Origin of the sequence: Collinsella sp. LCP19S3_C9 (genome assembly GCF_052121575.1) — a bacterium.
In the GTDB taxonomy this organism is placed as follows: domain Bacteria; phylum Actinomycetota; class Coriobacteriia; order Coriobacteriales; family Coriobacteriaceae; genus Collinsella.
Genome location: NZ_JBQKDZ010000007.1, coordinates 1 through 56,565 on the forward strand (window position 1 = coordinate 1; position 56,565 = coordinate 56,565).

The following is a 56,565-nucleotide window of genomic DNA, read 5'->3' on the forward strand; positions in this document are numbered from 1 at the left end:
GAGTATGATGTCCAGCATCCCGTCCCCGTCTCTTCGATGTTGATGTTTGGCGACATTCATCTTAGGGCGGGGACGGGACATTATTACGTCAACGCTGGTCTAACGGAGAGAAGTATGACAAGAGAAAGAAAAGTCCGTAGATTATGCATCTTTAGACTCGTGAAAAAGCGCATCGTGCCCGTCAGCGGCGACGCACCGGCCTTCGGGACGCCTGAAGGCTACTGGGCACGGCGGCAATGTTCATAGCGAATGATGCGGACGCTGCAACTGGTATTATATGACGTACTATTGAAGGGAAAGCAGTATGGCTTACAGCAAAAGGATCAGTTAGAAAGTAACTGGACAGCTGTAATGGCTTCAATTTATGCAGAGGCAGACGATGCCGCATATAACGAAGCCATGGGTAAGATTCTGAAACATTATGAGGAGGATGATCCATCTGTATTTAATTTCTTGTCGGGAGTAGCTGAGGGGGCAGGAGTCTCAAAGGAAGATGCAGTAGTTGCAGTTATGGGCTCATCTGTTCTTAACTATGACCTCATGATGCATTTTGATCCAGAGAGCTCAAATGATCCAGAGCGTTCAAAAACATGTATGAATGTATCTGCTTGGGGAAATATGACTCAGGATGGTCATCATCTTGGAGCCGCTAATCTTGATGCAGTCAGCACAACACCCGCCGCAATGTTCTCGAGCATGGTTTCTTATCCGAAACATGGCAATGCAGTCATTGCATCAGGTGGATTGCAGGGAAATGCATTCATGAACTCTAAGGGCCTTATTATTACCTATGCCGGAGGGCCTACGGCATCGCCAAGCGATGATGCTAAGACAATCGATAGGGAAGGCACCTTCCTCGATACTTTGTTTGCTTATTGGTACACAGCCACAAAGTGCGATACGGCAGACGAAGCAGTCAAAATGCTTACGAAAACTGAGTGGATTCACACGGGTAACATCAACGTTTCCGACAACAAGGGAAATGCGTATCTCATCGAGCAAAAAGATAATGCATATGTAGTGCGCAAAGCCGGTGACTACGGTGAGACGGACTATCTAATTGCAGCGAATCATTTCAAGGATGAGCTCTGGATGAATGATTCATATGAGGCATATCCGGATAGCGTGCCAAGAGCCAATACTCTAGAAAAGGTTATGCAAGACGAGAGCGGCAGCGTTACCCCACTCACGCTCGCGAACGGACTCGGAAGCATTCGTTACTATGACGAGGGCAAATGGAGTGAGGAAAATTGGGACTTCGGTGGTTTCTATCAGTTCCACTCTCCAGAAGGCGATGACATAGAATTCAAGACAATTTTCAGGACAATTTTTGATGCAACTGATCAGGAAATGTATGTCTTGAGAGGTCATGACGAGAAATTCCGTTCAGACGTTCCCTATGGTACAGCTAATTACTACAGGCTTACTCTCGGAAAGAACATGCAGGCCACTAATAAGAGCGCAGAAGTCGACGCGCGTATTGCGGTAAGAAATGCAGGAGCTGAATTGTATAAGAATGGCTCAGTGGATGACGAGTCCATGGAGTATTACAATAAGGCTGCTGAGGCGGTGCACACGGGATGCAATTACACCACTATGGCTGATTGCGCCAATGCGAAAGGCGATAAGGAGCAGGCTGCGATTATGTATGGCCTTGCTACTTCGCAGTTTGCCAATGCTCAGCGATACGCACAGGCATCTTATACTACTGAAAATGTAATTATTCAATAATCTTGCGTAACGCTCAGCTCGTCATTTAAAGAAAGCGGAAGTGATCTCGAACCCTCCCTAAAGATAACGCTCGAGATCACTTCCAAGATGTACCATCATGCCGATCATCTCGGCATGATGGTATTTTTCGTTTATTCGCGCTGCCAGGCTTTCCTGCGCCTGACCCGGAGTTTTAATCGCGGAGGCCGGATTCGAACCAACGACCTCCAAGGCGCAGAGATTGACACGGGGGATCAAAATGCCCGCGCAGCAACTAGCTCGCCGTGCTATTTATCCAAAGAAAAACAGCTCAGAGAACAATGCCTCTGAGCTGCTAAAAGTCTTGGTCGCGGGGGCAGGATTTGAACCTACGACCTCCGGGTTATGAGCCCGTTGGAGGCTGTCGCTTATATTATACATGGGTGTTTACCTGCGGTTTTATTTGCAGATGTTTGGCGCCATTGCTCGTATTTTTCTACTCTATTTCTTCGTTAGGCACTTTTCTTCTTCGAATCTTCGCTCGATGCGCACGGCAGAGCCGCATGAAACGCCTCACCATCCAATTGAGCTATCGGGCCGAGGCTTCCGGCAGGATTAGGCGTTTTTGCAAATCACTCCTATGGCATCTTCAAGCCTCTTCTTTGTAAGGACCTCGTCGTGGCGCCATTCAAGCAACTTGACCCCCCTATCTGCGCATTTCGCTCTCTTTCTTTGGTCGAGTTCTTTTCTGCTGCGAAGTCCATCCTCGCCGCCAAAGAATTCAACTGGCTCATAGTGCTGAATTCCCTGATATTCAATTCCAAGGTTAAGCCGGGGAATGTAAACATCCAAGCTTTGGCGACCAAGCCAGTCCTCGTGATACTGAAACACAGCATCGCGATACAGGCTCTTCGCGATCCTGAACATCTGGTATTCGCCCTTCCACTTGATATTGAGCCGACCAGATTCCGCCATCTTTGTTTTCTGGGCATTGTATAGCGAACGCACTCGTTTTTGTTGCTCGCTGAGAAAGGACAGATCTGGTTTTCCGTTGGCGAGTTTAGGACAAACAAACTCACCCCTTGCGTTTAATTTACTGCCAGGAACGAGCCGGTCGAACAACTTGCCAAGGGCCATTCCCTGAACAAGCCTCGATCTATTCCGAAGACCTTCGAGCGCCCACTGAAGGTCGGCAATTGTGGAAAACTCCGATACAGCGAGAGCGTTTTCGAGCACCGCTTGATGGAACGCCATGGCAGAACTACCAAGAAAGAAGTACTCGGTCTCCTCTTTCCCCGGCGCATAGAGAAGGTATTCATCAATGGGAATATCGTAAATCGAATAGGGCCTTGCCATGCCTTTAAGATGCATGAATGAGATGAGATCAACGTCGTCAATATCAACATCGATTGAATAGTTTTCCGTCTCGTCGTCCTTAAAGGTGTTTTCCACCGGAACGGGATCGTAATGCTCCTTCAAATATTCGACCGCGACTCTCGACGGCATATCGTTTCCCTTGCTGAAATAGAGACGAATGCGCCCATCTTCAATTGCCTCGGCGGTCATTTTGTCTCTTAGATCAAATAGGGTTTCGTTTCTTCTCATTTCGCATTCCCAAAAAGCCCCATGGCTTACACCGACCAGATCTAGCGTCCCGTCTGTATTGCGGACATAATGTGACCATAGTTCTCCGTCAACGATCGAAAAACCGACCGCGCCGTCAGCGGCGTTCCTAATCGGGCCCTCGACGCCCTCGATGGTCTCAGTAAGCTCCGCCCCATCGAAGCAAAGCAATTTCGAGGCTCCATCCGATTGATATTGAGAGCATGGTCGGACTTGCACATAAAAGTGAAGCGACGGCATCTCGTCGATATCGGGGGCAACGTCGCAGTCTTGCGATCCGAGGAAGGCAAATTGGCGATTGAAGCCTTTTTTGCTCTTGTCCCAAGTTATAACAACGCGTTCCGTATTTGCGACCGAAATGACCCTGCCATCCGGAAACGGCAGCTCAAGGGTCCCCACCCCATTGAACGCCCCAACACCACGCCTGATTCCATAGGCGGTATATGCACCATCACGGCCTTTGACGAACAGTCGACCATCCGTACCACAGTATCCATTCAACGCAGCCTGGGATACCGATTGGTCACTCCACTGGCCGTACCGAAAAAACTCCACTGACATTCACCCCACGTCGACAACCGCTGCAACAGATAGTCGATGTTCATTATCAGACGTTGATGATCTTTATCGCCCAGTGATCGGCCAACGGCACCGCGGCGGCCCACAATCGACAAGTCGCATGAACGCCCGTCGCTGCAAAGATCAGCAAAGGGCCGCGATATCGATTCATGACCCATAGAACCGATACCTATAAACCCCGCCGTCATCTTAGGCCCCGCTCGCCGAGATCTTTAGTGCGGCGTCCGCGCCCAACATCGATGCCATTTAAGGCCCTATTTACTTTTTGAAAGGAGTCACATGGGACTCGAAGACATCATTTACGAGCTCGCCTGCCTTCATGAGTCGATGCTCTTTTGCTGCGAGGACCAATCAGGCAAGGAGGACCCGGTCTTCGCGCATTACTGCATGGCGCTGGGAAGGGTTGTCGGAGACCTCGAAGAGGCCGAACGGCGCCTTCCTGGCCTCGATGTCGTGCTTCATCCTCAAGTCGACACGCATAAAAAGCCTCCCATTTCTCGTGTCCAAGAAATGGGAGGCAGTTCAGCAATTACTGCCGGGGCGTTTTTAGAGCTCGATCTCCGCGATTACCTTTTTCATCTCGATGGCCCATCCGAGCTGTTCCTCGATGTACCCCGGCCATGCGTCCTGGTGGCCCTTGATGGGATGGCCCGCCTTGTAGAAGCGTAGTCCCGAGGCCTTTTTCGCATCGAAGGGTGCCGCCGTCAGCCCGAGGCGCTCCTCGAAGATCCCGCTGTTGGCGATGGCGCGGTGCCCGATCTCCTTGTCGTCGTCCACGTACAGCTCGATGCCCGTGCGGCCTTTGTGCGTATCGATGAGCAGGGCGAGATGGTATGCCGAGACCCCCAGGCGAAGCGTCGACCAATGGTCCTTGCTGGGCTTCTGCGGGCTGAACTCCTTGAGGAACTCCGGATGGGCGTCCGCCACCTCGCGGTAGGCCGTCCAGTACGCCAGCTTGACCTTCTCGGTCTCGCTGAACCCCTCGGAGAGCCTCACGGTCTTGGTCCACTCGTTCGGCTGCTCGACCACGTTGAAGCGCGGGGCGGGCAGGGAGTCCCCGATCCTCCAGAGCTCGACCTCGACCAGGAAGAACCCGAAGTCGCTGTCGGTGTGCTGGTTGAGCCACTCGATTGCCTGGCGGTGCTCGTCGCGGGCGCGCGCCACGACCCAGATGACGACCTCGGCGTCCTTGCCGGCGGCATATGTAATCACCTTGCCGAGGTGGTCGTGGTTGGTGTCCTCGAGCTGGTTCTCGATAATCACCTTGCGGCCCGTACCGGACTCCTGCGCGTAGATGTCCACGTTGAAGGATCCGACCGAGGACTCCGTCTCTATGAGCTCGAGCTCGATTCCGACCGCCATCCCGAGGGTTGCGAGGTTCTGTTCATCGGCCAGCCACTTGGTGAAGTCGTGGGCCTCATGCGGCCACACCTCGCGCAAGGGGACCTTCTGGATGGTGTCCAGGTTATAGGTCTTCATCCGCCACCCTCTCGACCGATAATCCAGTGCCGTTGTAGAGCCTCTCGCCGTCAAACGAACGCAGCAGGAGCCCACGACGTTCGTCGACGTCCTTCAGCTCGCACGGATACACGAATAGCAAAATGTTTTGCCGGTACTTGTAGTCAGCGTAGACATCCGGATCGCCCAATCGCGTAGGTATGGACGCGATATCGTCCGCCATACGCTCACTTGACCCCACGTATATTCCGAGATAGTCGCTGAAGTTCTTATCGTGGTCATGCTTGCGGTATGTCGCGATGAGATAGCAGCCGGGCATATCGTAGCCGTTGAACGCAGCCTCGGAGGCTTTGCCCTGCCGGCAGATGAACTCGTGCAGGGGCATCACCGTCGACGCGCCTTCAAATATTGATTGCCTCGCGGCATCGATCTTCTTGCGAGCCTCCGCTGCGGCTCTTGAGTCCTGAAACGCCTTCGTGGCATCCCCCAACGCGCCGGCTGCCGCGCCGACGCCTTCCGCCGCCGCGCCAAATCCCTTGCCGATGCCGTCGGCAACAACGCGTGCGCCGTTGGTTGCCCCGTCGGCAGCGCTTTTCACGGCTCCATCGACATCGAAACCGAGCTGCTTTGCCCCATCGACAACCCCGGCGGCAGCGGCCAAAACCCCTGCCGCAAGATTCACCGTGTCTTTTACGGTTTTCAAATTGACGGCCATATCGAGCCTTCCCCTCTATTCCGCCTTGCCAAATCGGTTCATAACCTCAAGCAACTCGCCCGTCGTGACGATTTTCGCCTGCGTGTTGCCGTTGAAAACCGCGTCGAGCTTGCTTCGTCCCGCGTTGTCGCCTATTGCGAGGTACTTCGTGCTCTGCGCGGGCTTGCCATCGGTCGCCTTCATCCCGCATTCCTTAAGTGCGGCAAGGATCTCATCGCGATTGTAGCCCGGAGTGACGCCGGATACCTTCACCTTGAGTCCGACCGGATCAGTGATTTCGCCCGGATCGCCCCTGTGGCCCGCATCCTCGGCTTTCGCCAAAACCTCTTCGATGGTTTCCTGCGACCCGTTCACCAGTCCCAAGCCCGTGAAAACACGCTTGCGGCCATGATGGGAGGAAGCATTCGGAGCCCAAACGGCAGGCTCGAGCGCACCGAACTCGCCGACCAGCCCATGGAAGATCCCAAGGCACGCCTCGGCATCGCTCGCCGCATCGTGGTGGTTATCAAGACGCACGCCGTAATGCTCGCAGAGGTCGATGAGCGCTCCCGGCAGACCCTTCTGCTTCGCCACCAGCATCGTATCGATCACTTCGACCTCGGGCATTTCGATGTCGTAGACAGCCAGACTCTTCTTGATGTGGTGGATGTCGGCGCCGTTGGCGTTATGCGCGACCAGGATGTAGTCTCGCAGTAAATCCGCCAGACCGGCATCCTCCCAGAAGCGGGCAAAGGTCGGCATGTCGTCCAGTGAGTCCCAATCGATTTCCAGATGGGACCTGCTCCACCAGCCAATCTCGCTCTCAGGATTGATCACCCGGCAAACCGGGTCGCCCACGCAGTTTCCCTCAAGATCCGTGAGGATGTAGGCGACCTGGCATATCCTCTGCTGGGGATTCGCCGTCTCGCTGTCCCAGAAGATATATCCCTTTTTCGCCATACGGCTTCCTTTCCCTTAAAACAAACTGTTATCCCATTCGAGTGCCCGGGCTATCGTCCCGACGCAGGAAAAGAACAGCGCGTTGAAGGAGTCGTTCTTGAGATAGTAAATGCAGGCCGCCTCGTACTTGTCGCCCTTCTCCTTGGTCGTTGCCGACCCATTGACGATAGAATCAAGGGCATCGTAGACGGTCTTCATATAGCGACTCCCTTGTTGTTATTCAGACGTCACTATTTTAGCTAAGGACCGCCGGAACTCCTCCCAATTGGAGTTTATCGGTCGATAAATCAAGCCGACCGGCCCGCGATTATCAATGGTTTATCTGTTTCACATAATAAATTGACTCAGGATTCACCCGCAATTCACCCGCAAGGTAACCCGATAAAGAAAAAGCTCGGAAGCAATTTTGCTTCCGAGCTGCAAGTTCTTGGTCGCGGGGGCAGGATTTGAACCTACGACCTCCGGGTTATGAGCCCGGCGAGCTACCAGACTGCTCCACCCCGCAATGTCTGGGCGCCTCATGTGCGCAAGAAAGAATATTACTCGGGAGTTCGGTGGACGGCAAGGAAACTCTCGTAGAGCATAATTCCTTCATATTTAAAACCCCTCAGCCCATATCACCGTAAACGAATCGCAGCCGAGCGCCGTCGACAGCACGTATACAATGGTGCGCGTCCTTTTATGCCGAAACCGGGAGTAGACATGCTGCTCGCTATCGATATGGGAAACACGCAGACGGCCATGGGCCTGTTTGACGGAGACGAGCTGGTGCAGTCGTGGCGCATGCCCACCGACCGCTCCTATACCGCAGATGAGATCCATGTGCGCCTGATGGGTTTTTTTAAGATGTACGGCCTTTCGCTCGACGCGGTCGACGCTATCGCCTTTGCGGGCGTGGTGCCGCAGCTCTCGCGCGAATGGCATGCCGTGGCCGACCGCATTGCCGCAGACGTCATCGTCATTGGGCCGCAGACGGCCGCCGTAACCAAGCTGCGCGCGGCGCGTCCCCGGGCCGTAGGTGCCGATCGCGTCGCCAACGCCGTTGCGGCTGAGACTTTCTACGGCGCGCCGGCAATCGTGGTGGACTTTGGCACCGCAACCAATATCGACGTCATCGATGAGGACGGCTATTACATTGGCGGAGCGATCGCGCCGGGCATCCGCATCTCCATGGATGCACTTGCCGCCCGCGCCGCCAAGCTCGCCAGCGTGCCGCTCGAGGCGCCCGAGCACGCCATCGGCCGCGATACCGAGGAGTGCATCAAGGTCGGCGCCGTGGTGGGCACCGCCGCTATGGCCGAAGGCCTGGTCGCGCGCATGAAGCGCGAGCTGGGCCGCGAGGATGCCACCGTTATCGCCACGGGAGGCCTCGCCGGCATCGTCGCCGATTCGACCGATGCCTTCGACGTGGTCGATGGACAGCTCACCATTAAGGGTATCTGCGAAATCTACCGCCGCATGCAGGAGCTGGGGTAAGACAGGGACCGGAGCCAAGCGTGAGCACTGTCTTAACCCCTCGGTTTCTCTGACGCACGGACTAGGTGACTCTAGTTCTCCAACCCCTCCGTGAGCCAGATCAAGCGACTGCGTTTCATTAAAACAGAATAGTCAGCTGGAAAGAGTACGTTGGCAACCCTTGGCATAGCAGCCCCCCTTCGCAAACCTCAACCTCACCTTTCTTGCACGTCCACCGACGGCAGCGCGACGCTTGCCACAAAGAGCGGTACGCCGGTGCGAGACACGAGCGCTGCATAGAAAGGCCTGTCAAGCGTTATCTTGCGCGGCTCTGGCGGGTTCTCCGGCGGAAGGCCCGCGACAGCGACCATCACCGTGTACGCGCCGGCCTCTACGCCGTTCTCATCGACAGCGAACTTCGCGCCATGGACAATCTGCGTTGAAGTCCCCCCTACCCCCACCATAGGTGTAAGCTCCATCGCAGTTGCCGTAGAGACGCCGGCGGCCTTTAGCAGCGAGCAGACGTCCGAGAGCGTCGACTCGCATTCAAAGCGAGGAATCCCCAGGTCGACGGGCTCCCATTCTCCCTCGCCTTGGGACAGACGCTCGAATAGCCCAAGCGCGTCATCAACATGATCATCCTCGCCGCTCGGAAGAACAAAACACACGCCGGCATCGGAGCTGAGCGGCAACAAGAAGGCAACCCTGCCGCTCTCGACGATCACCGCACAATCGCGCTTGCCACGCATAAACGCTGCTTGAACATCGCCGTTCTTTGCATGGAAGGTCTCAACTTTGGTCGATTCGCCGTCAAACGGATCCGCCCATGCATCCTTCATGTAAAGCGCGCTCACAAGACAGGCAAGAGCCACTGGTGATAACTCGATGCTTGGCGACAACAGGCCGTGAGTTTGTTCGGCTACCCAATCGGTCACCCGTTGGCTAACGCGCGGATCGGCCAAGTCATCGATTGAAACATGCACGCTGCATTTGTCGCACTCGTGCAGAAACGCCTCCGATGGGCTCGCGGACCTGGAAAGCCAAGCCGCCGTTGCCGTGCTCGCATCATAACCGTCATAGCCCCAGTTCCGCTCCAGCTCGATGCCGAAGGGATCACGCTCGCTAAACATGTCGCCATCGCCCAGGAGCATGTCGAGCTCCCGACATGTGGCGCCCAAGGCACCCTTTCGTACAATCGTCAACAAGCTCGCGACGCACGCAGGCGACCAAACCCCGTTCTTGCCTTGAGCGAGTATTTTCTCGGATAGGGATTTTGCAACCCTCCATGCCTGTGGACACGCCGAATTTGCTTTGTCAGCCATAGTCTGCTCCCATCGTTAGGACATAAACTATTATTTCGCACGGCGCGGACACAAATCTCGCACCGGAAAGGCAGCCCAATGGCTTTCTAAGAGGCTCAAAGCCTTTCTATTCCTCAAAAACGAATAATTTTCAGTTTTGAGGAATAGGCTCGAAGCACGCTAAGCCTCGCCGCACAGCCACCTCGCCAGGTCCACGATCTGCACTCCGTCGCGATCCGTGGCCTCGTGATGCGTGCGGGCGAGAATCATCTTGGGATACGCATCGCCAATGCTCAGCAGTGGCGAAATCTCGCGTTCAAATGTCTTATCCGAGCTGATGTCGTCGCTCACCTGAATGTAGAGCTTCTCGCTTCGCTTGATTGCTACAAAGTCTATTTCCTTTTTATAGAGCACGCCGACGTATACCTCGTATCCGCGGCGCAGCAGCTCGATTGCCACTATGTTCTCGTATACGCGCCCCCAATCCATATCACGTGTACCGAGCAGCGCGTATTTGAACGCGTGGTCTGCCAGGTAATACTTCTCGCCGCTCTTAAGGTATTTCTTGCCGCGAATGTCATATCGACGAACTTTATAGAAGGCAAACGCATCGCACAGGTACCCCATGTACGCACCGACCGTCTTGTTCGTAATCTTTAGCCCATCCGCATTTAATGCATCGGTAATGTTGCGTGCCGACGTAATGTTGGAAACGTTGTCCATCATGTAATCGGCAATGCGCAGCAGCGCCGATTCGTTTCTCACGTTATGCCGCTGCACGATATCTCTCACAATGAGCGTCTTAAAGACGTTGGAGAGATATTGATAGCGCTGCTCCTGCAGTGGATAAGGGTAAGAGCCAGACATACCGCCGGTTCTCGCGTACTCATCGAAGTCACGGTCGACCTCGCCCTCGTCGCCATAGAGACGATACTCCTCAAACGAGAATGGGAAAACCTCGATCTCGAACGTGCGCCCCGTAAAGAGCGTCGACAGATCGCTCGACAGCAAAAAGGCATTCGATCCGGTAATGAAGATGTCATACTGCTCGGATGCGTGAAGGCTGTTGATCGCACGCTCAAAACCTTCGCACATCTGAACCTCATCGATAAGCAGAAAGTTTTGTTTGCCGGGCACCCGATGATCTTTTACATAAGCGAGCAACGCGTGATACTCGAGCAGGTTCTCGAACTCATCGAGGTTGTAGTTGATATGGATGACATTCGAATTAGGCAGATTTGCCTCCACGTAATCGCGGAGGGCCTCGATCAATTTTGATTTACCGCTGCGGCGGATGCCCGTGATGACCTTGATATCCGGCACGCCAATAAGACTCGTCAACGTGTCCATATATGACGCTCTATTGATGAGTTTCATCGGGGCCTCCTCGCGGTCTTTTATCTCTATTCCTCAAAAACGAAAATTTTTCAGTTTTGAGGAATAGGCTCTATAGCGAATATACCTCGCGAAAGGCCGAGCTGCCTTAATCCTATTCCTCAAAAACGAAAATTTTTCAGTTTTGAGGAATAGGGCCGCGATGCCACCCTGTAGTCGCGCAAAGACCCTCCCCGGCAGAGGCCGAGGAGGGTCTTGTTGTCATCATTATCTTTGAGCGCGGACATCTCGCGTTACAGCCCGCGAATCCGTACGGCCTCGGGCGGAAACTCCTGCTCGCCGGCATCGGTCTTGATGGTCGCGCGACCCCAGATGTCCAGGCCCGCAAACACACCAACCGCAAGCGGCAAGCCGTTGGGCGACACCGCCGCAACCTGGCGGCCCAGCAGCGGCACCATGTCGAAGTACTCGCCCAGCACGGGAGCCAGCGGGCCGGCGGCGCCCTGCGGCGTGTTGGCGACAACCGCCCAGGCGTCCACGCGGGCCAGCACGGCGGTAGTCAGCGCTTCGACCAGCGCTTCATCGGTCACATCCAAGCCAAGTTCGCCCAGCGCCGCGCGCTCAATATCCACCGTCACGGCACCGAACATACCCGCGGCACCGGCGCCACCGTTGACGGCGACGCGTGCAAACGACGTCTCAAACGCGGGCGCGCCGCACACAATATCGCTCGGCCACTGAATGCCCACCTTGCCGACAAGGCCCAGCCCCGGCGTCGATTCCGTTCCCGCGAGCGCGTCCATCATGCCCATCGCCGCCACAAACGGCAGGCCATGGAAGGCGTGCATATTCACATCCGGGCGCACGACCAGCGAAAACGTCAACGACGCCTCGCCCACGCTCCAAGCACACCAGCCCGCGGACACGCCCTCGCGGCCCGCGTCACGTGCCGCGTCGAGCTCGGTACCGGCGGCAACAGCATTCATCTCGATCATCTACATACGCCCCAATTCGCCCACGATATGGCCCACGCGATCCTCGGGCTCCTTGACCTCGACGCCGTTGTAGCGGAAGAACCGCGCCGGGTCGTGCATCAGGTCCTCGAGCGGCACCAGCACAAAGTCGCGTTCGCCAATGAGCGGATGCGGCAGGCGCAGCTTTTTGCCGCCATGGGTCTCGCCATCCATCCACAGCAGGTCCAGATCGATGGTGCGTGGGCCGTTGACCTTGGCCTTCTTGGATCGGTCGCGCCCCAGCTCGGCCTCGATCTTCATAAGCTCGTCGAGCAGCACCAGCGGCGCCAGCTCGGTCTTGATCTCGATGACAGCGTTGGCAAACGCGTCCTGGCGCGTCTCGTAGGCCGGCTCGCTCTCGTAGATGCGCGAGCAGTTGGACACACAGGTGAGCGGAATCTCGGCGATCATGTCGCGCGCGGCGCGGATGTTGTCGCAACGATGCCCCAGGTTGGAGCCCACGGCCACAAACGCGCGACGCGGCTGCGGCTTGGCAACAGCCCAGTAGCCGTTCAGGAACTGCGCAAAGCCGGTGACATCGTGCACGCGCACGATGTTGGCACCGGCCTGGATAGCGCCCAGGCACACGCCAAATGTGGCGGCATCGCGCTCGGCGGCCTCGGTCACGCCCGAGACGGCGCCCACAAAGCGCTTGCGCGACACGGCGCACATGAGCGGATAGCCCAGCGACGCCATCTTGGCGGTCTCGCGCTGGATGACGATGTCTTCGTTGGCCGTCTTGCCAAAACCCGGACCCGGATCGATGCAGATACGGTCGCGTGACACGCCGGCGTGGATGAGCGCGCGTGCCTGATCGGACAGAAAGCCCATGACGCGGCGCATGATGGGCGCCGAATCGGGCAGGGTAAAGCGGCGGAGCTGCGAGGTGGGCACATAAGCCTCCTCGCGGCGGGCGCTGCGGCGCATCATGGCGGCCAAGTGATCGCTGGGCTCCGGCGCGGGCTCAGGGGTCGCGGCGGCCTCGGCGGCAGGGGTAGCCTGCTCGGCGGCCGGCGTCTCCTGCTTCTGCTCGCCCGTTGGCTCGGGCGCTGGCTCCGGATCGCCAAACGGCAGCGAGGGCTGCACCACGCCACCCGGCAGTTTGGCCTCCGTCTTGGGCTCGCCCAGCAGCTTGCCGCGACGACGGCGAGCGGGCTTCTCGGCCTCGCGCGCGGCCTCGGCAGCCGCCTCGCGCGCCTTCTCGGCAACAAACGCCGCGGCAGAGGTATCGAGCTGCACCGTTGCATGCGTGCGGGCAGGCGCGGCGACCTCGCCGGCGTGCATCACGATGACGCCGCAGGTGCTCGTCGCGACAAACTCGACCATCTTGGGGTCGGTGAATCCCGTCACGTCGTTGACAATCGAGGCGCCGCAGCGCACGGCCGCCTTGGCAACCGCCACGTGACGTGTGTCGATCGAGACGATGGCGCCCTCTTTGGCCAACGCACGCACAACGGGCAGCACGCGGCGAGCCTCCTCATCGGGGTTGACCGGGGTAAAACCCGGGCGCGTGGACTCGCCGCCCACGTCGATGATGTCGGCGCCGGCATCGAGCATCGCCAAGCCGTACTCGATGGCGGCATCCGGGTCGAAATGCTCCCCGCCGTCGCTAAACGAATCGGGCGTCACGTTGAGGACGCCCATGATGCGCGGACGGTCAAAGCTGAGCTCGTACTTTCCGCACCGCCATGTCTTGCTGTCGTTCGCCATGAACATCCTCCTAAAATGCCCGCGCCGCCACGCTCGGGCGCAGGCGGCGGGGTCGCTTTGCAATTAGTCTTTCTATTGTATCCGCGCGCGCGGGCTAGAACGCAAACGCGGCAGCGATGTCGCAAGAAATCAGCAGGTCGGCATTTGCATCCTGATCGGTGGGAGCAAGATTGCATATGGCCAGCGTATCGCCGGTAAAGTATCGCGTAAGGCCCGCCGCCGGATACACCACGAGCGAGGTCCCGCCCACAATGAGGGCATCGGCCGCGGCAATGGCGGCAACGGCGTCGGTCAGCACATGCTCGTCGAGCGGCTCCTCGTAGAGCACCACATCGGGCTTAATGCGCCCGCCGCACGCGGGGCACACGGGCACACCCGCGGCGTCCTCGTGCCCGCGGGCGCAAATCCACTCGGCGCTATAGACCGCGCCGCACGACTGGCAAATGTTGCGATGGACCGATCCGTGCAGCTCGAACACGCGCTGCGAGCCTGCCATCTGATGCAGACCGTCGATATTTTGCGTCACCACGGCATTTAGTTTGCCGGCACGCTCCAGCTCGGCCAGCTTGGTGTGGCAGCGGTTGGGCTTGGCGCCAAGCGAGATCATCTTGGTGCGGTAGAAGTCGAAGAACTCGGCCGGATGCGCCTCGTAAAAGCTATGCGAGAGCATGGTCTCGGGCGGGTAGGCAAACTGTTGGTGATATAGGCCGTCCACGCTGCGGAAATCGGGAATGCCACTCGCCGTGGAAACACCGGCGCCGCCAAAGAAGACCACACGCTTGTGAGTACCAAACAGCTCCGCCAGTGCGGCGGAGGCCCGCTTGGGATCCGATATCGCCTGCGTCATATGAGTCCTCCGTCCTTGTGGGTCGGGCAGCGTCGGGCGACATCCCAGCATGCAGCCTTTGAGTCAGCACGCGCGGAGCCCACCACCGCCCCTTTTGCGCTAATCTTAAGCCTGCAAACCCCGTCGAAAGGACACCATGCCTCAGACTTACACTTTCGCCTCGTGGAACGTCAACGGTCTGCGCGCCGTGCTCAAAAAGGACCCGAGCTTTATCCAGATCGCACAGGAGCTCAATGTCGATATCCTGGCGCTGCAAGAGACCAAGCTGCAGGAGGGCCAGGCCGATATCGACCTGCCCGGTTATCACCAAACCTGGAGCTACGCCGAGCGTAAAGGCTATTCGGGCACTGCGGTCTTTAGCCGCCAGGAACCGCTGCGCGTGCTGCGCGCCGATGCGCTACTGCCTTACGCCGGCGAGGGCGCGGCAGCCGAGCTCGTGGCGCAGGCCGCGACCGAGGGCCGCGTCTGCGCGCTCGAGTTCGACAAGTTTTGGTTTGTGGACGTCTATACGCCCAACGCCCAAAATGAGCTCGCGCGCATCGATGTGCGCATGGCCTGGGACGATGCCTATCGCGGCTTTTTGGCGGGACTCGAGCGCGAGACCGGCAAGCCCGTGGTGACCTGCGGCGACTTTAACGTCGCGCACGAGGAGATCGACCTTAAGAACCCCAAGTCCAACCGCGGCAACGCAGGCTTTTCGGACGAGGAGCGCGGCAAGTTTACCGAGCTGCTCGACGCCGGGTTTACCGATACCTGGCGCGCGGCAAATCCCGACGTCGAGGGCGTCTACAGCTGGTGGAGCTACCGCTTTAATGCCCGCAAGAACAACGCGGGCTGGCGCATCGATTACTTCCTGGTGAGCGACGCCATCGCCGGCAACGTGCGCGACACCGGCATCCGCGGCGACATCTTTGGCAGCGACCACTGCCCCGTCACCCTCACCCTAGAGCTCTAGCACCAGCCGACCCCTCGGGGACGAAGCAAAACGGATCATGTTCACCTCGCGAGGGAATCCACGCGGCACACCCGCCACGAAACTGCCCCATCTACTACGTTTAAGCCACTACCCTCAACCACGGCGAACAACGCAAAAAGAAAACCGCAGGTAGAAAGCCTGCGGTTTTTCATAAAGCGCGGTCATGGTCGGGGGTATCAAGCTAAACGTAGTAGATGGGCCAGTTTCGTGGCAAGCGCCGTCAACTGATTCCCTGGGGACGTCTGGGGGCGGAAGAAAACGGATCGATTTGGCTCTCTGAGGACCACGACGCCCATCATATCAGCCGGCCATTTTAAAACTATGCCGGTTTACGGGGCTGAATCGCAAATCCCCAACCAAACGCAATTCAAGCAAAATAAAACCGCAGGTAGACGGCTCGTCTATTTTCGAAAAAAGCCGGTATGGTCTGCCTGTGCCAATCTAGCCCCGTAAACCGGCATAGTTTTAAAATGGCACTTCGACAGTATTGATTCTCGCCCCGGCGCAACCGCCACTACAGCCCGTATTTCACGACGACACGGTTAATGCGACGACACCAAGGTTTGTAGAGAGCGGCCAAGAACACGCAGGTCGCAAGGCCGTGTGTGATATCGAACGGTACCGCCGTGGCAAGACGCGCCACGGCGCCCGCCCACGTGAGCGGTTGCACAAAACCGATGATGTCGTAGGCGTTAATCACGGCTCCATAGAGCAGGCCCGACGCAAAGCCGTACGCCATCAGCGCCGGCATGCGCACGGTTCCATCGGCACGGTCGAACGCACCCGCATGCGCCAGCGCGCCGCCAACATAGCCGACCAGACCCCAGGCATACATCTGCCACGGTGTCCACATGCCCTGCCCAAAAAAGAAATTACTGGTCAGCGTCGCCAGCGCACCAACCATAAAACCATTGCGGCGACCGAGCGTCGCCCCGGCGATAATGGCGATGGCGCTCACGGGTTTAAAGTCGGGAATGGGGCCAAACAAGATACGCCCCGCCGCGGCCAACGCCGCCAGAACCAGCGTGGGCATAATCTGGCGCAGGCCCGGTCGCGACGCCTCGTAGCCCGCAAAGAACAGCGCGAGCACCAGCGCCACCACGACAAGCATGGCAAGCGCCGCCTGCTCAACGCCTGCCAGCAACGCCGCGGCCATTACCGCTGGCACCGCCAGCAGCAGTGGGATCTCCAGTTTTGCGAGTATGCGCAAGACGCGATAATCCGCCATCCCATCACGCCCTATAAAACACATTGTCGGCAAAAAAGTCGGCGGGCGGCTCCATGCAGGCAATCTCACCGTCGAACATCATGGCAATGTCATCGGTAACCTGCTCGGCAAAATCCAGATCGTGCGTTGCCATGATGACGGTACCGCCGGCCTCCGCATGGTCGCGCAGGGCGCGGGCGATGATGCGACGGCTGGCCAGGTCCAGACCCTTGGTGGGCTCATCGAGCAATAGCAGCTCGGGGCCGATCAACAGCAGCTTTGCCAACGCAAGCAGCTGGCGCTGCCCGCCCGAAAGATCGTACGGATGGCGCCCATCCAAGCCGGACAATCCCAGACTCGTCGCGCGCTCTCGCGCCATAGCCTCGTCATATCCGCAGGTCGAAGCCCATTCCATCAGCTCCTCGCGCACCGTCTCGGCAACCAGCAGCGCCTTGGGATTCTGAGGCAGCAGTGCCGCCGAAGCCGCCCCGCGCTCCATATGCCCACGCTGCAACTTGACCGTCTTGGCCAGCACCGAAAGCATTGTCGACTTACCGCAGCCGTTACCGCCCACAACAGCATGCACCGCGCCTGCCGAAAACGACGCATCGAGCCCGCGCAGCACCCAGGCGGACGCTCGATCGTAGCGAAACCAGCCCCCTGCCAGGGTGGTAGCCGACCCAGCGTGCATTTTTGGGAGTATTCGGCATCCACCGGCGCACGACGGCGCCCCCGAGTCGTCTTGCGACAGGATTTGCGCCTCAAATTCAGCCGATTTGTCCGATTTCGGTCTTTTTTTTGCGCCCGGAGCGCCCACGCGCGGGTCCAAATAGCCCGGCCGGCCACTGGCGCTGCTGAAAACTCCGTTTTTTGCACGCCACGAGCCACCCCACCCTGGCACCTCGCCAGAAAACAGCTCTTCGCGATGCCCCAAGGAGGCGATATCGGCGACCTCGCATACGCGCCCGCCCTCAATCCGATACGCGCACGTCGCGTATTCAAGCATCGGGCGCGGCTGGTGCGTTGCCACAACAACCGTGCAGCCCAGCTCGCGATTCACGCGAAACAGCGCATGCAGAAAATTTTTCTCGGCAACGGGATCCAGTTGGGACGTGGGCTCGTCGAGCAGCAGCACGCGAGGGCGCAACGCCAGCACGGCTGCCAGCGACAGCAGCTGCTTGCGTCCGCCCGAAAGCGTATCGGTATCGCGGTGGAGCCAATCCTCCACACCAAAGAAATAACTGGTCTCGGCCACGCGACGGCGCATCTCGTCGCGCGACATGCCTAAGTTTTCCAGGCCAAACGCCATCTCGTGCCACACGGTTTCGCACACAATCTGGTTCTCGGGGTCCTGAAACACATAGCCCACGCGCTCCGCGGACGCGCGAACGTCCATGTCGGCAACGCTTTCGCCCAGCATGCGCAGCTCGCCGGAGCATTCGCCCGCCGGCGAAATCTCGGGCTTGAGCAACGAGAGTAATGTCGACTTGCCCGACCCGGTACCACCGACAAGCAACGCAAACGTCCCTTGGGGAACACGCCAATCGAGCCCCTCGAACACCGGCACTTCGGCCCCGGGGTAGGCAAAGCGCAGGCCCCGCACTTCAATCGCCGGCATATCCGAGCCGCACACCGCGTCCGCCATGATGCTCCCGTCCAACCGAGCCATCAGCCAAACCTCTTCTCGTCAATCGCATGCACCACGCAGGGCAGCGCCATCCAGGTCGCGTATACAACATAGCCAGGCCACGGCGCCGGCACCGAAAGCTGCGGGTAAAACGAATACTGCATCGTCGCGGTCCACGCCACTGCCGCCGTGGCCACGCCAAACAGCGCAAGCCCAACCAGCGCGGCAACGTCGCCGCGCGCCAGCCGATACCGCGCGTACGTCGTGCGACGCGCCGCGGCGCCCCACCCACGGGAGCGCATGGCGTCCGCACGCTCCAGCGAATCTTCCATGCCCCAGCCCATCAACACGCTCGATGCCCGTAGGCGCGAACGCACGGGGTCGGCCGGCGCGCGGCCCGGCACATCAATCGCATCCTGCACCGCCAGCACCGTGCGACCGCGACGCAAAAACTGCGGGATAAGCCGCATACACATCGAGATCATGAGCGCGATCACCGGCGCGGTGTTACCCAAAAGCGCAAGCACCCTGTCGTAGCTAAGCATGGACGCCGCGGCCTCAAACCACAGCACGCTCGCCACAAACAGCCCGCCCATGCACAGGCCGTATACCATGCTCTCCAGATACACCGCGCGCATGCCAATACGGAACAGTTCCGTCGAGCCCGAAGCGCTAAATAACGGGTTGAGCACCGCGATAATCAAAATCACCGGCAGCTGCCAGCGAAGCGCCCCCAACGTGCGTGCGACGCCGCGCGTCGCAAACCCATACGCCAGCCCGCCCGCAAGCGACAGCGCAAGCAGCACCGGTTGCATCGAGAACATGGTGAGCCCCAGCGTCAGCACCATGTAGAGCGCCGGCACCGCCGGATGCGACATCGAGAATGCCGCGACGGGTTCGTTGCCCGATTCCTCTCGCATAATATCCACGGACACCCCCATCCCCTCGCTCAAACGCCAACGCCGCAGTGCCGCCGCCATGCACAACCAGCGCAAAAGTCACGCCGGCGGCACCGACATCGGCCGCCATGCGCCAATCGTTACGCGCTCATCATATGCCTGCGGTATCATATTGCGCCGTGTATCGTTTCCAAACACACGTCTCTATAACGTAACAGGAGATCACATGGACGCAACCGCAATTATCCTCGCCGCCGGCGAGGGCACCCGCATGAAGTCGAACCACTGCAAGGTTTCGCACAAGATCCTGGGCAAGCCCATGGTCCAGTGGATCGTCGACGCCACCATCAAGGCCGGCTGCAGCCGCGTCGTGGTCGTCATCGGCAGCCACGCCGACGAGATGCGCGCCCTTATCGACGGCGCCTACGCCAACAGCGCCACCAAGGTCGAGTGCGTCGAACAGACCGAGCGCCTGGGCACCGGCCACGCCGTAAAGGTCGCGCTCGAGGCATGCGGCATCACGCAAGGCCCCGTCGTCGTGCTCAACGGCGACCTGCCGCTCATCACCGCCGACACCGTCGCCAAGTTCGCGCAGACCGTCGCCGGCGGCGAGCTCGCCTGCACCGTCATGACCATGACCCCGCCCGATCCCTTTGGCTACGGCCGCATCAAGCTGGGCGCCGACGGTCAGATCGAGCGCATCATCGAGCAGAAGGACTGCACGCCCGAGCAGGCCGCCACGTTGCTCGAGTGCAACGCCGGCTGCTACGCCTTCGACGGCGCGCAGCTCGCCGCCCACATCAGCGAGATCGGCAACGACAACGCGCAGTCCGAGTACTACCTGCCCGACATGCTCGAGATTCTCAAGGGCCACGGCCAGGCAGTCTCCATCTTCCACTGCGACGACTACCGCGACGGCCTGGGCGTCAACAGCCGGATCCAGCTCGCGCAACTCACCGCTATCGCGCGCGACCGCATCAACGAGCACTGGATGGCCGAGGGCGTTACCTTCATCGACCCCACGCAGGCCTGGATCGGCCCCGACGCCGTCATCGGCCGCGACACCGTCGTGTGGCCGCAGACGCACCTGATCGGCCACGTCACCGTGGGTGAGGAGTGCCAGCTCGGCCCCAACAGCCGCCTCACCGACACCACCGTTGGCAGCGGCTGCACCATCGATGAGACTATCGCCATCGAGGCTGTCATCGAGAACGGCGTCGACTGCGGCCCGCGCGCCTACCTGCGCCCGGGCACCCACATGCTCGATGGCTCCAAGGCCGGCACACACGTGGAGATCAAGAAGTCCACGATCGGCGAGGGCTCCAAGGTGCCGCACCTGTCCTACATCGGCGACACCACCATGGGTTCCGGCGTCAACGTGGGCGCGGGCTCCATCACCTGCAACTACGACGGCGTGCACAAGCACAAGACCGTCATCGGCAAGGATGCCTTCATCGGTTCCGATACCATGATGGTCGCGCCTGCCCAGATCGGCGACGGCGCACTCGTGGCCGCCGGCTCCGTCATCACCGAGCCGGTCCCGGCTGACGCACTCGGCCTGGGCCGCGCCCGTCAGGTAAATATTGAGGGCTGGGCCGCCGATTATCGCCGCCGTCTGCACGAGGACGACGAGGTATAACGTTTTACCAAGCATCTAAGGAGCTGTTCCCATGGGGATGGCTCCTTTTTCTATGCTGACCTGCGCGACCGGATGAGTGGTCGGTTCGTGTCCGTTGACGGTAAAGACGTTATCAAGACCCGATAAACCCCGCCACGCGGTTACAATGCAACAAGGCATCTATATGGCATTCGATATATAAAGGAGAAGGGTAATGCCGATTAATGATCCCGAGAAGTCGGAGAATATGCGCAAGTCCATCCGCGTGTATTCCGGTTCCTCCAACCGTCCCCTCGCTCAGAAGATCGCTGAGTACCTTGGGGTCGAGCTTTCGGGCCTTACGCTAAAGCAGTTCGCCAACGGTGAGATTTACGCCCGCTACGACGAGACCGTCCGCGGCGCCGACGTCTTCCTGATTCAGTCCGTGGCCGGCGGCAACGTCAACGACATGCTCATGGAGCTGCTCATCGCCACCGACGCTGCCAAGCGCGCATCCGCCCGCTCCATCACCGCCGTCATCACCCACTACGGCTATGCCCGCCAGGACCGCAAGGCCGGCCCGCGCGAGCCCATCACCGCCCGCCTCGTCGCCAACCTGCTCGAGCGCGCTGGCGTCAACCGCATCATCACCCTCGACCTGCATCAGGGCCAGATTCAGGGTTTCTTCGATATCCCGGTTAACCACCTGTCTGCACTGCCGCTGTTTGGCCAGTACTACAACGACATGCACTTCGACACCGACAACCTGGTTGTCGTCTCCCCCGACGTGGGTCGCGCCAAAGCTGCCAAGAAGCTCTCCGACATGCTCGGCTGCAGCCTCGCCATCGCCCACAAGGGCCGTCCGCGCCACAACGCCGCCGAGGTCATGGGCATCATCGGTGACATCAAGGGCAAGACCTGCATCATCAATGACGACATGATCGACACCGCTGGCACCCTGTGCGCCAACGTCAAGGAGCTCAAGGCCATGGGTGCCGGCGACATCTACGTGTGCGCCACCCACGGCATCTTCTCGGGCCCGGCCATCGAGCGCCTGAACGACGCCCCCATCGTCGAGTGCCTCGTCACCGATGCCATCCCCGTCGAGGTTGGCGGCAAGATCAAGACCATCTCGGTCGCCGAGGAGTTCGCCGAGGCCATCTCTGCCGTTTACCACGAGGAGCCCGTCTCCACGCTCGTCGGCGGCGACTTCGCGCTGTAATCCAGCGCGCATCGCATCATCTTTGGTGTTTTTGAAGGGTCGGAAGCTCACTTCCGACCCTTTTTTCTGCCCCTCGACAACCCGCCTTGGACAGTTAGTTCAGATTTGTATTAATTTGGCATTCGTTTGGGCCATTTAATGTGTCGAAAGCTCTCTTGCCGGCATAATTCCACTCGATTCCTCCACCTATGGATCTCTTCACCATGCCATTGGCCCCATTTTGCCCACCGAGTCCTTCAACAACGGCAATACACCCCGGTCACCTTGTACAAATCTGAACTATCTGTCCAGCACCCATCTCAGTAGATGCCTCCAAGGCCAACCCATCACTCCATTCTCCACTTTTCCAAGGCATTCCGTATGATGTCGTTACCGCCCGCGGCGCGCGACGCCCCTTTGAGCGAAAAGAACGGCACGGCCATATCATTTCGCCAACGGCTTAGTACCTTATAGCTATGACAACCGTAATTTCACACCTCTCCGCCCTCCGCGCAATTCGCCGCGCTCGACGGGCGTACTCCGCCCTTCCCTGGGACGACATCGATGACGAGCAACAGACACAAGCCCTCGTAGGTTGCGTTCCCAACAAGGACGCCATAGACTTTGCGGCCCTTGCAATACTTGACGCCTGGAGCGAAGACGACTCCGAGCGTCTAGACCTCTTTGTTGCGAGCGGCAGCAACAGACGGCCCGACGGACGGCTCCTCCAGCACACCATCACCGCCCCTCTCCCCCAGGGCGCGATCATGCACATCGAAGCCGACATCTACGCAACGTCTCCCGCCATGACGGCCATGCTTTGTTCCAAAAATGAATCGGTTGCCAAAACCTTGATGCTTCTCATGGAACTGCTCGGGACCTACTCACTTCCGCCCGAAGCAACTTACCCCATCGCCTACGACGACACGTGGCCCGAGGCCAACAGCTTCGAAACGATGGACGATCTCGATTGCCAGGGCGACCAACCGACACCCGAAAAGCAAGCCGAAACCCGCTACGAACAGGCGCACTACAAATGCGAGCCCGCCACAACCATCGAAGAGCTCGAGGCGGTCGCACGGTTTGCCAAAAGTAGTTCCTACGCCTCGTTTCGCACAGCTATCAAACTCGCCCGGGCCGGATCCGCATCCCCAGCGGAATCATTGATGTTCGCCGTCCTGGGCGCACCCATGCGCTTTGGCGGATTCGGGTGTTGCAGCCTGCCCATGGGAGGCCTGCTGCTCAACTATCGAGTCGATTTCGACACCCTTGCGGTCAACATGTCCTCGGGCATCCCCTACGCCATCTGCGACTTATATTGCCCAGCCGCCGGAGTCGACAACGAATACAACGGAATTGGACATGAGCTTCAAAACGCTCGCATCCACGATGGCAATCGCAACAATGGCCTTAAGGCCATGGGTATCCACGTCCTGGTTATCAATCGTGACCAAATGAAGGACCTTGTTGCACTCGAAGCCTTCGCCCAGACGATGCATCGACTTGCGGGAGTTCGATTCCGCTACCGCATCAAGGGTTATCGCAAGCGTCAGGCCGCCTGGCTCAACGCCCTGCGGGCCGGAATCGGCCTCGCGCCGGTCTAAAAGACTTTTACCCAGTGTTACCGAGCATGGCTGGACAGTTAGTTCAGATTTGTATAAACAGACGGCTCATTTCGAGGTAGTTTGCCGCCATCCCGGCGCCAATCACCTCATTTGAAGACTCAAAAGATCTGAAATAGCACAAATTGTGCTCCCCAAAGCGCCGTGACAGTTCCGTGGCCCCGATTTTGGCAGTCAAAGATCTCTTGGTTTATACAAATCTGAACTAACTGTCCATCCCGGCTTCTGACGACTGTCCAAACGCCCTCATGCGGCCTCAATCACCCTCCATTTGACAGCAGCAACGGGGTCGCTCACCATAGCAGGCGACAAATCGATGAAAGGAAGCACATGGCAGCTGCACAGCCGCTTAAGATTCGCATGGTTGCCGGACTTGGCAACCCTGGCGATGAGTATGCCGAGACCCGCCACAACGCAGGCTTTAAGGCGATCGACGAGCTGGCGCGTCAGGCCGGCGTCACGTACTGGAAAAACCAGGCCGGCGCCGAGGTCGCGCTCATCAACATCAACGATCCAGAGGAAGAGGACGGCAAGCGCCAGATTGTGCTGGTCAAGCCGCAGTCGTACATGAACACCTCGGGCGGCCCCATCTCCAAGCTTTGCCGCGAGTACAAAATCAAGGCCGAGGAGCTGCTCGTAATCCACGATGAGCTCGACATTCCCGCCGGCGACGTGCGCGTCAAGGTGGGCGGCGGCCACGCCGGCCACAACGGCCTGCGTTCCATCATCGACAAGATGGGCAGCCGCGACTTTAGCCGCATCCGCACTGGCATCGGCAACCCTCCCGGCAAGATGGCTGTCGCCGACTACGTGCTCAAGCAGCTGCGCGCCCGCGAGGCCGAGGACTTCCAGGACACCTGCGCCCGCGCCGCCGACGCCGCCGGCCTGGCGATTGTGCACGGCGTAATCTATGCCCGCGACCACGTCAACGGCTCCGCCTCTGCCAACGGCAAGCACTAAAACCTACCAAAAAGGGATGTTTATTTTGGCAGGTTTTATATGCGAAAACGCCGCAGCGGCCGCATCGCAATAAACCCTGTGCCGACATACATACCCAACACCCCAAAAGGGGCCGGCCTCACCGATGTGCAAGGCCGGCCCCTTTTGTCGTTTTATCTGATAAAACCCGCCAAAATAAACCTGCCTCTTTGTGCTAGATCACTTTTCCCGCCTGCCAAAGATACACGTAAGCAACATGCCCATGAGGGTATAATTTACACCGTATGTCTGCACAACGCCTGTGCGCGTACGGTTATATTCGGGCTGCCGTCCATTTCCGTGGAGGCACGGTTCGGTTGCCCTAACAAGAGAGGGGTTCTATGTATAAGATCCTGGAGAAGACGCAGTTCTCGGAGAAGGTGTTCAAGTTCCGCATCGAGGCGCCTGCAATCGCCAAGCATGCGCACGCTGGACAGTTCCTCATGGTTCGCGCCAACGAGACGGGCGAGCGTGTCCCGTTTACCCTGGCCGGCTGGAACGGTGACGAGGGCTGGGTCGAGTTCATCTTCATGGTGATCGGCAAGACCACCGAGATGCTTTCCACCTACGAGGCCGGCGAGTCGCTGCGCGACGTCGTGGGCCCGCTGGGCGTTCCCACCGAGATGGCCGAGGGCCCCTGCGCCGTCATTGGCGGCGGCGTCGGCCTGGCAATTGCCTTCCCGGTCGCCAAGCACCTGGTCGAGACCGGCCACGAGGTGCACGCCATCATGGGCGCTCGCACCAAGGACCTCCTGCTCATGGAGGACCAGTTCCGCGAGCTCCTCGACGAGGACCACATCCACATCACCACCGACGACGGTTCCTACGGCGAGCAGGGCGTTGTCACCGCTCCGCTGGAGCGCCTGCTGCAGGACAAGGCCGTGAGCCAGGTCTTCTGCGTCGGCCCCGTTCCGATGATGAAGTTCTCGACCCTCACCGCCCAGAAGTACGACACCCCCATCACCGCGTCGCTCAACCCCATCATGGTTGACGGCACCGGTATGTGCGGCTGCTGCCGCGTCGAGGTGGGTGGCGTGACCAAGTTTGCTTGCGTCGACGGCCCCGACTTCGATGCCACCCTGGTCGACTGGGATGACCTTCGTGCCCGCCAGGCCGCTTACCGTTCCGAAGAGGGCGAGTCCCTCAAGGCCTATGAGGAAAAGAGCTGCGCATGCCACTAGTTAACGGTCGTTTCGTTGCCGATATGAAGTCGCCCCGCACCCCCGATAACGAGGAGCCGGCCGCCGAGCGCGCCTGCGACTTCCGCCCCGTCGACAAGGGCTTCACCGAGGAGATGGCGCTGGCCGAGGCCGAGCGCTGCCTCAACTGCAAGAAGCCGTTCTGTGTTGAGGGCTGCCCCGTCAACATCAACATCCCCCGCTTTATCGAGCAGATCCGCGAGAAGGACTTTGGCGGCGCCCTCGATACCATCCGCGAGGACTCCATGCTTCCCGCCATCTGCGGTCGCGTCTGCCCGCAGGAGAACCAGTGCGAGGGCAAGTGCATCCGTGGTAAGAAGTCCGAGCCCGTGGCCATCGGCCAGCTCGAGCGCTTCCTGGGTGACCGCCCCGAGCTCGCCTCCACGCCCAAGATGGCTCCCAAGAACGGCAAGAAGGTCGCCGTCGTCGGCTCCGGCCCGTCCGGCATCACCTGCGCCGGTGAGCTCGCCCGCAACGGCTTTGACGTTACCGTCTTTGAGGCCTTCTTCACCGGCGGCGGCGTGCTGGTCTACGGCATCCCCGAGTTCCGTCTGCCCAAGGCGGTCGTCAAGCGCGAGATTGACGGCCTTGAGAACATGGGCGTCAAGTTTGAGTACAACTCCGTCGTGGGCAACATGGCCACGGCCGATGAGCTGTTCGAGCAGGGCTTCGACGCCATCTACGTGGCGACCGGCGCTGGCCTGCCCAAGTTCCTCAACGTCCCCGGCGAGAACCTGCCCAACGTCTTCTTCGCTAACGAGTACCTCACCCGCGTGAACCTGATGAAGGCCAACAAGTTCCCCGAGTACGACACCCCCACCAAGCATGGCAAGAACGTCGTCGTCTTTGGCGGCGGCAACGTGGCTATGGACGCCGTCCGTACCGCCAAGCGCCTGGGCGCCGAGCACGCCATCATCGCCTACCGTCGTACCGAGGACGAGATGCCCTGCCGCCGCGCCGAGCTGCACCATGCCAAGGCCGAGGGCGTCGAGGTTCTGCCGCTCGTCTCCCCGCTCGAGTTTGTCGCTGGCGAGGACGGCTCCGTGTGCGCCGTCAAGGTCCAGAAGATGGAGCTCGGCGAGCCTGACGAGTCCGGCCGTCGTCGCCCGGTGCCTATCGAGGGCGCCATCGAGGAGATTCCCTGCGACGTCGCGATCTCGGCTATCGGCACCAACGCCAACCCCTTCGCTGCCAAGATCGGCGGCAAGATGGAGCTCAACAAGTGGGGCTACATCGTTGCCGATGAGGAGACCGGCCAGACCACCGATCCCCGCATCTGGGCCGGCGGCGACATCGTCACCGGTGCCGCTACGGTCATTCTGGCGATGGGCGCCGGCAAGAAGGCCGCCGCTTCGATCACCAAGAGCCTGCTGGGTGAGTAGTCACCTACAGCGCTAACCACCAAACGGCAAAGTCCCCGTCGGGCACACGCCCGGCGGGGACTTTTTTCTATGCCAGCCGCCCGATCACCACAAAGGTGCCTGTCCCTTTGTGATGGCTTTTGGTCGGCTAGCCTTCGAGCTGAGCCACCTTGTAGCGGTAGGCAGCGGCTATGACGTCTTTGCAGCCCTCGCGGCCCAGCTTGGCGCGGTTGACGACGATATCCTTGCCGCTCGTCATCTTCCACTTTCCGGCGCTGTAGCGCTTATAGAACGCCTCGCGTGCCTTCTGCTGCTGCTTGACCAGCTTGGCGCCCTTCTTTTTGTTGAGCCCACGCTTCTTGCGCACGATCTCGACGCGGTCCTCAAAGGGTGCGGTCACCAACACGGCAATGTGATTAGGGTTGTTACGCAGCAGGTAATCGGACAGGCGACCCTCGATAATGCAGCTCTCGGTCTCGCCCAGATCCAAAATCACCTGACTCATCTTTTGGAACAACTTGTCCGAGTACGAACGCGCGTCGTAGCGGTCGGGCAGAAACGCCATGTTCTCCACGGCCAGACGCTCGTCGTAGGCGGCCATCTTATCGAGCGACTCACCCGCGCGTATCGACGCACGCACCAGCAGCTCGTTATCGTACAGCGGAATTCCCAACTCGTTGGCAAGCATGCGGCCAATCTCGTGGCCCTCGGCGCCAAAGTCGCGCGCGATGGTAATGACCACAGGATTCTTCTTGTTCTCCAGATCGCTCATCTCGATTCCTTTCTCTATGTGACAAAGGGACAGTCCCTTTGTCACATTCATTTTGCCCCCACCTTCGTCCTGGTTTCCCAAGTGCGGCAGATTGCCCCGAAAGAGGAGCGCCGCGTACTAAATGTACGCAAGCGACGATTGAGGGGCAAGGTGCCGTGCTTGGGGAAGCAGGACTATGCGGCCACAATGCGACGCTGATATGCCCTCACCAGCAGCGAGATACCAAAGTTGAGCACAAAGTACATCGCAAACACCAGGCCGTAGAGCATAAGCACCTGCGACAGGTCGATCGCGTGGGCCATCACGACGTTTGCCGTGTACATGAGCTCGGCCACGTTAATGCCCGAAAGATACGAGCTGTCCTTGATGACGGTCGTGCACTGACTAAACAGCGCCGGAATGATCGTCTTAAACGTCTGCGGCAGAATGATATAGCGCATGGTGGCAAAGAAGCCAAAGCCCTGGCTCTGCGCCGCCTCAAACTGGCCGCGCGGAATCGAGTTGAGGCCGCCACGCACAATCTCGGCCATAACAGCGCTGGTAAACAGCGTAAAGGCGATGGTCGAAATCACAATGTCCAAACCCTGCACCGTAAAGTAGATGAACAGGATCCACAGCAAGTTTGGCGTGCAACGGAACAGCTCGATATAGGCGCTCACCAAAATACGGAATGGACGGGGCGCGTAGCTTTTAACGAGCGCCAGCACCGTGCCAAAGATGAGCGAGGAAAAGATCGACAGCGCCGAGATCTCGATTGTCTTAACAAAGCCGCCCCAAATGTAGAGCAGGTTGGTCGCGTTGAAGATTTCCATGCGCTAGGCCTCCTCTACGTTGTCGAGCCCCAGCTCGGCCAGGCTCACGCCGCGCGGGCGCTCCTTGGAGCGGCGCTCGAGCCACTGCACCAGCATGGCGAGCGGAAAGCAGATGATGAAATACATAAGGCAGCAGACGATGTATCCCTGCAGGTAACCGTACAGACTCACAAAGTTGTCGGAACGGTACATAAGGTCGCCGCCGGCCACAAGCGCCAGCACCGACGTGTTTTTGACCAGGTTGAGTGCCTGGTTACACAGCGGCGGCAGAATGATCTTGAACGTCTGGGGCAGCACGATGTACCAGTATGCCTGCGCACGGGTGAAGCCCTGGCTCTGGGCCGCCTCCATCTGGCCACGCGGAACGGCCTCGATACCGGTACGGATGACCTCCGAAATGTAGGCAGCGTGATACAGGCCCACGCCCAAGAAGCCCAGTACAAACGGCGCGATACGCACCGGCTGGTCGGCACCGGTTATGGCCTGCAAAAACTGCGGACCGGCCATGTACATAAAGAGCACCTGCACGGGCAGCGGGGTGTTCTGGTAAAACTCCACGTACACGCGGCTTATGGCGCGCAGAACGCGAGAACGAGTGGTAGAGAACACGCCAAGCAGCGTGCCCAACACCAGCGACAGCAGCAGGCCGGCAACGACCACCTGCATCGTCACGCCAAAGCCCTCCCAGAAGGGCCCCATGTTTTGGAATGTCGTCGACCAGCGGTCGGCGTCAAACAATCCTTCGAGCATTTGATTCCTTCCTTGGACGATGCGCCTATACAAGACCCCAGGTCTTAACCTCTTGGTCGAGCCAGCCGTCGGCCAGGCGATCGCATATCACCTGATCGACCACGGCCGAAAGATCACAGCCCTTCTTGGTCGCCACGCCGTAGCCCTGCTCGCCAAACTTGACCTCGGGTTGCAGCAGCTCGACGGTCTCGTTCATGTATCCAGCCAGCGTGGAGCGGTCCATGGCAAAGACGTCGATATTGCCGGCATCGAGCGAACTCTTAATGATGGGGTAGCCGCTAAAGGCCCTAAACTCGGGCTTGCAGCTAAAGCCGTTGTCCTTGATCATCTGCTCGATCAGGCCCTGCGTGGTTGCACCCTGGCTCACGCCAATGACTTTGCCGTCCAGGTCCTCAATCGAGGTAAAGCCCGAACGCTTCTTGACCATGAGTCCCACGTAGTCGGTGCGGTACGGCGTCGAGAAATCCCAGCTCTTCTTGCGCTCGTCGGTGATGGTGTAGGTCGCCGCGACCACGTCGAGCTGGCCGTTATCGATCAGCGGGCCGCGCGTCTTGGGCGTTACGTCAGTAAACTCGACAAGCTCCTGGGCACGGGCCTCCTTGTAGCTCACGCCAAAGACGGCAGCGGCGATCTGGTAGCACAAATCGACCTCCATGCCCTCAAAGCGGCCCTTGGCGGTGTCGTAATAGCCGTAGCCGGGAACGTCCTTCTTAACGCCGGCATTCAGATGGCCACGCGACTTGATGGCCGCAAGCTTAGACCCCTTGTCGGAGTCCTCGCCGCCGGTGGAGTTGCCGCAACCGGTAAGCGCGGTCCCCGTCAGCGCGAGCATACCGGCGCTCGCCAGCTGCAAAAAGTGGCGGCGCGACACGGCCGCCCTCGTCATATCCGTCATGTCCATCACCGCGCCTAGTGCAGAATCTTGGACAGAAACTCGCGGCAGCGCGGGTTCTCGGGGTTATCGAAGAAGTGCTCGGGTGTGCCCTCCTCCAGGATGCGGCCGTCCTCCATAAAGATGACGCGGTCGGCCACCTGGCGCGCAAAGCCCATCTCGTGCGTCACGCAGATCATGGTGATATCCTCCTGCGCGAGCTCGATCATAACGTCCAGGACTTCCTGGACCATCTCGGGGTCGAGCGCCGAGGTCGGCTCGTCAAACAGGATGATGGGCTGCTTGGTGCACAGGGCACGGGCAATGGCGATACGCTGCTGCTGACCGCCCGAGAGGTTCTGCGGATACTCGCCGGCCTTATGCGCCATGCCGACGCGCCTGAGCGCGGCGATGGCGATCTCGGTCGCCTCCTCCTTACTCTTCTTTTGCAGCTTGATGGGCGCGAGCGTCAGGTTGCCCAGCACCGTCATGTTGGGATATAGGTTGAACTGCTGAAACACCATGGAGCTGTACTTACGAGCCATCTCCAGATGATTCTTCTTGGTGAGCGGCGTACCGTCGATGATGACCTCGCCCGACGTGGGCTCCTCCAGATAATCGACGCAACGGATGAGCGTGGACTTGCCCGAGCCGGAAGGCCCGATCATTACGAGCTTCTCGCCGCGCTTGACGGTGAGGTTGATATCTTTGAGCACATGCAGGTCGCCAAAGTACTTGTTGAGATGCTTGATCTCGATCATGTCTGCCATGAATATCCCTTTCCTGCGCTTACACGAATTGCTCTATTTTACGGAAAGAACCACGTTTCCGCAGCCCACACTGCATTCCCGTAAAGAACCCGCAACCTTTAACCCACTCATTGGGGACAGACTTAAATGAGTACCCAATGAGAGGGCACTCATTTAAGCCTGTCCCCAATGAGCGCCCAATGACCAGCCAAGGGAGGCGCCCTTCATCGGCCAACAAAAAAGGGGGCGCGACCGCAATGGTCACGCCCCTCAACACCAACTATGTACCGCTCGTCCCTACACGAGTTTGCCGCCGACGATCTTTGCCGCGGCCGGTTTATCGAAGTTGCCGCCGGTGGCCTTGCCGAGCGCCCCCATAACCTGTCCCATCTGCTTCTTGGACGTGGCGCCCAGCTCGGCGATGACCTGCTCAATCAGAGCCTCGAGCTCCTCGCCCGAAACCTGCGCGGGCAGTAGGCTCTCCAGAATCTTGACCTGCTCGGTCAGGTTGTCGGTACGATCTTGATCGGTACCGGCCTTGATGGACATCTCCAACGTCTCGCTTGTCTGCTTAATCAGACGCTTGATCATGCTGTTGACGTCTTCCTCGGTCACGTCGCGGCGCTCGTTGACCTCGATGTTCTTAACCTCGGCCTTGACCTGGCGAATGATAGACAGGCGAACCTTGTCCTTGGCCTTCATGGCGGCAATCATTTCCTGCTGCAGCTCTTCGTTGGTCATCTGCAAATCCTCCTCAATAGTGTGGGCGGCACTCGCACGAGCACCGCCCCTTGATTACTCAGTCGTCGACGAATCGTCGGTCGAGCTCTTGGTGACGCCCTTCAGGCTCACGTTATAGGGCACGTCCTTGGGCATGGGGTTGACGGTAATGTCGGCATCCTTCGTGTACTTCTCCAGCCACTCGTTGTATGCCGTGCCCGATGCCTGGGTCTTCACCACATTGGAAACGTACTTCTTAATAGCCTTGGGCACCTGATTGATGTCATCGACCTGGCCATCGACATGGAAGTAGTCGGTGCACTTGATGATGTGGTAGCCATACGTCGACTCGACCACGTCGCTCACATCGCCCTTGTTAAGGCCCTCGAGCGCCGTCTGGTAGCTGTCGACAAAGGTGGTGAGCTTATCCCAGCCCACGTCACCCTTCTTCTCCTTGGAACCGGTGTCGTCGGAATACTGCTTCACGGCATCCTCAAAGCTCAGCTCGCCGGAGTTGATCTTATCCAGGCACTCCTGCGCCTTGGCCTTGGCGGCGGCCTTGTCCTCGTCGGAAGCGTCGGAATCAACCTTAATCAGGATGTTCGACGAGCGGCGGGCATCGTTGTAGTTAGACAGGTTCTCGTTAATGTAATCGACAATCTCGCTGTCCTTGGGCTTGCTGGTGGGAGCAACGGCATCCTTAAGCTTCTGCTGCGCCAGGCTCTCCTTGAGCGAGTCCTTGTAGGTGTCCTCGGTATAGCCGTAGGTCTTAAGGGTCTCCTTAAAGGTCTTGGCGCCGCCCGCGCTCTTGCAGGCGTCCTTCCAAGCCTTCTCTACTTCCTCGTCCGAAACCGTCACGCCGTTCTCCTTCTGCGCCTGCTGGAGCAGAATCTGCTGCGTATAGGAATCGATGAGCTGTTTGCGGTACTTCTTGGGCGTCAGGTCGTTGTCAACCAGATACTGCGCCCAATCCTCATCCTTGGTGTAGCCGTAGGACGTGCGCATGCTCATGATCTGCTTGGTTACGGTGTCCTCGGTGAGGTTGGTGCCGTTGATAGTAGCAGCCACGCCGCCGGTCAGTTTGTAACCCGAGTTATTGTTCTCGGTCTGCGACATCAAACCGGAGCACGCCATGGCCGAGACGGAAAGCAGCATTGCCAGCACGCCGATAACCACCAGGACGATCTTGACGGTCTTGGACACGTACGTCTTGCGCTGCTTCTTGCGAGAGCTGGAGGCGGCGCGGGACCGTTGCTCGGACGTCGGCGCGACCTCGGGGTTCTTTTTCTTGTTTGCCATAGTTGGCCTTTCGCATCACGAATCGAACAAACGTCATTGTGTCACAACGCAGCCCCGCGGCACACCTGGTGCATGGGAGACAGGTCAATCTGCACCATTTTGGTGCAAAGGGGACAGCTCCGACAGCTAGGGACGTTCCTTTTCTGCCGGCAGTTAGGGACAGTCCCCAAATGCCGGCCCTAGAAGTGGCGGCGGATGGCGTCGACCATGCCCTGGGACGAAGTCTGGCCGAGCACGTCGGCTGCGGCGTCAGCATCCATAAAGATATTCATAAGCGCTTGCAGAGCCTCGACCTGGCCGCCCGGCTCGGCAATACCCAGATTGATGATGATCTGCGCCGGCACGGGGGCACCCATGCCCGCCATAGCATTGAACGTCACGGGCGCGGAGGGCTTCATCACCGCGATATAGGGCTTAGCCACAAACCCCGGATCGGTATGCGGAATGGCAATATTGGCCGCCGGCATGGCGAGGCCCGTGGGATAGATGTCCTCGCGCGTACGGACGGCATCGAGCCAACCGGACGCAATGTAGCCGCGCGGAGCAAGCTCGCCCTCGAGTCGCGCAAACACCTCATCCGGCGTCGCGCACTCCCAATCAAAAAACACCAGCTCAGGCGCGAATAGCATCTCGGCGTTATCCGCCATACCGTCCTCCAAAGCTGCATGAGGTTCACAATGCCCCATATGATAGCGAAACCAGACAGGCAAGGTTAGCCGAGGATCCCAATCATCTCGAGTGCGCGGGCAGGCGTCAAGCACACCTCGGGCATCGCCTCCAGCATGCGCCGGTCGCTCGTGACCACGTAGTCAACATCTGCCGTCTCGCCCGAAGCGATGATGAGGTTGTCTTCAAGATCCGGCATGCGTTTGCCAAGCATGCGCGCCATCTCGCACTCTGCCAACGAAAGCGGAGAGGCGGGTGCCACCTGCATCATGTGCTCAATGCAGGCCCATGACGCCGAGGTAAACGACACGTTAATCCCATTCGCATTCCGCCGGGCTAGTCGCCGGGGCAAAATATAGAACACATCCTTTGCCGTCGTTGGGGCATACAGAAGGTCAATCATTCCTGCCTCGGCCAGTTCAACCAATCTCTTCGCTTCGTCGAACGCCCCCTCTTGCAGGTAATAATCGAGCCAAACGTTCGTATCCACCAAGAGATGCTTTGCCTCAATCATCGGCAATTCGCCTCAATGTCGGCAATCATCGCGTCATACATATCATCTCGTACGGCATCCCAGTCTTCCGCAGATGATCCAACTGGCGCAAAATCCGAAGCATTTAGCCCCAGCGATGAAAAAGCTAGGCCACACCCCTGCTCAGCCAGGCTCTCCGCGCGGGGCGCCTCGCGCTTATCCGTCACCATAAATCCCGGCAACGCTTGATGCTCGACAAGATAGGCCCAAAGCGCACGAACGGCATCGCTCGGCCCCAATCCATTGCGTGTCAGGACCGCATCGCCACCAGCCTTGAGCATAGGATCGATTCGTGTGTTGAGCTGCACCGTTGCTGCACCCATAGCGGCTCCTCTCTACTTGCTAGCAGTATAGCAAACATAAAAGGCCGCGCAAAAGGGCCCCGCCCACACACGGACGAGGCCCTATCGGATTTCTTGGAATGGGAATGGTGCCCGTCACGTTATCCAGAGCCCAAAATCAAAGAGATATTAAGCTGATTGGGGCACATGTGATTCCATATGCCCCAATCAGCTTTTTGATAGTTTACGTCGCAATGAGGACCAAGCGAATCCTTTTACGCACGATGGCGCGCCGGGTCAATCGCCACCTTGCCGCTCTCCAACACGTGGACGCGGCCGTCAGCGAGCATCTGCACGACTTCGGGATACAGCACGTGCTCGATCGCGTGAATGTGCTCCTCGAGTGTGTCGACATCCCAGCCTTCCTCAACAGCCAGCGCGCGCTGGGCGATGATGGGACCGTTGTCGTAGATCTCGTTGGCAAAATGCACGGTCACACCGGTCACCTTGACGCCGCGCGTAAAGGCATCGTCGATCGCATGCGCACCGGTAAAGCTCGGCAGCAGCGCCGGATGCAGATTGACAACGCGGTTGGGGAACGCCGCCAGCAGCGGCGTATGCACCATTCGCATGTAGCCAGCCATGACCACATACTCGCAGCCGCGCTCGAGAAGCTCGTGCGCAATAATCTCGTCGGCGACGATAGGGTCGGCGTAGACATCCTTGGAGAGCGTCAGCGTCTGGATACCCGCACGCTCTGCACGCTGCAGGCCCTTGGCCGAAGGACGGCTCGACACCACGAGCTCGATCGAAGCATTGAGCTTGCCGGCGGCGATCAGGTCGATCAACGCCTGTAGGTTGGTGCCCGAACCGCTGATGAGCACGCCGATCTTGAGCGGCTCGGTGGTATCGGTGCCGGTCGGACGGGTGTAGGGCACAAAGTCCAAGCCCTCGGCGGCAGCCATCTGCTCGTTAGCGCTCATCGGAGTACACGACCTTACCGGAGCCCTCGACGCATTCGCCCACGCGGAACGGCTTCTCGCCCAGCGCGACCAGGGCATCGGTTACCGCGGCCTCATCTTCGGGAGCGACAATCAGGCACAGGCCGACGCCCATGTTGAAGGTCTTGCACGCCTCGTTGGGCGTAAGCTCGGCCTGGTGCGAAACATAGGTGATGACGGGCGGAATGTCCCAGCCCATCTCGGCACCATTGCGGGTGACCACGGCGTCGACGTCCTCGGCCAGCGCACGGTTAAGGTTCTCGGTGATGCCGCCGCCGGTGATATGGGCGATGGCGTGCACCGGAGCGCCGCCGCGGAGCAGCTCAAGAATCGGCTTGACGTAGATGCGCGTGGGGGCCAGCAGAGCGTCTGCCAGTGATGCGCCGCCGAGCTCCTCGAGCGGACGGCTCAGCTCCTCGGCCTTAGCGGCGGCCTCGGGCGTACCAGGCTTGATGCCGTCAACACCGATGACCTTACGCACGAGCGAGTAGCCGTTGGAGTGCACGCCGGTGGAGGGAAGGCCCAGAATCACGTCGCCGGGGCGGACGTTGGCGGGGTCGAGCATCTTGGGACGGTCGACGACACCCACGGTAAAGCCGGCGAGGTCGTAGTCGGCGGGAGCCATGACGCCCGGGTGCTCGGCCATCTCGCCGCCCACGAGCGCGCAGCCCGCGAGCTTGCAGCCATCGGCCACGCCCTTGATGATCTTTGCCATGTGCTCGGCCTCGATGTGGCCGATGGCAACATAGTCCAAAAAGAACAGCGGCTCGGCGCCCGAAGCCAAAATGTCGTTGACGCACATGGCGACCAGGTCCTGGCCCACCGTCTCGTGGCGGTCCATGATCTGGGCGAGGACGAGCTTGGTGCCCACGCCGTCGGTACCGCTGATCAGGATCGGGTCTTCCATATCCTTAAGCGCGGCGGCCGAGAACAGGCCGCCAAAGCCACCGATGCCGCCGATAACCTCGGGACGGTTGGTATCCTTAACCATTTGCTTAATAGCGTCGACGGCGCGGCCGCCCTCGGCGGTATCGACGCCGGCATCCTCATACGTCACATGCTTGCTGTCGCTCATCTGAGCCTTCCTCTCCCACTACCGTTTGACACACAGACGCCAAACAGTGCTCATAGTTGCCCTCAAGTTGGCGCACACGGTAACAACACGCGCCGCCAAATCAACAAAACAGCAGGTAAAACCTACCAAAATGAACCTGTCCCTAAATGGCAGGTTTTAGGCCTCGCCGTGCTTCTCTTCCCAGCTGCGGTCATCGTATTTCTCGACCACGGCGTCGTCGCCAAAGTGCAGCGGCTTATCCAGGTTGCGGGGCTTAAAGCCCTCCATAAACTTGTCGCGGCCAAAACTCTCGGGAATCGCCACGGGATAACGGCCGGTAAAGCACGCATCGCAGTAGCCGCCCTTGGGCATGACCTTCAGCAGGCCCTCGACCGAAAGGAAGGCCAGCGAATCGGCGCCAATGTACTCGCAGATCTCATCGACCGTCTTGTTAGCGCTGATGAGCTGCGACTGCACGTCGGTATCGATGCCGTAGAAGCACGGCCAGATGACCTCGGGCGAGTTGATGCGGATGTGAATCTCCTTGGCGCCGGCGTTGCGCAGCATCTTGACGAGCTGCACCATGGTGGTGCCGCGAACGATGGAGTCGTCGATGACGACCAGGCGCTTGCCCTCGATATTGTCGCGCAGTGGATTGAGCTTCATGCGCACGCCCATGGCACGCAGCTCCTGCGTGGGCTCGATAAACGTACGGCCCACATAGCGATTCTTGATGAGGCCCTCGCCAAAGGGAATGCCGCTCTCGCGCGAATAACCCTCCGCAGGCGGCAGACCGGAGTCGGGCACGCCGATGACCAGGTCGGCATCGACGGGCTCCTCGTGTGCCAGCTGACGACCCATGTCGTAACGGCAGGCGTAGACGCTCTTGCCATTCATGATGGAGTCGGGGCGGGCAAAGTAGACCTGCTCAAAGATGCAGTTAGCGGGCTCTTTGGCAGCGGGCACACCCTGCTCGGATACCAGGCCCTCGGCACTGATGCGCAAGATCTCGCCGGGACGGACATCACGGACATACTCGGCGCCCACGATATCGAGTGCACATGTCTCGGAGGCAACGACCCAGCCGCCAGCGCGCGTGACATGAGCGGCAGCGTCGACCCTCGCGGCGTCGTCTTGCGACGGTAGCTGCGAAACGGATGCGGCGTCGGCCTGGTCCAGGCCCTCGTCCACGAGCTTGCCCAGCACCAGCGGACGAATGCCATGCGGGTCGCGGAAAGCGTAGAGTGCCTGCTCGTTGATGAGCGTCATGGCGTAGCCGCCGCGCACGAGCTCCATGGTCTTGCGAATGCCCTCGCGCAGGTGGCCCGTACACTGGGTAAAGTAGCCAATGAGCTTGGTCGCGACCTCGGAATCCGAATTGGAGAGGAACGGCACGCCGAGCTCGATCAGCTGGCGGCGCAGCTCGTCAGTGTTAACCAGGGTGCCGTTGTGCGCAAGCGCGATGATGACGCTGTTGATGGTGGAAAGATGCGGCTGCGAGGCTTCCCAGCTCTTGGCGCCGGCGGTGCCATAGCGCACGTGGCCCACAGCCAACTGGCCGGAGAGCGTCGACAGGTCGGCGTTGGAGAACACGCGATCGAGCAGTCCCAGGTCTTTGCGAACCATAACCGTGCCGCCATCGCCCACGGCGATTCCCGCCGATTCCTGGCCGCGATGCTGCAGCGCACGCAGACCAAAGTACGTCAGTCGAGCCACGTCGCGATCGGGTGCCCACACACCAAAGATGCCGCATTCCTCATGCAGCTGGTCGGAGTCCGGATCATACGTCGACATGGTCGTCAGCCGTCCCGTAGCACGCTCGGCCGCGCGGATGGTTTCTTGAGACATGGCATCCCCTCAGAGCCTCGTTATTTGGCGTTACCTGCCCTATTATACGCACGGCAAGACAAGCACTCCCGCGCATGAACAGCGGTTTTTAAAAGCCCACCGAGCTTATAATCCGTTTTGCGGCCAAACATTTTATCGGGCAACCCGCCCTCGGGGCCAACGGTCCCGTATGTTTCCGTCGCGACGCGTCTCGCCCACCGTTAGGGCTTACATTGCTGCAATTGGGCCATTCGTCCTGTCTTTTAGCAGGTCGGCGGCGTATCCTTGTAACCTACAACAAAACGAGAAAGGTTCCGTATGGATCGAAACGAACTCGACCCCAGCGTCCCCAGCGCCACGGAGGTCAAGAAGATTCCCCTCATCATTAAGGTGTACGCCGTCCTGTGCATCCTGTCCGGCGTAGGCACGCTCCCTTCGGTCGGCGCCTTTATGTGGCGGGTCATCACCGCGCTCATCAACGGCAACGCCGCCGCCAAGCTCGGCGACAACACGCTCGTCGCGGTCGGCCTTATCGTCGCCGGCATCATGCTCTCGGCGGCGAGCGCGGTCATCTTGATCATCTTTGGCCTGGACCTCATCAAGAACCAGCGCCGCAACGCCGCGCGCCTGTCCTATATCCTTATCGCACTTACCGTCGTTGAGCTTTTGGTCGACGTGATGCTCCAGGGTATCGGGCCGTTCTTGCTGCGCCCCGCCATCCAGCTCGGCATCCTCGTCGCGCTTTCGGCCACTGTTGACCCAACACTTCGTCAGGAGCGCGAACTGCAGCGCCGCTTGCAGGAGATGCTCGATCGCGACGCCGCCGCCGAGGGTATGCTCGGCCGCGATGAGACCGGCGAGGGCTACATCAAGCTCAACTACTTCAACCTGTTCTGGGTATTCTTTGTCTGCTGCGTGCTCGGTCTGATCCTGGAGGACATCTGGCACATGACGGTCGACGATCCAGGCGTCTACCAGAACCGCGCCGGCATGCTATTTGGCCCCTTCAGCCCCATCTACGGATTTGGCGCCGTACTCATGACCATGGTGCTCAACCGCTTCTACAAAAAGAACCCCATCATTATCTTTTTGGTGAGCGCCCTGCTTGGCGCAAGCTTTGAGGTCTTTGTGGGCTGGTTTATGCAGACCTCGTTCGGTGTGGTCTCGTGGAACTACTCGCACATGAAGCTCTTTGGCATGCCCGATCCGCTCGCCGTGCTTACGGGCGGTCGCACCTGCACGGGCTTCGCCTGCCTGTGGGGTCTGGGCGGACTCATCTGGATCAAGCTGCTGCTGCCCAGATTGCTCAAGCTCATTAACATGATTCCCTGGAAGAATCGCTACTCAGCCACCGTCATCTTTACCATCATCATGCTGGTCGACGGCGTCATGACGCTGCAATCGCTCGACTACTGGTACCAGCGTGTCAACGGCACGGCCAGCGATATTCCCGTTGCGCAGTTCTACGGAAAGTACTTCGATAACGAGTATATGGAAAATCGCTTCCAGAGCATGACCATGAGCCCCAAGGACGCCACACGCGTGTAGCGAGCGCCGGCACAAAACAGCCCCAACACACCAAAGCCCGCTGGCAGATTTACCTGAACTGCCAGCGGGCTTTTGCTATAGACGTACACGGGTTGCCGGCTAGGCGTTACGCTTCGCGCTCGACCTCGCTCACGCACTCGTTCTTGATAGTGCCGACGAGCGCCTGCAGGGCATCGACCACATGCGGGCGAATGTCTCCGCCAATGAGCACGAGCATGATATCGTCGCCCACGGCAAGCTCGCCGCTCGCCAGCCATACGCGCACATAGCCGATACCCGGCATCGTGCGCGTTGACTCGATAGCGGCCTGCACCTTTTCGGCATCGAAGCCAAACACCATGCCGCCCACCTTGTGGCCCGGCGCCACGCCATCGGTCTCGACACCGCGCGCCTCGGACTTGGGTGTCGCACGCACCACGCCATTGTGCGTCAGGTACATGCCACACGCCGGCGCCGAAGCGTCGGCCTTGGCTTCGCGCAGCCACACATCGACCGAAGGCATCAATTTGCCACTTTCAAGCATCGCTTCCCCTTTTTCCGTCGTCGAGTAGCTAATTTGGGACGGGGCTCTTTTAGCTACCCCAGTCACCTAACCCAGCAAAATCATTCTGCATACCCGGGGTAGCTAAAAGAGCCCCGTCCCAAATTAGCTACTCTCGAACCGCTTATTCCTCGACCGGCGTGAGTACCATGACGGCGCGCGTATTGCTAAATGACAGTGAGCGGCAGGTCACAAGTGTTACGACCTTAGTTGCCGAAGCGGCACGATCGGTGGCATCGCTCGCCACGGCAGAGGCACCGTCAAGCATCTCGGACAGATAATTCGTCAGCCCGTCGTCGCCCTCAAAGTTGGTCGCGCGCGCCTTGGAGTACGTATCCTCAACCACCTTGGTCGCCAGCGGTCTCAGCTTATACGTGTCATCGCGCGTGATGTAGTACACGTACTCGATGCTGTCGAACGTCGCCTGGTCGGTGGTGTCCGAGATCACATTAAACATCGATCCGTCGTTCATATGGTGGCCGTAGATTGTCGTCTGCTGGTCCACCATGCCCGGCGCGACATCTTCGAAGTCCAAGAAAATCGCACCCGATGCATTGGACGTACCGTCAAACAGCGTGTTGAGGTATTTAGAGTTGTCCTTGGCCTGCACCACGGGATAGTTGATGTTGGTATCCGGCACATAAATCCATCCCACGATCTCGGGATTTGCCTTAGCAAGAGCGTCAAAATCGACAATCGGCACGCCGCTCGCATCCTTATCGCTCACGTACTGCTTCTCGATCTTTTGGTACGAATCGCTCGCCTGCTTGTAGCCAATCTGTGCATTGATAAAGATGGCGGCAGCGGCAACGATCAGACCGATGCCCACGATGATGAGCAGAATGGGGATGATGGAGCGGCGCTTCTTACGCGGCGGCTCGGTGTAGCTGGACGGAGCGCCGCTCGGTTGCCTCGTCGACCGGGCCTGCTTCTTTGCCGTGCCATATGACGAGGGGCGAAACGCAGCCGGCGTATCCTGACGGCGATGGGACGTCGGCGTTACGGGGCGCGGCGCACGAGCCTGTTGAGGAGAGGATGCCCGACCCTGCTGCATGGAGCGGGCCGATCCCGACTTGGATGGATCGGGGATCTGAGAAGCCGAGAAACGTTTTCCCTGATAGTCGGACATGACTCTCCCTATGATTACAACGGAACGGCAAGCCGCTTAAGCGTCAGCCATCTCCTGCTTCATCTTCTCGATAATTGCGCGATACTCGGGATCGCAAGCACCCAGAATCTGCGTGGCGTAGATGGCGGCGTTCTTGGCGCCGTTGATGGCAACGCATGCCACAGGCACGCCCGAAGGCATCTGCACCATCGACAGGAGCGAATCCATGCCGCCCAGATCACTCGTCTTCATAGGCACGCCGATAACCGGCAGCGGCGTAAAGGCAGCCACGACACCGCCCAGATGCGCGGCCTTGCCGGCTGCGGCGATAATCACCTTGATGCCACGGCCGGCGGCAGTCGAAGCCCACTCGTGGACCTTCGCCGGCGTACGATGCGCGCTGGCAATCACGAGCTCATAGGGCACACCGAGCGCCTCGAGCTCGGCGGTGCAGCCTTCCATAACGCCCAGATCGGACTTGGAACCCATGATGATCCCGACAACCGGCTTTTGATCTGCCATAAACAAAGACCTCCTGTTGAGAGCGGTGACGCGGCCAATCCGCGACCCTTAACTACTGAGAGTAGTATAGCTGCTCCCGTCCCTGCGGTCTGTTGGTGCTCTGCGGCGGCCCGGTGTTTTCATCTGAACGACTTTGCGTAGCAACCGGAGCGAAGATGAAAACACCGGGCCGCCGCAGAGCAGCTTCGACCTACCGGGGATTGCCATGACGTACGTTGGCTGATTTGGGTTGGAATGAAAGGGTTGCGGAGGGTTGTGGACAGTTAGTTCAGATACGTATTTTTTGGCCGTGCTTCTTAGCGCTAATAGAGTGGTTTGAAGTCACTTTGAGCCCCATGACAACCTTTCTCCCCCTTATATGAGCGTCTCCACCGGTTCAGAAAGTCAAATTCAGCCCAATCGGGCTCAGGTCGGCCTTTACACACCCTCTGAAAAATACGTATCTGAACTAACTGTCCAGCGACATTCTCGATCAACAGCAAAAGGCCTCCTGGCGAATGAAAATTCGCCAGGAGGCCCCTTACAAAACGTGGGCTCCTTCGTTCGAATGAACGAAGGAGCCCATACTCTTTTTTTAGGACAGGAGGCCGCGAGTCGGGCCCCCAGCCGCCAATCAATCGCACTCGCCAAGCGAGCGGCGCAGCGTGCGCACAGCGCCAAGCAAATTGGCATCGTTGCCGTTCTGTGCTGGCTTGATGCAGGGCCTCGGTATGATGGGAAGAACGTGAGCCTGATCCATCATGCGCTCAAATGCCTCAAACAGCTCGGGACGGGCGCTGATTCCGCCGCCGACCACGATGACCTCAGGGTCGATGACCGACTGCAACCCCATCAGCATGTTGTCGAAGACCAACGCGTATGCATCCAGACCGCGACGAGCGTCCTCATCCCCCTCTTCAATCCAGGAGAAAATCCGATATCCGTCGATATCATCGGTCGGATCAATCCCCTTCGCCGCACACACCTGGTCTCGGAGCGCCCGCCAGCTGGTGACATCACCGTACACCGACCCAAAGGTCACGGGCTTGCGCACATCGTTGCTCACAAAGCACACGGTGCCGGCGAGATTGTGCGCGCCTCGCAAGATGTGACCGTCAACAACGATGGCACCGCCGAGACCCGTACCGATCACCACCATCAACCCCAGGGAGACCCCCTTCAGCGCGCCGACGGCATATTCTCCCAGTGCCGCGCACATCGCATCGTTCTCGATGGTTACGGGAAGCCCCGTGCTCTCGCGCAAGATGCGACCGAGCGGATATCCGTCCAAACAGTGAAGGGCGCCGCCTCCCCCAACCACGCCATCGGAATCGCCTTCGGAAAAGACTCCGGGCATACTTATTCCCACACCCCTCACCCGGGCGCGATGGGGCTCGATCACCGAGCGGAACGTTTCGATAACCTGGTCGGCGGGCGAGGTGCATGTTGGGATACTTCCGTGCTCCTCAATGTGGTAGTCGGCGTTCACCACCGCCCATTTCACCTGAGTGCCGCCCGCATCTATACCGAAATAGCAGTCCATAATCTTATCCCCTGTCCCATAGGGTTAGTCTAGGTCCTCGCCGTTGCTCTCGATGACCTTCTTGTACCAATAGAAGCTGTCCTTGCGGCTGCGCGCGAGCGTGCCCTTGCCCTCGTCGTCGCGGTCGACGTAGACGAAGCCGTAGCGCTTGCGCATCTCGCCCGTGCCGGCGCTGACCAGGTCGATGCAGCCCCACATGGTGTAGCCCATGAGGTCCACGCCGTCGAGTTCCACGGCATCCTCCATGCTCTGGATGTTCTTGCGCAGGTAGTCGATGCGGTAGCCGTCATGGATGGAGCCGTCGGCCTTCACCTCGTCGCTCCAGCCGATACCGTTCTCCACGATCCAAAGCGGCTTGTGATAGCGGTCGTAGAGCTCGTTCAAGGCGATGCGCAGGCAGTACGGATCGGTCGCCCAGCCCCAGGCGTTGGTCTCGAGGTAGGGGTTTTTCACCATGCCGAAAGCGAGATTGCCGGACGCGACCTCGAGCTCCTTCTGGCGCAACGATACCGTCGAGCCTCCGTAGCACGAGAACGACAGGAAATCTGCCGGATAGGTTGCGAGAAGCTCGAGGTCGTTCTCGCCCATTTCCAGCTTGATGCCCGCGCGCTCCATCTCCCTCAAGCGATAGGCGGGATAGTGGCCGCCCACCTGCACGTCGGCATACCACAGCGCGTCACGCTCGCGTTCCATGGCGAGCAGATGATCGGCGGGGTCGGCGGAATAGGAGTAGATGGGGTTGTACGCGAGCATCTGACCCACCATGATCTTAGGGGAGATTTGGTGCGCCGACCGAACCGTAAGGGCAGACGCCACGAACTGGTTGTGCGCCGCCTGGGCCTTCGCATGGGGGCTCCCATCCGTAAGCCCGCCCGCCATGAAGCTCCCCATGCTCATCATGTTGATCTCGTTGAAGGTGAGCCAGTACTTCACCTTGCCCTGATAGTGCTTCATGACGCAGGTGGCGTAGCGCACGAACAGGTCGATGAGCTCGCGGCTCTTCCAACCGCCGTACTTGTTCACGAGCGCGAGCGGGGTCTCGTAGTGCGAGAGCGTCACGAGCGGTTCGATGCCGTACTTAGCGCACTCGTCAAACACGGCGTCGTAGAACGCTAGACCCTCGGTGTTGGGCTCAGCCTCCTCGCCCGTGGGGAAGATGCGCGCCCAGTTCATGGACAGGCGGAAGCACTTGAAGCCCATCTCGCCCATGAGGGCGATGTCCTCGGCGTAGTGGTGGTAGAAGTCGGTGGCCGTGTGGCTGGGATAGTAGTAGCCATCAACCACCGCCACCTCCAGCCCTTCAGGAAGTCCCTTCTCGCAAACCGCATACACGGGAAGCGCGCCGGTTTCCCCTGTCGCGGTATTACGCCACGTTATCTGCCGTGACACCGTATGGCTACCGCTGGTCATGGCGTCCGAGGTGTTCGGTCCTTTGCCGCCCTCTTCCCAGCCGCCCTCATACTGGTTGGCGGCGGTGGCGCCACCCCACAGGAAACCTTCCGGAAATGCCATTGGGTACCTCCTCGATCGTGAAAACATCTTCATGAAACGGGAAGACGGGCTGCATGGCAGTCCCGGCTTCCCGTCAGATAATCAGTTAGGCGCTTGCACCCATGCGTTGATAGACCGTGATGAAGCGCTCGGCAAGGATACGGAAGCCCTCAGCGCTCATGAGCTGATCCTCCGCATGCAGCAAGATGATGCGAAACGGCAGCTCCTCGCCGCTGGCCTCTTGCTGAAGCAGTTTCATGTGAGCGTCGTGGCCTGCGTTGAACACCACGTTGCCCTCGTCGATAAGTTTCCGGGCGGCCTCAAAATCACCATTCTCGGCACAGGTTATCGCTTCGAGGTAGCAGCTGCGCGCGCTCCCCACCTGAGCGACGATAGAGAAGCACGTCATTTCAAACTGATCGATCGCTTCTTGTTTGATCTCTGACATGGCTATGCCCCCAGCAACTTTCGAGCCTGTTTGAGCACGGCCTCGCCGTTCATTGTCCCATACGCTGTCATATCAATCGGCTCCACCGGACAGTTCACTTGATTCTTCACCTTGTTGAGTTCAAAGCGAACCTGCGGTCCCAGCAGGATAACGTCGCTATCCGCATATTCCGCCGCTTGGTTGACAGGGTGCGCCTCGATGGTGCACACGAAACCGTCTTTTTCAGCCGCCTGTTGCATGCGCTGTACCAGCATGCTCGTCGAAGCGCCCGCGGCGCACATAAGTACGATATGTTTCATCCTACGCTCCCAACCTCATGGAAAATGATGGTGTGAATATGAAAATCCCTATGCGGCCGATTCCTCGAGAGCGGCCTGCTCCTCTCGCAACGCCTGGCGATCAGCCATAAGGGTGAAGGGGGTATACATGAGCACCGACACCGCCAAAACCGCAACCGAGATCACCAGGCACCCGATGCCGCCCTGCATGAATGCGATGACCGGCTGGGGAAGCACCCAGGGAAGCTGAATCGTGGGATTGAACGCAGCCCCAAGACCGAAGGCGTAAAGCGCCTGGACCACGATGGCGCAGACCGGGATGTTCAGCACGAACGGGATGAAGTACGTGGGATTCAGCACGACCGGCAGACCGAACATGAGCGGCTCGGAGATATTGAAAAGCGACGGAACAAGCGCGATGCCGCGAATCGCCTTGAAGCGCTCGGACTTGGTGAAGAGCAGCGAGATGCTGATGCCCAGGGCGTTAGCCTGGCCACCGATGGCGGTGCCGAGCGCGACGACGGCCCAAGCGCCATAGGGCAGTGCCTCGCCCGCGATGATGGCCTCGGTGTTAGCAGCGCTGCAAGCCATGATTACCGGAGCGTAGAAGTTGAGCATCACGTTGGGGTGGACACCGAAGAACCAGAAGATCGACTGCAGCGAGCACACGATGATATAGGCCAAAGGAGAGGCACCGACCATCGTGACCGGCGTGCCGATCAAGGTGTTGATCATATCGAACAGGTTGCCCCACGGGGTGAAAGAAAGACCCCACTTGGCGAACCACACCGCAGTGAATAGCACGATGGCGGCAAACATCGGCGACAGCGAGTCTGCAACCATGGGCGGAACCATATCGGGGAGCTTGATTTCAAGCTTGCTCATCAAAATGGCTGTCACCTTCGGCACGATCAGGCCAAGCAGAATGGCGACGAAGACGCCGTTCGATCCCATGTACGACGTGTTGATGAAACTCGCCATGGGAATATCCTCGAACGATTGCTGCGGCATGAATGCCAAAAACACCGCGCCGCTCACGATGCCACCGGTATAACCGCTAAGGCCGCATACCTTACCCCACCTCAAACCGATGAAGAAGGAGATGTATATACCCATCATGTTCATGGTAACGGTGAGGATGGAGTTGCCGGTCGCCATGAGACCGCTCGAAACCACCCAATCGGAGAACCCCGGAATGGGGAAGTTGATGAGAATCGCGATAACCGAGACGCCAAGGGTCATGGGCAGCGTGCACATCATGCCGCCCATGAGGGCGTCGAGCATCTTGCTGTCAGCAACCTTGCTTGCCACAGGTGCGATTGTCTTATCCATTATGTTTTGGATCTTGTCGAATACCGCCATGTTTCAGCTCCAATCTTTGCAGTGAACTCTATCGATGCCCGTGTGCGGCATCTTCCCCTCTAGATAGCGCATCCACCTCTCTTCAAAATCACAACGACGTGCTTCAGGCAGTACGCCATTCAACGTGAATTGGCGAGATTGCCCCAGCGGACGCTTACGTCAGGTCCGCGTACGTCACGAGCCCCACGTCCTGCTCTGCAAGCCATGCGGCGACATCAGGGTCGACAAGCATCGCGGCTTCCCGGATGCGGGCCTCGAGCATGGTCGAGTTATCTCGCAAGTACGCGTCGATATAACCTGGGTGAAACACCATGAGACGGCATATCCCTTCCGGTGTCGTTTCAAGCGCCTCTCGAAGCGCCGCAAAGGGATCCGCTTCATATGACGAGAAATCCTTGGGAACATAGGAAAGCACCGGCGTCGAGCGAAAGGTGACTGGCTCGCCCGGAGCACCCATCGCGAAATAGGGCAGGCCGTGACGCTCGGCAACGATCTCAAGGCCGCGGAAGAACATGGGGCTTGCGACCGCATGTCCCTCGAAGTAATCGGGCTCACGCCCGACGAGCTCAAGGAATCGCCGATACTGCGCCTCGATTTCGATAATGACCTCGTCAAGCACCACGAAGTCCTCCCCAGCCCGCGCGGCGGCGCGATATGCTGAGCTCCGCTTGAAATTGCCATCATCGTCAACGATGCTCGAGATGAGCGCGGAATCGCTGAGGGGCCTACCCGTGCAGATATTGGTGTGCTGACCCAAGCAGAGATCCTTGATTTGCAGGCGCGCCAAACCGCTTTCTGCAAGCGGCATGTTGGTCATGACGCCCACCGAGCGAATGAGCCCCGCTTGGACCGCGGCCGCTATCCCGCAATTAACACCGTCGCTGTAACCTAAATCGTCGGCGCGCAGCAATAACCGCTTCATCCGATCCTCCTCAACCGATATCTCGTCGAGCGGCAAAGCAACGAAGCGATGCCCTGTGTAGAGCCGATGCCGTGTTCCGGCGGGGCGGCAAGCTTCGTCGTCTCTTCTTGCATTAAGTATGACGCCGGCTATATCCAAAATCGGTTACATGCTGTGCCACAAGGTTGCGAGATGGCTACGCGAGTTTCATAACGTGAAACTCCGCAGGAATACCGGCATGTTTGAGCTATAGTTTGGTCAAATGAGGCCCTCTTATTCGGGCCACTGAACATAAAGGGGACAGCCATCATGGAAAAATCCATCTCGATGGGATCGGTTGCCGAACGGTTGCTTGACTACATCGACACTGCAATGCAGCACGACACCAACTACGAGATAGCGACCACGCTGGTGAAAAACTACAGCAAGCTGAGCGAGCTCTCGATTGGAGAAATCGCCGACATGTGCTTCGTCTCGAAGGCTTCAGTGTCGCGATTCTGCCGGTTTATGGGTTTCGCTGATTTCAAGGACCTGCGCAACCAGCTTGAACATGACGTCCTCAAAACCGGGTTGTTTCCACATGCCTTTGTAGAACAGCTGTCAAATGACACGGAAGGCGCTCTGGCATCCTACCGGGAGGCGATCCTGCTCAATATCGAAACGACCATCTCGGCGGCAAACATCGCGAAACTGCCCGCCATTGTCGATGATTTGCACGACAGCGGGCATGTCGCGTTCTTCTCCCACCACTTCCTCTGGGACGTGGGCCGCTACTTCCAAAGCAGGCTCACCATCATGAACCGCCCCATCGAGCTTTACCTCGATTATTCATCGCAGCTCGCCTGCGCGCAATCGCTCACCAAATCCAGCCTCGCCATCATTTGCAGCATAGGGGGAACATACCCCATTCGTTATCCAGAAATCGTCAACGCACTCGCCGCCTCCGGCTGTCGTCTTCTCGCCATCACACAAAACACCTCAAGCGCCTACTGGAACCATGCCTCCTGCATACTGAACTGCGGAGTGACCAACAACATCGACACGGGCAAGTTCGGTGCGCTTGCCGCCATCGACTTGATAGTCATGGAATACCTGAGGCGTTATGGAGCCGATTCCGGTACTGGCGAGTAATCTCGTCGGACCACCGACGCTCAGCAGGGCAAGCCGTTTTCTCTAATCACGTCCTGATACCAGAAGAAGCTGTCCTTCCTGAAACGAGCGCATTGCTTCGCATCGGTTTCCGTGCGATCGACATACAGAAGGCCGTAGCGCTTAGTGAACCCCTGATGACTTGAGCATAGATCCATGAGGCTCCAAACGCAGTAGCCGAAGACGGGATAGCCTTCGCGAATGAGCTCCTCGACCTCGCCCAAATGTCGTGAAAGGTATTCGATGCGCACGGCATCATGCACCCTGTTCTCCTCGTCAAGTGACTCGGAAAGCGCCATGCCGTTCTCCGTGACGATCATCGGAAGCTGGTAGCGATCGTAGAGCTTGCGCATGCCCACGCGAAGCCCAAGGGGGTCGATGCCGTTCGACATCCACTCGGTCGGCGCGATCGCAGGGTTATCGCAGAGTTCGAAATCCCCGCCCGACCACGGAGGGAACCGGTCGAAGCGGATGGGCTCCGTGCGCTCATGCGCACAATTGCTGAAATAGTAGTTCACCCCAAGAAAATCGGGCCTCGTCGCGACCAGGATGTCGTGGTCCCCGCACTCAACAACAGGGTAGAAACCTTCGCGCTCCAGGTAATAGCGCGCATAAGGCGAGATGTCGCCGCGCACACTCAGGTCGAGCAGGTAGTTCTGCATCATCTCCTCGGCGTTCATGGCCGCAAGCACATCCGCCGAAGCGCTCGTCCGCGGGTTGACCACCTGCATGGCGACAACGGGGCCGATCTGCGCATCGGGGTCGATCTGTCGCAGGCACGCGATGGCGCGATGCTCGGCAAGAGCGACATGATAGCTCATCTGGTAGGCGTTCTTCTGCCGTTGGCGCGGATCGGTTTCGGTGTCACCCGTGTTGCTGGGCGCGGAGGTCGCAATTAGCTGTTCATTCACGGTAACCCAGCGCTTGACGCGCCCCTTGAAGTGCGTGAAGCAGATTTCGGCATAGCGCACATAGAAGTCGATCATCTTACGGCTCTTCCAGCCGCCGAAGGCCTCGACCAACGCACTCGGACATTCGAAGTGATACAGGGTGACCAAGGGCTCGATCCCTCGCTCCAGCAGGTAGTCAATCAGCTGGTCATAAAACGCCAAGCCCTCAGGATTGGGATCCCCCGAGGCATCGGGCATGATGCGGCTCCAAGCGAAACCCATCCGGTAGACCTTGATGCCGAGCTCGGCCATGAGGTCGACATCCTCACGCCAGTGATGATAGTGGTCCGAGGCGATCTTGTTATCGGCGATGCCGGGACGCCCCGGGCCGCGATCGGTGGTTGCCGGACCTTTGCCTCCTTCATCATACCCACCCTCAACCTGAAAAGCGCTGGTGGAAGCACCCCAGAGGAAACCTTCGGGAAACCGGTGCTGAGTCATGAGTTCAACCTCTCGTCACGGATGTCACTTCTTGCAACTCCCGTTATAACGGATGTACGAACCAAAGCCTGTTACTCATTCCCGGGCAATGTTTCACGATTTGAAAACGGCCGTGCCATCATGCACCGCAAACTCTAAAGAACATGCCGTCGCGAAGGCCAAGCCTCATGCCCGCCACCGTCACGTGCCGGCGCCGCACACCGCCAAGCCGCTACTCCCCGTCGCGGAAGGTCAGGAGGTCGCGGTAGTCCGTGTCGCGCGCGCTGCCCGTCTTCGAGAACGGGTTCACCGAAGCAGGACACCTCATCCTCAAGATCTACCTCCTCGACGAAACCAAGGTCGATTTAGGAGACGCAACGTTACTACAGCGCAGGGAAAACGGCCCGCCGAATAAAATCGGATCGATCCCCCGTCTTTCGGTCGATTGCCACCACCATGGATGCCGGAAAGCGCACGGTAACTGCAACAAGCGGCTCATCAGCAACAACGCCAGGCCTGACATGGATGCGCTCAAGACGACCCGTCCAAGTCTCTTGCTCAAACTCTACGCTCTCGCGCTCGATGTCTTCGTCTGTCAGGACCGATCCATCAGCTAGTTTGTACTCAGTCATTATCTAGAACCTCCCTCTCAGACAAACCATGCTTGAGAGCATTGCGGTGGACAATTGCCATGGAAGTATCCTCTCCTCCAGGCAGAGTTTGTCATACTCATTGCATGACAAACTCTTCCTTGATACGTTCCCCACCCCATGCTCATCGGCAAAGCTCAAGGCCATAAGCGAAATAAGCTTCTAACACCGAACAATTCCTACCGCTACCCATCAGACCTCTCCAGCAACATCCGTAAGTCATCGATGGGCGGCAGAGCATCGAGCAACTTTCGTGGCATATCCTTCGACGTCTTATAGGTGGCCACACCCATGGGTTTTGTGAAGTCTTGGATCACATAGTCAACAAATCCCTTGTCCATGTCTTTGCAAAGCACAAGGCCTATGGAGGGATTCTCGTGCTCGCGACGCTCAAAGTCGTCCAGGATGCGTAGATAGCCAGAGAGCTGGCCGAGATAGGCCGGCTTGAAGGGGCCGCTCTTGAGCTCGACTGCAACTAAACAGTTGAGGTCGCGGTTGAAGAACAGGAGGTCGACGTACTGATCGATGCCAAAGGCGTCGAGATGGTACTGGTTTCCCACAAACGCGAAGGCTCGACCGAACGTCATGATGAACTGCTTGATATTCTGCACGATGCCTTGCTCTAACACGCGCTCGTCGACATCCTCCGCATCGCGCACCCCGAGTTCCTCAACATTGATAAAGTCGAGCAGATACTCGTCCTTGAACGTGGCGATAGCGCGCAGCGCCTGCTGACCCTTTGGCAGCGTTGAGAGGAAGTTGTTGGAGACCTCTCCTTGATGATGAAAGTCGTCCGCCTTCAGCGAGCGTTTGAGCGCCTCCACACTTAAGTGCTCAAATGCGCACTTGTGAATGTAGAAGAGCCGCTCGTCAAGGGTCTTAGCACCTGCAAGGATATACCGATGATGGGTAAACCCAATCGCTAAAAAATCATCGAGAGAACATGTGTTTGAATTCGGCACTTGCAAGTGACGAATTTGCAGAAGGCCACCGTCTGAAGATTCGTCACTCACGAGTGACGAATCGAGAAACGCCTGTTCATCGCCCGGAGCAGACCAAGCTTCAAAGAAGATTCGCATATATTTGAGACTTGTTGTGGAGAAACCCCTGAGTCCTGGCAGCTCCTTCCGCAATTGTTCGCTGATGGTTTTGAGCGCGTTGGTTCCCCACGTGCCATTGCGCGTGTTGGCGGAGACGTAGCCTCCCACGGCGAAATAGAGCTGCAGCTGCTGAGCGTTGGCGCTCTTCGCCGCAGCATACTGCGCACGCAATATCGCCGTCTTGATGGTCTGAACTTCCTCACGATAGCCCGTAATCTCTGACATCATGGCGTCCTCCTCTTCTTACGAACTTGTGTTCCATGACGCGTTCTATGCTATCAACGCGTGCGGACACAAAATTGCGCGTACCATAGAGGCGTTTTCTGCTTCGCCTCGTTTGGGAGATGTATGTCCAAACCCTCATCCGCACTCGACGCCAGCTCTTGCGATGTTTACGCCGACTCCGCGCGCCACCCTCTCACGCGCACATGGTGCGTAGCTGCGCTCGCCCTCATCTGCTGCGCGCTCTGGGGCAGTGCGATCCCCTGCATCAAGATCGGCTACGAGCTTCTCGGCATCCAAAACGGCGACGTACCATCGGAGTTTCTCTTCGCTGGCGTGCGCTTTATGCTTGCCGGCGCTATCGCACTTGCCGCTGCAGTCATAACAAGACGTCGCTTGCCTCGCGTCTCACGCACGGGATGGCCACTCGTTATCAGACTCTCGCTTGCCCAAACTATCGTGCAGTACGCCTTCTTTTATATCGGCGTTTCAAACGCTTCGGGTGTGCGCGGCTCAATCGTCAACGCTATGAACACGTTTCTCTGCGTGTTGATGGCAGCGCTCGTGTTCCGGCAAGAACGGCTCACTGCGCGCAAAGTCCTCGGCTGCGCTATAGGTTTTGCCGGAGTCGTTATCGTCAACCTCACCGGTGGCGATAGCGGCGGCGCCGTCACGCTCACAGGCGAGGGCTTCATCCTTATTGCCGCTGTCTCCTACGCTGTCTCGTCTGCCCTCATCCACACCTACTCCCAGCGCGAGGACCCCGTGGCGCTCAGCGGCTACCAGTTTATCAACCCTAGTCATCGCGCAAAGCCCCTTCTGCAGCACACGGTGCAACCGAGTCACCGCAGGCCGGGGCGGGAGGCGGACCTTTCTCTCGGAAAACTTCGCGAAGCCCAGTTTCCGAGAGAAAGTGTCCGGCTGCCGCCCCGGCCGACCAGGTCACATTACACCGTGTACTGCGGCAGGTCCTGCAGGGCGATGACGTCCATGCCCATGTCGTTGGCGCTGCCGTGGCCCTGCTGGTCCTCGCGCACCGCTTCGATAGCACTCACGTAGGTGTTGGCGGCAGACATCGCCGTCACGCAGGTCACGCCGCGGCGCACCGCCTCGGTGCGCAACAGATAGCCGTCGCCGCGCGAGCCCGGGCCGTACGGCGTATTGATGATCACCGCGATCTTGCCATCGGCGATAAGGTCACCGATGTTGGGGCGCTCGCCGTCGTGCGGGCCGCTGATCTTTTCCACGACCTCGCACGTCACGTTGCCTCCACGCAGCACGCGCGCCGTACCCTCGGTAGAGCAGATGTCAAAGCCCAGATAGCGCAGGATACGGGCGACCGAAAGGATATGGCGCTTGTCGCGATCGCACACGCTAATGAACACCTTGCCGGCGCTCGGATCAGGCAGTTTGTAGTCAATCGCCAGCTGTGTCTTGGCGTATGCCTCGGGATAGCTCTTGGCGACACCCATGACCTCGCCCGTCGACTTCATCTCGGGCCCCAGGATAACGTCGGCTCCCGGGAAACGACCCCAGGGCATAACGGCTTCCTTCATACAGAAGCAGTCCAGCTGGCGCTCGTCGCTCGGCAGGCCCAGGCTCGCGATGGAATCGCCCGCCATGATGCGCGCCGCGCACTTGGCCAGCGGCACGCCGGTGGCCTTGGAGATAAACGGCACGGTACGACTGGCACGCGGGTTGGCCTCGATCACGTAGACGGTCTCGCCCTTGATGGCATACTGCACATTGACCAGGCCGCGGACTCCCAGCGCCATCGCGATGCGGCGCGTGGTCTCGCGAAGCTTCGCCTGCAGACTCTCGCTAAAGCTAAACGGCGGAATGCAAGTCGCGGAGTCACCGGAGTGGATACCGGCCTCCTCGATATGCTCCAGAATACCGCCGATGTAGACCTCCTCGCCGTCGCACAGGGCATCGACATCGGACTCGATCGCGCCCTCCAGGAAGCGGTCGAGGTACACCGGATAGTCGGGGCTAATGCGGGCAGCCTCGGCCATGTAATCGTGCAGATGCTCGGCATCGTAGGCGATCATCATGCCGCGGCCGCCCAACACATAGCTCGGACGAACCAGCAGCGGGTAGCCGATATGCGCGGCCACGGCCTCGGCCTCCTCAAACGAGGTGGCCTGACCCGCCGGCGGGTACATAATGCCCAGCTTGTCGAGCAGGGCGGCAAAGCGCTCGCGGTCCTCGGCAAAATCGATGGCATCGGGCTTGGTACCCATGATGTTCACGCCGCTCTCCTCGAGCATGCGCGCCAGCTTAAGCGGGGTCTGGCCGCCGAGCGTCACCACGACGCCGTCGGGGCGCTCAACATCGATAACGTCCATGACGTCCTCGTAGGTGAGCGGCTCAAAGTACAGACGACCGGACGTGTCGTAGTCGGTCGAGACGGTCTCGGGGTTGCAGTTGACCATGATGGTCTCGAAGCCACGGGCCGCCAGCGCGTAGCTCGCGTGCACGCAGCAGTAGTCAAACTCGATACCCTGGCCGATACGGTTGGGGCCGGCACCCAGAATCATCGCCTTGGGCTTATCTGCCGGCGTGGTCTCGTCGGGGGCAACGCACTTCTTGGCGACCGGGCTCGTGCGGTAGATGTTTTCGTAGGTCTTGTAGTGATACTCCGTGGCACTCGAGAACTCAGCAGCGCAGGTGTCGACCGTCTTCATGCTGGGAACCACGCCCAGACCCTTACGGTAAGCGCGAACAAAGCGCTCGTCCGAGCCGGTCAGCGCGGCAATCTCGGCATCGCTCGTGCCATACTGCTTGAGCAGGCGCATCGCGTCGGCGTCGATGTCCTCCACGCGCAGGCCGCGAATGCTCTCCTGGACCTGCACCATATCGTTGATACGGTTGAGATACCACGGATCGATGCCGCAGATGGCATGGATGCGCGCGACATCCCAGCCACGACGCAGGGCCTCGACCACAAAGAAGATGCGGTGCTCAGTCGGGGTGCCCACGGCCTGAGCGAGCTCGTCGTCGCTCAGCTTATCGGCACCTTCCTTGCCACCAGCGCAAATGCCCTGATGCCCGTCCTCCAGCGAGCGCATGGCCTTACCAAAGGCCTCCTCAAAGGTGCGGCCGATCGCCATGATCTCGCCCACGGCTTTCATGCGCGTTGTGAGCGTGGGGTCGGTACCCTTGAACTTCTCAAAGGCAAAGCGCGGCACCTTGACCACACAGTAGTCGATCGTGGGCTCAAAGCAGGCAGGCGTGGCTTTGGTGATGTCGTTGACGATCTCGTCGAGCGTGTAGCCCACGGCCAGGCGAGCGGCGGCCTTGGCGATGGGGAAGCCCGTGGCCTTGGAGGCCAGTGCGGACGAACGGCTCACGCGCGGGTTCATCTCGATGACGATCAGGCGACCGGTCTGCGGGTTCACGGCAAACTGCACGTTGGAGCCACCGGTCTCGACGCCGATCTTCTCCAGAATGGCGAGCGAGGCGACACGCATGCGCTGATACTCAAGGTCGGAGAGGGTCTGCGCCGGCGCCACGGTGATGGAGTCGCCGGTATGCACGCCCATGGGGTCGAGGTTCTCGATGGAGCACACGATGATGCCGTTGCCGGCGTGGTCGCGCATGACCTCCATCTCGTACTCTTTCCAACCCTCGATGGACTCCTCGACCAGCACCTCGTGGGCGGGCGAGAGCTCAAGGCCCTGGTTCA

Annotated in this window: 52 protein-coding genes and 1 tRNA gene (1 of these 53 only partly in view); 12 read left to right on the top strand and 41 right to left on the bottom strand. The window is 59.2% G+C overall.

Translation table 11 applies throughout. From position 1 onward, the window contains the following. The first annotated feature begins 249 nt into the window (after window positions 1-249). Window positions 250-1,731, top strand: a complete 1,482-nt coding sequence (locus ACTQXI_RS04430) for a C45 family autoproteolytic acyltransferase/hydolase (RefSeq protein WP_441548382.1) — start codon at window positions 250-252, stop codon at window positions 1,729-1,731. 57 nt (window positions 1,732-1,788) lie between these two features. On the opposite strand, the gene ACTQXI_RS04435 is transcribed toward ACTQXI_RS04430, so the two are convergent. The 7 genes from ACTQXI_RS04435 to ACTQXI_RS04465 form a co-directional block, all read right to left on the bottom strand. Further along, window positions 1,789-1,941 carry a hypothetical protein gene (locus ACTQXI_RS04435; RefSeq protein ID WP_441548383.1) on the bottom strand — a complete coding sequence of 51 codons (153 nt, stop codon included), beginning with the start codon at window positions 1,939-1,941 and terminating at the stop codon, window positions 1,789-1,791. 363 nt (window positions 1,942-2,304) lie between these two features. Continuing rightward, window positions 2,305-3,873, bottom strand: coding sequence for a hypothetical protein (locus ACTQXI_RS04440; protein WP_441048733.1), 1,569 nt, complete (start codon window positions 3,871-3,873; stop codon window positions 2,305-2,307). A 564-nt stretch (window positions 3,874-4,437) separates the two neighbouring features. Beyond that, on the bottom strand, window positions 4,438-5,370 hold the full coding sequence (locus ACTQXI_RS04445; RefSeq protein ID WP_441048734.1) for a DUF4268 domain-containing protein: 933 nt from the start codon (window positions 5,368-5,370) through the stop codon (window positions 4,438-4,440). Beyond that, entirely contained in the window at window positions 5,357-6,064 is a 708-nt protein-coding gene (locus tag ACTQXI_RS04450; protein WP_441048735.1) for a hypothetical protein, read from the bottom strand. Before ACTQXI_RS04450 ends, ACTQXI_RS04445 begins: the two co-directional genes overlap by 14 nt. Before the next feature lie 15 nt (window positions 6,065-6,079). Further along, the gene (locus ACTQXI_RS04455) at window positions 6,080-7,003 is read right to left on the bottom strand and encodes an exonuclease domain-containing protein (RefSeq protein WP_441048736.1); all 924 of its coding nucleotides are present in this window, start codon (window positions 7,001-7,003) and stop codon (window positions 6,080-6,082) included. A gap of 15 nt (window positions 7,004-7,018) precedes the next feature. Further along, window positions 7,019-7,201, bottom strand: a complete 183-nt coding sequence (locus tag ACTQXI_RS04460; protein ID WP_441048737.1) for a hypothetical protein — start codon at window positions 7,199-7,201, stop codon at window positions 7,019-7,021. A 230-nt stretch (window positions 7,202-7,431) separates the two neighbouring features. Next, window positions 7,432-7,508: transfer RNA gene (locus ACTQXI_RS04465), tRNA-Met, on the bottom strand. A gap of 197 nt (window positions 7,509-7,705) precedes the next feature. On the opposite strand from ACTQXI_RS04465, the gene ACTQXI_RS04470 reads away from it, so the two are divergent. Then, window positions 7,706-8,479, top strand: coding sequence for a type III pantothenate kinase (locus tag ACTQXI_RS04470; RefSeq protein ID WP_441048738.1), 774 nt, complete (start codon window positions 7,706-7,708; stop codon window positions 8,477-8,479). A 194-nt stretch (window positions 8,480-8,673) separates the two neighbouring features. On the opposite strand, the gene ACTQXI_RS04475 is transcribed toward ACTQXI_RS04470, so the two are convergent. The 5 genes from ACTQXI_RS04475 to ACTQXI_RS04495 all read right to left on the bottom strand — a co-directional run bounded on the left by ACTQXI_RS04475 (window position 8,674) and on the right by ACTQXI_RS04495 (window position 14,664). Further along, window positions 8,674-9,780, bottom strand: coding sequence for a serpin family protein (locus ACTQXI_RS04475; protein WP_441548384.1), 1,107 nt, complete (start codon window positions 9,778-9,780; stop codon window positions 8,674-8,676). A gap of 159 nt (window positions 9,781-9,939) precedes the next feature. Then, entirely contained in the window at window positions 9,940-11,136 is a 1,197-nt protein-coding gene (locus tag ACTQXI_RS04480; RefSeq protein WP_441548385.1) for an ATP-binding protein, read from the bottom strand. 251 nt (window positions 11,137-11,387) lie between these two features. Continuing rightward, window positions 11,388-12,089: a hypothetical protein gene (locus ACTQXI_RS04485; protein ID WP_441548386.1), complete on the bottom strand. Its 702-nt coding sequence runs from the start codon at window positions 12,087-12,089 to the stop codon at window positions 11,388-11,390. Next, entirely contained in the window at window positions 12,090-13,817 is a 1,728-nt protein-coding gene (gene folP / locus ACTQXI_RS04490) for a dihydropteroate synthase (protein ID WP_441540346.1), read from the bottom strand. It lies immediately after the preceding gene. 94 nt (window positions 13,818-13,911) lie between these two features. Then, a complete protein-coding gene (locus ACTQXI_RS04495; RefSeq protein ID WP_441056409.1) occupies window positions 13,912-14,664 on the bottom strand; it encodes an NAD-dependent protein deacylase in 753 nt (250 codons plus the stop codon). Between the two features lie 136 nt (window positions 14,665-14,800). Between ACTQXI_RS04495 and ACTQXI_RS04500 the strand changes: the two genes are divergently transcribed. Beyond that, window positions 14,801-15,619: an exodeoxyribonuclease III gene (locus tag ACTQXI_RS04500; protein ID WP_154516667.1), complete on the top strand. Its 819-nt coding sequence runs from the start codon at window positions 14,801-14,803 to the stop codon at window positions 15,617-15,619. 535 nt (window positions 15,620-16,154) lie between these two features. Here ACTQXI_RS04500 and ACTQXI_RS04505 read toward each other — a convergent pair. The 3 genes from ACTQXI_RS04505 to ACTQXI_RS04515 are packed head-to-tail and all read right to left on the bottom strand — an operon-like array spanning window position 16,155 to window position 19,394. Further along, a complete protein-coding gene (locus ACTQXI_RS04505) occupies window positions 16,155-16,868 on the bottom strand; it encodes a DUF6580 family putative transport protein (RefSeq protein WP_441048744.1) in 714 nt (237 codons plus the stop codon). A 4-nt stretch (window positions 16,869-16,872) separates the two neighbouring features. After that, the gene (locus ACTQXI_RS04510) at window positions 16,873-18,516 is read right to left on the bottom strand and encodes an ABC transporter ATP-binding protein (RefSeq protein ID WP_441048745.1); all 1,644 of its coding nucleotides are present in this window, start codon (window positions 18,514-18,516) and stop codon (window positions 16,873-16,875) included. After that, window positions 18,516-19,394 (bottom strand): energy-coupling factor transporter transmembrane component T family protein, encoded by an 879-nt coding sequence (locus ACTQXI_RS04515; protein WP_427718158.1) that lies wholly within the window; start codon window positions 19,392-19,394, stop codon window positions 18,516-18,518. Before ACTQXI_RS04515 ends, ACTQXI_RS04510 begins: the two co-directional genes overlap by 1 nt. Window positions 19,395-19,599: 205 nt before the next feature. Between ACTQXI_RS04515 and glmU the strand changes: the two genes are divergently transcribed. The 6 genes from glmU (at window position 19,600) to gltA (ending at window position 27,352) form a co-directional block, all read left to right on the top strand. Next, a complete protein-coding gene (glmU, locus tag ACTQXI_RS04520; protein WP_441048746.1) occupies window positions 19,600-21,012 on the top strand; it encodes a bifunctional UDP-N-acetylglucosamine diphosphorylase/glucosamine-1-phosphate N-acetyltransferase GlmU in 1,413 nt (470 codons plus the stop codon). A 193-nt stretch (window positions 21,013-21,205) separates the two neighbouring features. Continuing rightward, complete coding sequence (locus ACTQXI_RS04525; RefSeq protein ID WP_154516678.1) at window positions 21,206-22,192, top strand: ribose-phosphate diphosphokinase; 987 nt, start codon at window positions 21,206-21,208, stop codon at window positions 22,190-22,192. Window positions 22,193-22,647: 455 nt separating this feature from the next. Beyond that, window positions 22,648-23,775, top strand: a complete 1,128-nt coding sequence (locus ACTQXI_RS04530) for a hypothetical protein (protein ID WP_441548387.1) — start codon at window positions 22,648-22,650, stop codon at window positions 23,773-23,775. Window positions 23,776-24,123: 348 nt separating this feature from the next. Continuing rightward, entirely contained in the window at window positions 24,124-24,753 is a 630-nt protein-coding gene (pth, locus tag ACTQXI_RS04535; protein ID WP_195838564.1) for an aminoacyl-tRNA hydrolase, read from the top strand. Between the two features lie 359 nt (window positions 24,754-25,112). Then, the gene (locus ACTQXI_RS04540) at window positions 25,113-25,952 is read left to right on the top strand and encodes a sulfide/dihydroorotate dehydrogenase-like FAD/NAD-binding protein (protein WP_006235793.1); all 840 of its coding nucleotides are present in this window, start codon (window positions 25,113-25,115) and stop codon (window positions 25,950-25,952) included. Beyond that, the gene (gene gltA, locus ACTQXI_RS04545; protein ID WP_154516684.1) at window positions 25,943-27,352 is read left to right on the top strand and encodes an NADPH-dependent glutamate synthase; all 1,410 of its coding nucleotides are present in this window, start codon (window positions 25,943-25,945) and stop codon (window positions 27,350-27,352) included. The genes ACTQXI_RS04540 and gltA overlap by 10 nt, the downstream gene beginning before the upstream one ends. Before the next feature lie 127 nt (window positions 27,353-27,479). Here the strand turns inward: gltA and ACTQXI_RS04550 are convergent, their stop codons facing one another. The 13 genes from ACTQXI_RS04550 to ACTQXI_RS04610 all read right to left on the bottom strand — a co-directional run bounded on the left by ACTQXI_RS04550 (window position 27,480) and on the right by ACTQXI_RS04610 (window position 38,686). Beyond that, complete coding sequence (locus tag ACTQXI_RS04550) at window positions 27,480-28,103, bottom strand: AAA family ATPase (protein ID WP_441048747.1); 624 nt, start codon at window positions 28,101-28,103, stop codon at window positions 27,480-27,482. A 173-nt stretch (window positions 28,104-28,276) separates the two neighbouring features. After that, entirely contained in the window at window positions 28,277-28,915 is a 639-nt protein-coding gene (locus ACTQXI_RS04555) for an amino acid ABC transporter permease (RefSeq protein ID WP_441048748.1), read from the bottom strand. 3 nt (window positions 28,916-28,918) lie between these two features. Further along, window positions 28,919-29,665, bottom strand: coding sequence for an amino acid ABC transporter permease (locus tag ACTQXI_RS04560; RefSeq protein WP_154516699.1), 747 nt, complete (start codon window positions 29,663-29,665; stop codon window positions 28,919-28,921). 25 nt (window positions 29,666-29,690) lie between these two features. Then, complete coding sequence (locus ACTQXI_RS04565; protein ID WP_441063238.1) at window positions 29,691-30,566, bottom strand: transporter substrate-binding domain-containing protein; 876 nt, start codon at window positions 30,564-30,566, stop codon at window positions 29,691-29,693. A gap of 8 nt (window positions 30,567-30,574) precedes the next feature. Further along, complete coding sequence (locus tag ACTQXI_RS04570) at window positions 30,575-31,306, bottom strand: amino acid ABC transporter ATP-binding protein (RefSeq protein ID WP_441063239.1); 732 nt, start codon at window positions 31,304-31,306, stop codon at window positions 30,575-30,577. Between the two features lie 276 nt (window positions 31,307-31,582). Continuing rightward, window positions 31,583-32,026 (bottom strand): GatB/YqeY domain-containing protein, encoded by a 444-nt coding sequence (locus ACTQXI_RS04575; protein ID WP_427717979.1) that lies wholly within the window; start codon window positions 32,024-32,026, stop codon window positions 31,583-31,585. A gap of 54 nt (window positions 32,027-32,080) precedes the next feature. Beyond that, window positions 32,081-33,304 carry a peptidylprolyl isomerase gene (locus tag ACTQXI_RS04580; protein ID WP_441063240.1) on the bottom strand — a complete coding sequence of 408 codons (1,224 nt, stop codon included), beginning with the start codon at window positions 33,302-33,304 and terminating at the stop codon, window positions 32,081-32,083. Window positions 33,305-33,483: 179 nt separating this feature from the next. After that, window positions 33,484-33,951 carry a PTS sugar transporter subunit IIA gene (locus ACTQXI_RS04585; RefSeq protein WP_427793748.1) on the bottom strand — a complete coding sequence of 156 codons (468 nt, stop codon included), beginning with the start codon at window positions 33,949-33,951 and terminating at the stop codon, window positions 33,484-33,486. A gap of 65 nt (window positions 33,952-34,016) precedes the next feature. After that, window positions 34,017-34,484, bottom strand: a complete 468-nt coding sequence (locus ACTQXI_RS04590) for a PIN domain-containing protein (protein ID WP_441048751.1) — start codon at window positions 34,482-34,484, stop codon at window positions 34,017-34,019. Then, window positions 34,481-34,825, bottom strand: a complete 345-nt coding sequence (locus ACTQXI_RS04595) for a type II toxin-antitoxin system RelB/DinJ family antitoxin (RefSeq protein ID WP_441048752.1) — start codon at window positions 34,823-34,825, stop codon at window positions 34,481-34,483. Before ACTQXI_RS04595 ends, ACTQXI_RS04590 begins: the two co-directional genes overlap by 4 nt. Before the next feature lie 233 nt (window positions 34,826-35,058). Next, entirely contained in the window at window positions 35,059-35,766 is a 708-nt protein-coding gene (purN, locus tag ACTQXI_RS04600; protein WP_441048753.1) for a phosphoribosylglycinamide formyltransferase, read from the bottom strand. Next, window positions 35,756-36,859 carry a phosphoribosylformylglycinamidine cyclo-ligase gene (gene purM, locus ACTQXI_RS04605; protein WP_441048754.1) on the bottom strand — a complete coding sequence of 368 codons (1,104 nt, stop codon included), beginning with the start codon at window positions 36,857-36,859 and terminating at the stop codon, window positions 35,756-35,758. The genes purN and purM overlap by 11 nt, the downstream gene beginning before the upstream one ends. A gap of 156 nt (window positions 36,860-37,015) precedes the next feature. Continuing rightward, the gene (locus tag ACTQXI_RS04610) at window positions 37,016-38,686 is read right to left on the bottom strand and encodes an amidophosphoribosyltransferase (protein WP_441048755.1); all 1,671 of its coding nucleotides are present in this window, start codon (window positions 38,684-38,686) and stop codon (window positions 37,016-37,018) included. 297 nt (window positions 38,687-38,983) lie between these two features. Here ACTQXI_RS04610 and ACTQXI_RS04615 point away from each other — a divergent pair, with 297 nt between their 5' ends. Beyond that, window positions 38,984-40,213, top strand: coding sequence for a putative ABC transporter permease (locus ACTQXI_RS04615; protein WP_441048756.1), 1,230 nt, complete (start codon window positions 38,984-38,986; stop codon window positions 40,211-40,213). Window positions 40,214-40,319: 106 nt separating this feature from the next. Here the strand turns inward: ACTQXI_RS04615 and ACTQXI_RS04620 are convergent, their stop codons facing one another. The 9 genes from ACTQXI_RS04620 to ACTQXI_RS04660 all read right to left on the bottom strand — a co-directional run bounded on the left by ACTQXI_RS04620 (window position 40,320) and on the right by ACTQXI_RS04660 (window position 48,443). Next, on the bottom strand, window positions 40,320-40,715 hold the full coding sequence (locus ACTQXI_RS04620) for a molybdenum cofactor biosynthesis protein MoaE (protein ID WP_441548388.1): 396 nt from the start codon (window positions 40,713-40,715) through the stop codon (window positions 40,320-40,322). A gap of 163 nt (window positions 40,716-40,878) precedes the next feature. Next, window positions 40,879-41,883, bottom strand: a complete 1,005-nt coding sequence (locus ACTQXI_RS04625; RefSeq protein WP_441048758.1) for a class B sortase — start codon at window positions 41,881-41,883, stop codon at window positions 40,879-40,881. Between the two features lie 36 nt (window positions 41,884-41,919). Further along, window positions 41,920-42,384: a 5-(carboxyamino)imidazole ribonucleotide mutase gene (gene purE / locus ACTQXI_RS04630; RefSeq protein WP_441048759.1), complete on the bottom strand. Its 465-nt coding sequence runs from the start codon at window positions 42,382-42,384 to the stop codon at window positions 41,920-41,922. A 613-nt stretch (window positions 42,385-42,997) separates the two neighbouring features. Further along, window positions 42,998-43,906 (bottom strand): ROK family protein, encoded by a 909-nt coding sequence (locus ACTQXI_RS04635; protein WP_089572591.1) that lies wholly within the window; start codon window positions 43,904-43,906, stop codon window positions 42,998-43,000. A gap of 24 nt (window positions 43,907-43,930) precedes the next feature. Then, window positions 43,931-45,418 carry a glycoside hydrolase family 1 protein gene (locus ACTQXI_RS04640; protein ID WP_441048760.1) on the bottom strand — a complete coding sequence of 496 codons (1,488 nt, stop codon included), beginning with the start codon at window positions 45,416-45,418 and terminating at the stop codon, window positions 43,931-43,933. Window positions 45,419-45,503: 85 nt separating this feature from the next. Then, the gene (locus ACTQXI_RS04645; RefSeq protein ID WP_089572593.1) at window positions 45,504-45,845 is read right to left on the bottom strand and encodes a PTS lactose/cellobiose transporter subunit IIA; all 342 of its coding nucleotides are present in this window, start codon (window positions 45,843-45,845) and stop codon (window positions 45,504-45,506) included. 2 nt (window positions 45,846-45,847) lie between these two features. Then, on the bottom strand, window positions 45,848-46,144 hold the full coding sequence (locus ACTQXI_RS04650) for a PTS sugar transporter subunit IIB (protein ID WP_089572594.1): 297 nt from the start codon (window positions 46,142-46,144) through the stop codon (window positions 45,848-45,850). 48 nt (window positions 46,145-46,192) lie between these two features. Further along, window positions 46,193-47,455, bottom strand: coding sequence for a PTS sugar transporter subunit IIC (locus ACTQXI_RS04655; protein WP_441548389.1), 1,263 nt, complete (start codon window positions 47,453-47,455; stop codon window positions 46,193-46,195). A gap of 184 nt (window positions 47,456-47,639) precedes the next feature. Then, on the bottom strand, window positions 47,640-48,443 hold the full coding sequence (locus ACTQXI_RS04660) for a ChbG/HpnK family deacetylase (protein WP_441548390.1): 804 nt from the start codon (window positions 48,441-48,443) through the stop codon (window positions 47,640-47,642). A gap of 252 nt (window positions 48,444-48,695) precedes the next feature. On the opposite strand from ACTQXI_RS04660, the gene ACTQXI_RS04665 reads away from it, so the two are divergent. Further along, the gene (locus ACTQXI_RS04665) at window positions 48,696-49,517 is read left to right on the top strand and encodes a MurR/RpiR family transcriptional regulator (protein WP_441048763.1); all 822 of its coding nucleotides are present in this window, start codon (window positions 48,696-48,698) and stop codon (window positions 49,515-49,517) included. A gap of 20 nt (window positions 49,518-49,537) precedes the next feature. Here ACTQXI_RS04665 and ACTQXI_RS04670 read toward each other — a convergent pair whose 3' ends face one another. The 3 genes from ACTQXI_RS04670 to ACTQXI_RS04680 all read right to left on the bottom strand — a co-directional run bounded on the left by ACTQXI_RS04670 (window position 49,538) and on the right by ACTQXI_RS04680 (window position 52,883). Then, window positions 49,538-50,926: a glycoside hydrolase family 1 protein gene (locus ACTQXI_RS04670; protein WP_161155933.1), complete on the bottom strand. Its 1,389-nt coding sequence runs from the start codon at window positions 50,924-50,926 to the stop codon at window positions 49,538-49,540. Between the two features lie 362 nt (window positions 50,927-51,288). Next, window positions 51,289-51,537, bottom strand: a complete 249-nt coding sequence (locus tag ACTQXI_RS04675) for a pilus assembly protein HicB (protein ID WP_099432424.1) — start codon at window positions 51,535-51,537, stop codon at window positions 51,289-51,291. A 203-nt stretch (window positions 51,538-51,740) separates the two neighbouring features. Then, window positions 51,741-52,883: a PDDEXK nuclease domain-containing protein gene (locus ACTQXI_RS04680; RefSeq protein WP_441048764.1), complete on the bottom strand. Its 1,143-nt coding sequence runs from the start codon at window positions 52,881-52,883 to the stop codon at window positions 51,741-51,743. 120 nt (window positions 52,884-53,003) lie between these two features. Between ACTQXI_RS04680 and ACTQXI_RS04685 the strand changes: the two genes are divergently transcribed. Next, on the top strand, window positions 53,004-53,936 hold the full coding sequence (locus tag ACTQXI_RS04685) for a DMT family transporter (RefSeq protein ID WP_441048765.1): 933 nt from the start codon (window positions 53,004-53,006) through the stop codon (window positions 53,934-53,936). On the opposite strand, the gene carB is transcribed toward ACTQXI_RS04685, so the two are convergent. After that, window positions 53,825-56,565, bottom strand: partial view of a carbamoyl-phosphate synthase large subunit gene (gene carB, locus ACTQXI_RS04690; RefSeq protein WP_441048766.1) — the 3' portion only. It continues 574 nt past the right edge of the window; the window shows 2,741 of its 3,315 coding nt (coding positions 575-3,315); its start codon lies off the right edge, out of view — the gene reads right to left on this strand; its stop codon occupies window positions 53,825-53,827. The two genes, ACTQXI_RS04685 and carB, sit on opposite strands and share 112 nt — an antisense overlap.

What these genes read in the sequence shown, in the direction of transcription:
- ACTQXI_RS04430 (WP_441548382.1), top strand. Translation starts at nt 250, where the DNA reads ATGATGCGGACGCTGCAACTGGTATTATATGACGTACTATTGAAGGGA.
- ACTQXI_RS04440 (WP_441048733.1), bottom strand. Translation starts at nt 3,873, where the DNA reads ATGTCAGTGGAGTTTTTTCGGTACGGCCAGTGGAGTGACCAATCGGTA.
- ACTQXI_RS04445 (WP_441048734.1), bottom strand. Translation starts at nt 5,370, where the DNA reads ATGAAGACCTATAACCTGGACACCATCCAGAAGGTCCCCTTGCGCGAG.
- ACTQXI_RS04450 (WP_441048735.1), bottom strand. Translation starts at nt 6,064, where the DNA reads ATGGCCGTCAATTTGAAAACCGTAAAAGACACGGTGAATCTTGCGGCA.
- ACTQXI_RS04455 (WP_441048736.1), bottom strand. Translation starts at nt 7,003, where the DNA reads ATGGCGAAAAAGGGATATATCTTCTGGGACAGCGAGACGGCGAATCCC.
- ACTQXI_RS04460 (WP_441048737.1), bottom strand. Translation starts at nt 7,201, where the DNA reads ATGAAGACCGTCTACGATGCCCTTGATTCTATCGTCAATGGGTCGGCA.
- ACTQXI_RS04470 (WP_441048738.1), top strand. Translation starts at nt 7,706, where the DNA reads ATGCTGCTCGCTATCGATATGGGAAACACGCAGACGGCCATGGGCCTG.
- ACTQXI_RS04475 (WP_441548384.1), bottom strand. Translation starts at nt 9,780, where the DNA reads ATGGCTGACAAAGCAAATTCGGCGTGTCCACAGGCATGGAGGGTTGCA.
- ACTQXI_RS04480 (WP_441548385.1), bottom strand. Translation starts at nt 11,136, where the DNA reads ATGAAACTCATCAATAGAGCGTCATATATGGACACGTTGACGAGTCTT.
- ACTQXI_RS04485 (WP_441548386.1), bottom strand. Translation starts at nt 12,089, where the DNA reads ATGATCGAGATGAATGCTGTTGCCGCCGGTACCGAGCTCGACGCGGCA.
- folP (WP_441540346.1), bottom strand. Translation starts at nt 13,817, where the DNA reads ATGGCGAACGACAGCAAGACATGGCGGTGCGGAAAGTACGAGCTCAGC.
- ACTQXI_RS04495 (WP_441056409.1), bottom strand. Translation starts at nt 14,664, where the DNA reads ATGACGCAGGCGATATCGGATCCCAAGCGGGCCTCCGCCGCACTGGCG.
- ACTQXI_RS04500 (WP_154516667.1), top strand. Translation starts at nt 14,801, where the DNA reads ATGCCTCAGACTTACACTTTCGCCTCGTGGAACGTCAACGGTCTGCGC.
- ACTQXI_RS04505 (WP_441048744.1), bottom strand. Translation starts at nt 16,868, where the DNA reads ATGGCGGATTATCGCGTCTTGCGCATACTCGCAAAACTGGAGATCCCA.
- ACTQXI_RS04510 (WP_441048745.1), bottom strand. Translation starts at nt 18,516, where the DNA reads ATGGCTCGGTTGGACGGGAGCATCATGGCGGACGCGGTGTGCGGCTCG.
- ACTQXI_RS04515 (WP_427718158.1), bottom strand. Translation starts at nt 19,394, where the DNA reads ATGCGAGAGGAATCGGGCAACGAACCCGTCGCGGCATTCTCGATGTCG.
- glmU (WP_441048746.1), top strand. Translation starts at nt 19,600, where the DNA reads ATGGACGCAACCGCAATTATCCTCGCCGCCGGCGAGGGCACCCGCATG.
- ACTQXI_RS04525 (WP_154516678.1), top strand. Translation starts at nt 21,206, where the DNA reads ATGCCGATTAATGATCCCGAGAAGTCGGAGAATATGCGCAAGTCCATC.
- ACTQXI_RS04530 (WP_441548387.1), top strand. Translation starts at nt 22,648, where the DNA reads ATGACAACCGTAATTTCACACCTCTCCGCCCTCCGCGCAATTCGCCGC.
- pth (WP_195838564.1), top strand. Translation starts at nt 24,124, where the DNA reads ATGGCAGCTGCACAGCCGCTTAAGATTCGCATGGTTGCCGGACTTGGC.
- ACTQXI_RS04540 (WP_006235793.1), top strand. Translation starts at nt 25,113, where the DNA reads ATGTATAAGATCCTGGAGAAGACGCAGTTCTCGGAGAAGGTGTTCAAG.
- gltA (WP_154516684.1), top strand. Translation starts at nt 25,943, where the DNA reads ATGCCACTAGTTAACGGTCGTTTCGTTGCCGATATGAAGTCGCCCCGC.
- ACTQXI_RS04550 (WP_441048747.1), bottom strand. Translation starts at nt 28,103, where the DNA reads ATGAGCGATCTGGAGAACAAGAAGAATCCTGTGGTCATTACCATCGCG.
- ACTQXI_RS04555 (WP_441048748.1), bottom strand. Translation starts at nt 28,915, where the DNA reads ATGGAAATCTTCAACGCGACCAACCTGCTCTACATTTGGGGCGGCTTT.
- ACTQXI_RS04560 (WP_154516699.1), bottom strand. Translation starts at nt 29,665, where the DNA reads ATGCTCGAAGGATTGTTTGACGCCGACCGCTGGTCGACGACATTCCAA.
- ACTQXI_RS04565 (WP_441063238.1), bottom strand. Translation starts at nt 30,566, where the DNA reads ATGGACATGACGGATATGACGAGGGCGGCCGTGTCGCGCCGCCACTTT.
- ACTQXI_RS04570 (WP_441063239.1), bottom strand. Translation starts at nt 31,306, where the DNA reads ATGGCAGACATGATCGAGATCAAGCATCTCAACAAGTACTTTGGCGAC.
- ACTQXI_RS04575 (WP_427717979.1), bottom strand. Translation starts at nt 32,026, where the DNA reads ATGACCAACGAAGAGCTGCAGCAGGAAATGATTGCCGCCATGAAGGCC.
- ACTQXI_RS04580 (WP_441063240.1), bottom strand. Translation starts at nt 33,304, where the DNA reads ATGGCAAACAAGAAAAAGAACCCCGAGGTCGCGCCGACGTCCGAGCAA.
- ACTQXI_RS04585 (WP_427793748.1), bottom strand. Translation starts at nt 33,951, where the DNA reads ATGGCGGATAACGCCGAGATGCTATTCGCGCCTGAGCTGGTGTTTTTT.
- ACTQXI_RS04590 (WP_441048751.1), bottom strand. Translation starts at nt 34,484, where the DNA reads ATGATTGAGGCAAAGCATCTCTTGGTGGATACGAACGTTTGGCTCGAT.
- ACTQXI_RS04595 (WP_441048752.1), bottom strand. Translation starts at nt 34,825, where the DNA reads ATGGGTGCAGCAACGGTGCAGCTCAACACACGAATCGATCCTATGCTC.
- purN (WP_441048753.1), bottom strand. Translation starts at nt 35,766, where the DNA reads ATGAGCGCTAACGAGCAGATGGCTGCCGCCGAGGGCTTGGACTTTGTG.
- purM (WP_441048754.1), bottom strand. Translation starts at nt 36,859, where the DNA reads ATGAGCGACAGCAAGCATGTGACGTATGAGGATGCCGGCGTCGATACC.
- ACTQXI_RS04610 (WP_441048755.1), bottom strand. Translation starts at nt 38,686, where the DNA reads ATGTCTCAAGAAACCATCCGCGCGGCCGAGCGTGCTACGGGACGGCTG.
- ACTQXI_RS04615 (WP_441048756.1), top strand. Translation starts at nt 38,984, where the DNA reads ATGGATCGAAACGAACTCGACCCCAGCGTCCCCAGCGCCACGGAGGTC.
- ACTQXI_RS04620 (WP_441548388.1), bottom strand. Translation starts at nt 40,715, where the DNA reads ATGCCTTCGGTCGATGTGTGGCTGCGCGAAGCCAAGGCCGACGCTTCG.
- ACTQXI_RS04625 (WP_441048758.1), bottom strand. Translation starts at nt 41,883, where the DNA reads ATGTCCGACTATCAGGGAAAACGTTTCTCGGCTTCTCAGATCCCCGAT.
- purE (WP_441048759.1), bottom strand. Translation starts at nt 42,384, where the DNA reads ATGGCAGATCAAAAGCCGGTTGTCGGGATCATCATGGGTTCCAAGTCC.
- ACTQXI_RS04635 (WP_089572591.1), bottom strand. Translation starts at nt 43,906, where the DNA reads ATGGACTGCTATTTCGGTATAGATGCGGGCGGCACTCAGGTGAAATGG.
- ACTQXI_RS04640 (WP_441048760.1), bottom strand. Translation starts at nt 45,418, where the DNA reads ATGGCATTTCCGGAAGGTTTCCTGTGGGGTGGCGCCACCGCCGCCAAC.
- ACTQXI_RS04645 (WP_089572593.1), bottom strand. Translation starts at nt 45,845, where the DNA reads ATGTCAGAGATCAAACAAGAAGCGATCGATCAGTTTGAAATGACGTGC.
- ACTQXI_RS04650 (WP_089572594.1), bottom strand. Translation starts at nt 46,144, where the DNA reads ATGAAACATATCGTACTTATGTGCGCCGCGGGCGCTTCGACGAGCATG.
- ACTQXI_RS04655 (WP_441548389.1), bottom strand. Translation starts at nt 47,455, where the DNA reads ATGGATAAGACAATCGCACCTGTGGCAAGCAAGGTTGCTGACAGCAAG.
- ACTQXI_RS04665 (WP_441048763.1), top strand. Translation starts at nt 48,696, where the DNA reads ATGGAAAAATCCATCTCGATGGGATCGGTTGCCGAACGGTTGCTTGAC.
- ACTQXI_RS04670 (WP_161155933.1), bottom strand. Translation starts at nt 50,926, where the DNA reads ATGACTCAGCACCGGTTTCCCGAAGGTTTCCTCTGGGGTGCTTCCACC.
- ACTQXI_RS04675 (WP_099432424.1), bottom strand. Translation starts at nt 51,537, where the DNA reads ATGACTGAGTACAAACTAGCTGATGGATCGGTCCTGACAGACGAAGAC.
- ACTQXI_RS04680 (WP_441048764.1), bottom strand. Translation starts at nt 52,883, where the DNA reads ATGATGTCAGAGATTACGGGCTATCGTGAGGAAGTTCAGACCATCAAG.
- ACTQXI_RS04685 (WP_441048765.1), top strand. Translation starts at nt 53,004, where the DNA reads ATGTCCAAACCCTCATCCGCACTCGACGCCAGCTCTTGCGATGTTTAC.